This window comes from Streptomyces sp. DT224 (assembly GCF_049844595.1).
Taxonomy (GTDB): Bacteria; Actinomycetota; Actinomycetes; order Streptomycetales; family Streptomycetaceae; genus Streptomyces.
Genome location: NZ_JBNCLI010000005.1, coordinates 448,821 through 505,749 on the forward strand (window position 1 = coordinate 448,821; position 56,929 = coordinate 505,749).

The window sequence follows — 56,929 nt, forward strand, 5'->3', positions numbered from 1 at the left end:
CCCCGCGGGGAGCCCGTTCCGGGGGGGCGGCCCTATTGCACCCCGTAACCCCCCCCCCCCGCCGCATACGCCGAGGGCGTTGTTTCACGTGAAACAACGCCCTCGGTCGGTGTTCTGAGTGCTGTGGAGCTTCAGTCGGCCGTCTTGAGCGGCGTCAGGCAGAGCACCACGCTGCTCCGGCTCTTACGGCGACCCGAGCTCTCGGTGTAGGCGGAGTACTTCTCCGCGTCACAGAGGTCCGTGTCGGTCGTGTTGTCGTGCACTTCGGCGACCTTGTACTCGGCGGCGGACGAGCCACAGTCGACGGACTGCATGTCCGGGTTGTAGTTGGTGCCCTTGTTCTCCAGGCAGTCCCCGACCGAAGCGGCCTTGGCGTCGGACTCGAACATGTCGCCCAGTCCGAACTTCAGCGCGCCGAGCACGACGAGGCCCACGACGATGATGATGATGTTGCGCGTTGCGAGGAGCTTCTTCTTGCCGCCCGAGGGCTGCGTAGGGCCCTGAGGAGGAGCACCCCAGCCCTGGGGCTGCTGCGGCTGCTGGGGGGCTCCCCAGCCCTGCTGGGGCTGCTGAGGGCTGCCCCACCCCTGCTGGGGCTGTTGCGGCGGGTAGCCGTACCCGGCCTGCTGCGGCGGATAGGGCTGAGCCGGCTGCTGACCGTAAGGACCGCTGCCCTGCTGCGGCGGGTAAGTCATCTGTATGCCCCCGTGATTCGTGTGGCTTGTTTGACGCGGGCACGCTATAGGACATCACCGCGCCGACTCCAATGCGCGAGGCACAGGGCAGAACTCGCGTAGAGCGCCGCCACGCCGATCACCAGCACCGCGGACCGCCCGTCGGGCGGGAGTATCAGCGCGGCGACCGCCGCCGCGGCGACAAAGGCCACGTTGAACAACACGTCGTAGAACGAGAAGGCTCTGCCCCGGTAGGCGTCGTCCACGGCGGTCTGCACCACGGTGTCCGTGGCGATCTTCGCCCCCTGCGTGACGAGCCCGAGGACGAACGCGGCGACGAGCATCGGCGCCGGAGCGAACCACAGCCCCAGGGCCGGTTCGAGGACCGCGGCGGTGCCCGCGCACACCACCATCCAACGGAGCCGACCGAGCCGCCCCGCGGCCCAGGGGGTCAGTACGGCCGCCGCGAAGAACCCGGCACCGGAGACGACCACCGCCAGGCCGAGGAGGGCGAGACCGTCGTCCTCGCTGTCCGTCCAGGCGTACCGGCAGAGCATCAGGACCATGACGGTGAGCGCCCCGTAGCAGAACCGGATCACCGTCATCGCGGCCAGCGCCCGGGATGCGGTCCGGTGTTGCAGCAAGTGCCGTAGCCCGTCGAGCAGTCCGCCGACCGCCGCGGCCAGTGCCGCCCGCAGTGACATGCGCCCGGTGTCGCGGTCCGGCCCGAGGAGCCCCGCCGCCAGGCTCAGAGCTGCCAGCGCCGATGCGAGGTAGAGCGCCGCCCCGAACATCACCACGGCGGAGTCCGAACCTGCCAGCAGCCGCACCACGAAGGCGAGTCCACCGCCTGCCGTGGCGGCGAGAGTGCCGGCGGTCGGAGACAGCGAGTTGGCGAGCACCAGATGCTTCCGCTTGACGACGCGCGGCAGGACGGCGGAGAGACCGGCGAGGACGAAGCGGTTGACCGCGGTGACGCACAGCGCGGAGGCGTAGAAGAGCCATGCAGGAGCGGCGCCGATGATCAGGAAGGCGGTGCAGCAGGCGAGCCCGGAGCGCAGCAGGTTGCCGTAGACGAAGACCTTGCGCCGCGGCCAACGGTCGAGCAGCACGCCCGCGAAGGGACCGACAAGCGAGTAGGGGAGCAGGAGCACGGCCATGGCGGACGCGATCGCCCCGGCGGACGCCTGCTTCTCCGGCGCGAAGACCACATGCGTGGCCAGCGCCACTTGATAGACCCCGTCCGCCGACTGGGACAGGACCCGCACGGCCAGCAGGCGGCGGAAGTCCGGGAGGCGGAGAAGTGTGCGCAGGTCGCGCGCGACGGGCATGGGAGCAAGGGTCACACACGACGAGGGCCCCCGGGCGGATTGCCCGGGGGCCCTCAACGGCGCGGCAGCCGAGAAGCGTTGCCGCTGCTCACCTGCGCGGCTGACTTACGGGAGTCAGTTGGAGACCTCACCGCGGATGAACTTCTCGACGTTCTCGCGGGCCTCGTCGTCGAAGTACTGGACCGGCGGGGACTTCATGAAGTACGAGGAAGCCGAGAGGATCGGGCCGCCGATGCCGCGGTCCTTGGCGATCTTCGCGGCACGGACGGCGTCGATGATGACACCGGCCGAGTTCGGGGAGTCCCAGACCTCGAGCTTGTACTCCAGGTTCAGCGGGACGTCGCCGAAGGCGCGGCCCTCGAGGCGCACGTACGCCCACTTGCGGTCGTCCAGCCAGGCCACGTAGTCCGACGGGCCGATGTGGACATTGTCCGCGCCGAGCTCGCGGTCACGGATCTGCGAGGTGACGGCCTGCGTCTTGGAGATCTTCTTGGACTCCAGGCGCTCACGCTCGAGCATGTTCTTGAAGTCCATGTTGCCGCCGACGTTCAGCTGCATCGTGCGGTCCAGGATGACGCCCCGGTCCTCGAAGAGCTTCGCCATCACGCGGTGCGTGATGGTGGCGCCGACCTGCGACTTGATGTCGTCGCCGACGATCGGGACACCGGCCTCGGTGAACTTGTCCGCCCACTCCTTGGTGCCGGCGATGAAGACCGGAAGAGCGTTGACGAACGCGACCTTGGCGTCGATGGCGCACTGGGCGTAGAACTTCGCCGCGACCTCGGAACCCACGGGGAGGTAGCAGACCAGGACGTCGACCTTGCGGTCCTTGAGGATCTGGACGACGTCGACCGGGGCCTCGGCCGACTCCTCGATGGTCTGGCGGTAGTACTTGCCCAGGCCGTCGTGGGTGTGGCCGCGCTGGACGGTGACACCGGCGTGCGGCACGTCGCAGAGCTTGATGGTGTTGTTCTCGCTCGCGCCGATGGCGTCCGAGAGGTCCAGGCCGACCTTCTTCGCGTCGACGTCGAAGGCGGCGACGAACTCGACGTCCCGCACGTGGTACTCGCCGAACTGGACGTGCATCAGACCGGGCACCTTGCCGGCCGGATCGGCGTCCTTGTAGTACTCGACGCCCTGGACCAGCGAGGCGGCGCAGTTGCCCACGCCGACGATGGCTACGCGAACCGAACCCATTCCGGTTGCTCCCTGTGTGTAATGGATGTTTCTGATGAGTTCGCCGCGGTCTGCGGCGCACTCACTTGGCGGTGTCGCCGGACGGATCCGGCGGGTTGTCTCCCCGCCGGGGCAGGCCGTCAGGCTCTCCTGCGGTCTTCTGCTGAGCTGAGCCCTCGGGCGAGGATCGTCGCTGATCCCGTCCCGACCGCTCGCTCTCGATGAGCTCGTTCAGCCAGCGCACTTCGCGCTCCACGGACTCCATGCCGTGTCGCTGCAGCTCAAGTGTGTAGTCGTCGAGGCGCTCACGGGTGCGGGCCAGAGAGGCGCTCATCTTCTCCAAGCGCTCTTCCAGCCGGCTGCGACGTCCTTCCAGCACCCGCATGCGCACGTCGTGCTCCGTCTGTCCGAAGAAGGCGAATCGAGCCGCGAAGTGCTCGTCCTCCCAGGAGTCGGGGCCGGTGTGCGTGAGCAGCTCCTCGAAGTGCTCCTTACCTTCAGCCGTCAATCGATAGACGATCTTGGCGCGGCGCCCCGCCAGGGACGAGGCGGGAGCGACGGGCCGGCCGGAGCCGGGTGCCGTCTCCGCCGGAGCGGTCCCCGGCTCCTCGATCAACCAGCCGTTGGCGACCAGCGTCTTGAGACAGGGGTAGAGCGTTCCGTAACTGAAAGCACGGAAGATGCCCAACGAGGTGTTGAGGCGTTTGCGCAGCTCATAGCCGTGCATCGGGGATTCGCGGAGCAGTCCGAGGACGGCGAACTCAAGGATGCCGGAGCGTCTGCTCAACCTCGCCCCTCCTTCTCCGAGTGCTCTCACGGTCCCTTAGTACCGGGTCGATGTACCGAGCTGATGTATCGACTCGATACATCAGCACGATAGATCGGACCGGCGGTGCCGACAAGGGGAGCCTCAGTGAGCGGCGTCACATCGACAATTCGTAGGAACCGACTTGCGTTATTTGAGGTGAAGTTCGGTCCCAGGGGGGTTTTGGCCGTGCGTAGTCTGTGCGGCATGCAGACCACCGGGAACCGCGAGACGCGCGCGTGCGTCAGTGCTCGTGGGCCATCCGGATGCACTGCGGGCGAGCCTGTCGCCGGGCTGGCCCGTCATTCGGGGGACCGGATCTCACCTGCCGCTTCCAGGCGCTCTCGCCTGCCCGAGGAGTAGTCGTTCGATGAGCGAGCACCGTCGCAAAACGTCGCAACCGCAAGGTGGCGGACGTGCCGCGGCCCGACGAGCCGCCCAGCAGTCCTCAGGACGCCGCGCAGCACCGTCACGCGGAGTAACTTCAGCCTCACCTTCCGGTCCGCACGACGAGGAGGCCCCGTACCCCGGTCGCGCAGCCGCCAGACGGGCGGCCCAGCGCGGCGGCGGAGGCCGTGGAGGATCCGACGGCGGTGGTGGACGGCGCCGAGGTGGCGGGGAGGACGGGCACGAGGGCCGCGGGCGCGGTGGCCGGCGCCCCGGCAAGAAGCGGTTCATCGACTACCCGCGCGCCGGCCGCCAGGGCCTGCGCCGCTGGGTTCCGTCGTGGAAGCTGGTGTCCAGCCTGTGCATCGGCTTCCTCGGCCTGCTGATGGGCCTCGCCGGTCTCGCGTACGCGATGGTCGCGAAGCCGGAGATCCAGGCCGCCGCCAAGGCGGAGAACAACGTCTACTTCTGGAGCGACGGCACCCAGATGGTGGCCACCGGCGGTGAGGTCAACCGTCAGGTCATCGACTACGCGCAGATCCCCGAGGCGATGCGCAACGCCGTCATCTCCGCCGAGAACAAGTCCTTCGAGAGCGACCACGGCATCGACCCCATGGGTATCGCCCGTGCCGTCTTCAACATGGCCAAGGGCGGCGAGACCCAGGGCGGCTCGACGATCACCCAGCAGTACGTCAAGAACTCGCGGCTGTCCCAGGAGCAGACCCTCAGCCGCAAGTTCGAGGAACTCTTCATCACGCTCAAGGTCGGCAGCGAGATGAAGAAGAAGGACATCATGGCCGGGTACCTGAACGTCTCGTACTACGGCCGCGGCGCCTCCGGCATTCAGGCCGCGGCCCGTACGTACTACGGCAAGGACGCCAAGAACCTGGACCCGAGCCAGTGCGCCTTCCTGGCCAGTCTCCTCAAGGGCGCCAGCTACTACGACCCGGCCGGTGCGCCGGAGGTCGACCCGGTGCAGGCGACCGCGGAGAAGAACCTCGCCCGGGCGACGAAGCGCTGGAAGTGGATCCTCGACGAGGAGGTGAAGGACGGCCGGATGACGCAGAAGGAGCGGGACAAGTACACAAAATTCCCGACGCCCGACAAGCCGAAGCGGAACGCCCAGCTGGGCGGCCAGATCGGCTACCTCGTCAACACCGCCAAGGCCGAGATCTACGCCAAGACCGACATCACCAAGGACATGCTCGACCAGGGCGGCTACGAGATCCACACGACCTTCGACAAGAAGAAGGTCAATCAGCTCAGCGAAGCCGTCAAGCGCGTCTACAAAGAGAACATCGACCCCAAGAAGCGTCCGCTGTACGACACCCACGTGCAGTTCGGTGGTTCGTCGGTCGATCCCAAGACCGGGGCGATCCAGGCGATCTACGGCGGTGAGGACGCGACCAAGCACTTCAGGAGCAATGCCGACCCCACCGGTGCCGCGGTCGGCTCGACCTTCAAGCCGTTCGTGCTGGCGGCCGCCATGGAATACGGCAAGCGGGACCCGTCCGGCGGCCCGGAGCAGGACGAGTCGCAGCGTACGAAGGTCTCGCCGCTCAGCATCTACAACGGCGCCAACAAGCTGAAGATCAGGAAGTACAACGGCGACGTCTGGGTCGACAAGGAAGGGAAGGAGTGGCTGCAGACCAACGACGACCACGAGTCGTACGGCAACATCACCCTGCGTGAGGCCATGCAGTGGTCCGCCAACTCCCCCTACGTGCAGCTGGGCATGGACGTCGGCACGGACAAGGTGAAGAAGGCCGCCATCGCGGCCGGCCTGAAGGACGACCAGTACATGGCGGACGCCAGCGTGCCGTCGTTCTCGATCGGTACGTCCTCGCCCAGTGCGACGAGCATGGCCGGCGCCTACGCCACCTTCGCGGCCCGGGGGCAGCAGCGAGAGCCGTTCTCCGTCACCGAGGTGGACAAGCGCGGCAAGCCGAAGTACCAGCACAAGGTGGTTACCAAGAGCGCCTTCGACAGCGACATCGCCGACAACGTCACGGACGTGCTCAAGAACGTCGTCGAGAAGGGGACCGGTACGTCCGCCCAGCTCCCGGGCCGTGAGGTCGCGGGCAAGACGGGTACGACCGACGACAACCTGTCGGCGTGGTTCGTCGGCTACACCCCTCAGCTGTCGACGGCGATCAGCATGTACCGGCTGGACGACGACGAGAAGAACAAGGACCGCGGGTTCGAGAAGATGTACGGCACCGGTGGCAAGGACAAGATCCACGGTGCCTCCTTCCCCGCACAGGTCTGGCACGACTACATGGCCGATGCCATGAAGGGCGTGAAGGCGCAGCCCTTCCCCGAGGCGGAGCCGATCGGAGACAAGGTCTACGGCGGCGGCGCGTCCAAGAAGCCCACGCCGACCCCCACGCCCACGCCGACCGAGACCGAGACGACGAAGCCGACCCCGACGCCCACGCCCACGCCGGACGTCCCGAGCCCCGACCCGAGCGACACCTGCGGTACGTGGGACTGGAACTGCCAGAACAACAACGGTGGTGCCAACGCGGGCACCGTCCAGGGCAACGACGGCGGCACGGACGCGGGCACGAACCAGGGCAACGACGGTGGCACGGACACCGGCACCTCCACCGGTACGACCGGCGGCGACGACGGTACGGACGGGGGCACCACCACCGGGGGCAACAACAACGGCGCCACCGGCGGCAACACCAACAGCACCGGAAACAACAGCACCGGGAACACCAACTGGTGGGGTGGCACGACCGGGTAGAGCCCGGTACGCAGTGCGCCTCGCGCCCGGTACACAGCCCGGCGCGAGGTGATCCGGACAGGAGATGAGGGCCGCGGCACCCCGGTGCGGCGGCCCTCGCCCGTTCCACAGCGCCGTACGGCAGGATGTGCGGCATGCCAAGCGCAGAGGACACGAGCGTGCACCAGGAACGGCCCCTCGTACGGCCCACGCACCGGGACGAGGTCGCGGCGTCCGGGAGCGAGCTGATCGGCGGGAGGTCGGGGCGCTGGTCGCGGCTCGGCAGCGCCGCGCTCACCCCGGTGGGGGCGATCGCCCTGGTGGCCATCGGGATGTTCGCGCTCGGCATGGTGCAGAAGCTGCCCTGTTACAACTGGGCGTGGTTCAGGGGGGCCGGCTCCCAGTACACGCACGCCTGCTACTCGGACATCCCGCACCTGTACTCGGGGCGCGGCTTCGCCGACGGACTTGTGCCGTACTTCGACCGGCTGCCCGGGGATATGCAGTTCCTGGAGTACCCGGTCCTCACCGGGGTGTTCATGCAGGTCGCGGCGTGGCTGACCCCGGGCGGCTCCATCCAGGAGCAGGAGCAGGCGTACTGGCTGGTCAACGCCGGGATGCTGATGATCTGCACCGCCGTGATCGCCGTCTGCGTCGCCCGCACGCACCGGCGGCGCCCCTGGGACGGCCTGCTGATGGCGCTCGCGCCGGCCTTCGCCCTCACCGCCACGATCAACTGGGACCTGCTGGCCGTGGCTCTCACCGCCGGAGCGATGCTCATGTGGTCCCGGAGCCGCCCGCTGGCGTTCGGCATCCTCATCGGCCTTGCGACGGCCGCGAAGCTCTACCCCGTCCTGCTGCTGGGGCCCGTTTTCGTCCTGTGCTGGCGGGCGGGCAAATGGCGGGAGTTCGGGGTGGCGGCGCTGGGCACGGCCGGCTCCTGGCTGGTGGTCAATGTGCCGGTCATGGTCTTCGCGCCCGAGGGGTGGAAGAAGTTCTACACCTTCAGCGAGGAACGCGGTATCGACTTCGGGTCGTTCTGGCTGGTCATCACGCAGCGCACCGGTGAGTCCATCGACGTCGGCACGGTCAACACCGTCTCGACGGTGACCACCATCGCGCTGTGCGCCGCGATCGGCGTCCTGACGCTGACGGCCCCGCGACGGCCGCGCTTCGCGCAACTCGCTTTCCTCGTCGTCGCGGTGTTCATCCTCGTCAACAAGGTCTACTCGCCGCAGTACGTCCTGTGGCTGATCCCGCTGGCCGCGCTGGCCAGGCCCCGCTGGCGGGACTTCCTGATCTGGCAGACGTGCGAGGTCCTGTACTTCCTGGGGATCTGGCTGTACCTGGCGTACACGACGAGCGGCGACAAGCACCAGGGGCTGCCGACGGAGGGCTATCAGCTGGCGATCGTGCTCCATCTGCTGGGCACGCTGTACCTGTGCGCCGTTGTCGTACGGGACATCGCGATGCCGGAACGCGACGGGGTGCGGCGCGACGGCTCGGACGACCCGTCGGGCGGGGTACTCGACGGGGCCGAGGACGTGTTCGTACTGTCCCACCTGGTCGAGACGGGTCCCGCCCGCCGGGAGGCGCTGCCCGCGGCGTCCGGGCCGCGGGTGGAGTGGGGTACGGCCGGCACGCCCGCCGCCGAGTGAGCGGGGCGGGCGCGCGGACTCAGCGCTCGACGATGCGGTCGTACTGCGTGGTCGTGTGGCGCAGGTGGGCCACCAGTTCGTCGCCCACCCGCGGCTCCTCGGCGTCCGAGGGCACGAACAGGATCGACACCTGCATGTGCGGCGGTTCGGCGAACCAGCGCTGCTTGCCCGCCCAGACGAACGGGGACAGGTTGCGGTTCACGGTGGCCAGGCCGGCCCGGGCGACACCCTTGGCTCGCGGCATCACGCCGTGCAGGGCCTTCGGCGCTTCCAGGCCCACACCGTGCGAGGTGCCGCCGGCGACGACGACCAGCCAGCCGTCGGACGCGGCCTTCTGCTGCCGGTAGCCGAACCGGTCGCCCTTGGCGACGCGGGTGACGTCGAGCACGGCGCCCCGGTACTCGGTCGCCTCGTGGTCCCCGAGCCAGAGCCTGGTGCCGATGCGGGCGCGGAACCGGGTCTGCGGGAACTGCTGCTGCAGCCGGGCGAGCTCGTCGGCGCGCAGATGGCTGACGAACATCGTGTGCAGCGGCAGCCGGGCCGCCCGCAGGCGGTCCATCCACGCGATGACCTCTTCGACCGCGTCCGACCCGTCCGTGCGGTCCAGCGGCAGGTGGAGGGCGAAGCCTTCGAGGCGTACGTCCTCGATGGCCGCGTGCAGCTGGCCGAGCTCCTCCTCCTTGACGCCGTGGCGCTTCATGGAGCTCATGCACTCGATGACGACCCGGGCGCCCACCAGGGCGTGCACCCCGTCGACGGAGGACACGGACCGTACGACGCGGTCGGGCAGCGGCACCGGTTCCTCACCGCGCCGGAACGGCGTCAGGACCAGCAGGTCACCGCTGAACCAGTCCTTGATGCGGGCCGCCTCGTAGGTGGTGCCGACCGCGAGGATGTCGGAACCGAAGCGGATCGCCTCGTCGGCCAGTCGCTCGTGGCCGAAGCCGTACCCGTTGCCCTTGCAGACCGGCACGATGCCGGGGAACTGGTCGATAACGGATTTCTGGTGCGCCCGCCAGCGCGCGGTGTCGACGTACAGGGAGAGCGCCATGGCCGGTCCGGAACCCTTCTGGTGGCTGCGGTGGATCAGGGAGGAGAAGCGTGTTCAGGCCCCATTGAAACCAATGGAGCCGGTTTCGTCAGCTGTGGGGCTCGGATCAGCGGCGTGACATGTAGATGTCGAGCGCCTTGTGCAGCAGCTTGTTGAGCGGGAAGTCCCACTCGCCGAGGTACTCCGCCGCCTGGCCCCCGGTGCCGACCTTGAACTGGATCAGACCGAAGAGGTGGTCGGTCTCGTCCAGCGAGTCGGAGATGCCGCGCAGGTCGTAGACCGTGGCGCCCATGGCGTACGCGTCGCGCAGCATCCGCCACTGCATCGCGTTCGAGGGGCGGACCTCACGCTTGTGGTTGGCCGAGGCGCCGTACGAGTACCAGACGTGTCCGCCGACGATCAGCATGGTCGCCGCCGCGACGTTCTCGCCCTCGTGACGGGCGAAGTAGAGCCGCATACGGTTGGGGTCCTCGCTGTTGAGGGCCGTCCACATGCGCTGGAAGTAGCCGAGCGGGCGCGGACGGAAACGGTCGCGCTCCGCCGTGATCTCGTACAGCCGCTGCCACTCGGAGAGTTCCGCGTAACTGCCCTGGACGACCTCGACACCGGCCTTCTCGGCCTTCTTGATGTTGCGCCGCCAGAGCTGGTTGAAACCCTTGTGGACGTCCTCCAGCGAGCGGTTCGCCAGCGGCACCTGGAAGACGTAGCGGGGCTGCACGTCACCGAAGCCGGCGCCGCCGTCCTCGCCCTGCTGCCAGCCCATCTTCCTCAGGCGGTCGGCGACCTCGAAGGCGCGCGGCTCGATGTGCGTGGCCTCGACGTCGCGCAGGCGCTTCACGTCCGGGTCCTGGATGCCGGCCTTGATGGCCGCGGCGTCCCAGCGGCGGATGACCACCGGCGGGCCCATCTTCACCGAGAAGGCGCCCTGCTGCTTGAGATGGGCCAGCATCGGCTGCAGCCAGTCGCTCAGGTTCGGGGCGTACCAGTTGATGACCGGGCCCTCGGGCAGGTACGCCAGGTAGCGCTTGATCTTGGGGAGCTGCCGGTAGAGCACCAGGCCGGCGCCGACGAGCTGACCGGTCTTGTCGAACCAGCCCAGGCTCTCGGAGCGCCATTCGGCCTTCACGTCCGCCCATGCCGGGACCTGCATGTGGCTGGCCGCGGGCAGACTCTGGATGTACGCCAGATGCTGCTCTCGGCTGATGGTCCTCAGGGTCAGGCTCATGCGGGGCGCTCCTCGGCAGGTGTGTCCCCATCGGTCAGGGGCTCCGGCTCTCGCGCCGAAGCCTACTGTGGCCGTGGGGCGAGCGGTCTGGCCCCGTGTACCTGTACGCGTGCGGGGGCGGCCCCGTCCGGTGACGGGGCCGCCCGGGCCGGACCCGAGGGGTCAGCCGATCACGCCGCCGAAGAGTCCGCCGTGGGCCATGCCGAGGAAGAACCCGAGGGCGGACGCGCCCATGCCGATGATCAGTGGGAACCTCTCGCGCGTGGTGACGGAGATGTACTGGCCGTACGCCCCCGTGAGGATCCCGATGAGGCCCGCCCATGAGCTGAGCAGATGCAGGTTGTGGAACATCGCCGAAATGAAGGCGAGGGCGCCGAGGACGAGCGTGACCACCACGAGCGCGTCCTGCAGCGGATGGGGCCTGCCGTCCGTGGCGAAGAGGGAGACGGAGGGGCGGGTCCGCGTTACGTGTGCCATGGAGTACCTCCTGGCCGACATGCGGCGCGTCGTGGCGCCGCTCACACCCGATGTGTACAGATTGCGTCCCCTGACCACTGGATTTCAACCGGAAGGTGGTCTGCGGGTACTCTGGTCGGTCTGCACCGGTGTCTGCCCAGGCCAGCACGGACCGCACCTCTTCACCGGGGGCGCTGTCAGTGGGGGCTGTTTTACTCGGGCACCGTTGCTCAACGCATCACGACCCTCCTGCCACGGAACGACCGTGGCCGCTGAGTCCAAAGGAGGTGGGTTCCACATGCGTCACTACGAGGTGATGGTCATCCTCGACCCCGATCTCGAGGAGCGAGCAGTCTCCCCGCTGATCGAGAACTTCCTCTCCGTCGTCCGTGAGGGCGAAGGAAAGGTTGAGAAGGTCGACACCTGGGGCCGTCGTCGTCTCGCTTACGAGATCAAGAAGAAGCCCGAGGGCATCTACTCGGTCATCGACCTGCAGGCCGAGCCTGCGGTCGTCAAGGAGCTCGACCGCCAGATGAACCTGAACGAGTCGGTCCTCCGGACCAAGGTCCTCCGTCCCGAGATTCACTGAGCTTCCGGCTCAGCGGTCATCGGGTCCGAGTAGCAGCAAGCAGCCAAGAAATCCCCGCCGAGAGGTTCACCCATGGCAGGCGAGACCGTCATCACGGTCGTCGGCAATCTCGTCGACGACCCCGAGCTGCGCTTCACCCCGTCCGGTGCGGCGGTCGCGAAGTTCCGTGTCGCGTCCACTCCCCGCATCTTCGACCGGCAGACCAATGAGTGGAAGGACGGCGAAGGCCTGTTCCTCACCTGCTCGGTCTGGCGGCAGGCGGCGGAGAACGTCGCCGAGTCGCTCACGCGAGGCATGCGCGTTGTCGTGCAGGGCCGGCTGAAGCAGCGGTCGTACGAAGACCGCGAGGGCGTCAAGCGCACGGTCTACGAGCTGGATGTCGAGGAAGTCGGCCCCAGTCTCAAGAACGCCACCGCCAAGGTCACCAAGACCACCGGTCGTGGTGGCCAGGGCGGCCAGGGTGGATACGGCGGCGGCCAGCAGGGCGGCGGCAACTGGGGCGGCGGTCCCGGTGGTGGCCAGCAGGGTGGCGGCGGTGCTCCCGCCGATGACCCGTGGGCCACCAGCGCTCCGGCCGGCGGCCAGGGCGGCCAGCAAGGCGGAGGCGGCTGGGGCGGAAGCTCCGGCGGTTCCGGCGGCGGCTACTCGGACGAGCCCCCCTTCTAGGGAAGCTCGTACCCCCACTTCTTGATCACACAGGAGAAACACCATGGCGAAGCCGCCTGTGCGCAAGCCTAAGAAGAAGGTCTGCGCGTTCTGCAAGGACAAGACCCAGTACGTGGACTACAAGGACACGAACATGCTGCGGAAGTTCATTTCCGACCGCGGCAAGATCCGTGCCCGCCGCGTCACCGGCAACTGCACGCAGCACCAGCGTGACGTCGCCACGGCAGTCAAGAACAGCCGTGAGATGGCGCTGCTGCCCTACACGTCCACCGCGCGATAAGGGAAGGGTGACCGAAACATGAAGATCATCCTCACCCACGAGGTCACCGGCCTCGGTGCTGCGGGCGACGTCGTGGACGTCAAGGACGGGTACGCCCGTAACTACCTGGTTCCGCGTGGCTTCGCCATCCGCTGGACCAAGGGTGGCGAGAAGGACGTGGCGCAGATCCGCCGCGCCCGCAAGATCCACGAGATCGCCACGATCGAGCAGGCCAACGAGGTCAAGGCCAAGCTGGAGGCCGTGAAGGTCCGTCTGGCCGTTCGCTCCGGCGACGCCGGCCGCCTCTTCGGCTCCGTCACCCCGGCCGACATCGCCTCGGCGATCAAGGCCGCCGGTGGTCCGGACGTCGACAAGCGTCGTGTCGAGCTGGGCTCGCCGATCAAGACGCTCGGCGGGCACCAGGTGTCCGTGCGTCTGCACCCCGAGGTCGCTGCGAAGCTCGGCGTCGAGGTCGTTGCCGCCTGATCGGGTCGCACCTCAGCAGAACAGTGAAGGGCCGCACCCTCCCGGGTGCGGCCCTTCGCCGTTTCACGTGAAACGTCCCGGGACGGTCAACGGGTCGCCCCGGTGACCAGCCACTTTCCCGAGCGGGTACGAAGCCAGAGCGTCGCCATTCGCACGATCATCATCAGCGCCATCGCGCACCACAGGGCACCGAGCCCGCCGCCCAGGGTGGGGACCAGGAGGGCAGCGGGGGCAAAGACGGCCAGGGTCACGAGCATGGCCCAGGCCAGATAAGGCCCGTCGCCGGCGCCCATCAGTACGCCGTCCAGAACGAAAACCACGCCGGCGATCGGCTGGGTGGCCGCCACCACCAGGAGGGCGGGCAGCAGGGCGTCCCGCACCGCCGTGTCGCTGGTGAACAAGGGGACGAACAAGGGGCGGGTCAGGACGATCAGTATGCCCAGGACCACACCGGACGCGATTCCCCACTCCACCATCCGGCGACACGCCTCGCGCGCGCCCTGCGCGTCGTCCGCGCCCAGGTAGCGCCCGATGATGGCCTGCCCGGCGATGGCGATGGCGTCGAGCGCGAAGGCCATCAGGCTCCACAGGGAGAGGATGATCTGGTGGGCGGCGATATCGGTGTCGCCGAGCCTGGCGGCGACCGCCGTGGCGATGAGCAGGACCGCTCGGAGCGACAGCGTTCGGACCAGGAGGGGCGCTCCCGCTTGGGCGCAGGCCCTGATGCCCGCAGCGTCGGGGCGCAGTGACGCACCGTGGCGTCGGGCACCCCGGACGACGACGGCCAGATACGCGGCTGCCATCGCGAGCTGGGCGATGACGGTGCCCCAGGCCGATCCGGCGATGCCCAGGCCGGCGCCGTAGACCAGGCCGGCGTTGAGGGCCGCGTTGGCCGCGAAACCGCCGATGGCGACGTAGAGCGGAGTGCGGGTGTCCTGAAGGCCCCGGAGCACGCCGGTCGCGGCCATCACGACCAGCATCGCGGGGATGCCGAGGCTGGAGATCCGGAGATAGGTGATGGCGTGGGGCGCCGCTGTGGAGGAGGCGCCGAACACCTCGGTGAGCCAGGGGGCGAGGGGAAGCGTCAGGGCGATGACGGCGACTCCGAGCAGGAGCGCCAGCCAGATGCCGTCCATGCCCTGCCGGATCGCGGAGGCGAGATCGCCGGCGCCCACCCGGCGGGCGACCGCTGCGGTGGTGGCGTACGCGAGGAAGACGAAGATGCTCACCGCGGTCGTCAGAAGGGCGGCGGCGACCGCCAGTCCGGCCAGCTGGGGGGTGCCGAGGTGGCCGACGATCGCGCTGTCGACCATCACGAACAGCGGCTCGGCCACGAGCGCGCCGAAGGCCGGGACGGCGAGCGCGATGATCTCGCGGTCGTGCCGTCGACGGCGGGAAGACGGGGTTCCCGGTGGCTGGATCATGGCGCCAATCTAATCTTCCACAGGTAACAGATGCAATCCGCTGCGGGTCCTTACATTTGCTTGTCTGTGAGTAACTCTTGTGCCGGACACGTGGTGATCTCGCCCCGACCGCTCAATTTTTTCTCCCCCACAGCCGGTGGATGGGAAAAGAGCAGGTCACAGCGGTCTTTGCAGGGGGTTTATGAGTTTGTCCACAGCGCTGTCCCCCGGTCCGTGCACAGGTTCCGGCGAGTTCTCCACAGCATCCGCTCGCTCGTCCACAGGGCCTGTGGATAACCAGATTGGCTGACGGTGCGGAGCCGCCTACCGTAGTCCGGCGCCCCCACCCTGTTTCGCCTCTGCGACACCGCAGAACTCGATACACCGGAACCGGAGTCGGGGGTCTTGTTTGTCGGTGCCGTGCCGTAAGAAAGAGAAGCACGGCTAGGTCCGCGGAGCGGACGGGAGGAGGTGGCCGGATGAGCATTCCCGAACCTTTGGACGATCCCTGGGCGGACACCGGCCCCAGTGACCGGCTGCCCGTATCCCGCCAGCGCAGGGGGGAGGACCGGGGTGACCGCCACGACCGCGGGCGCGAGTCGCACGACTGGGAAGGCGGTTCCGCGGGCTTCGAGCGGGTCCCGCCCCAGGATCTGGACGCGGAGCAGTCCGTGCTCGGCGGCATGCTCCTGTCCAAGGACGCCATCGCCGACGTTGTGGAGATCATCAAGGGCCACGACTTCTACCGCCCCGCGCACGAGACCGTTTATCAGGCGATCCTCGACCTCTACGCCAAGGGCGAGCCCGCCGACCCGATCACCGTGGCCGCCGAACTGGTCAAGCGCGGCGAGATCACCAAGGTGGGCGGAGCACCGTATCTGCACACCCTGGTCCAGTCGGTACCGACGGCTGCCAACGCCTCGTACTACGCGGAGATCGTCCACGAGCGCGCGGTCCTGCGACGGCTCGTGGAAGCGGGCACGAAGATCACGCAGATGGGATACGCGGCCGATGGCGATGTCGACGACATCGTGAACTCGGCCCAGGCGGAGATCTACGCCGTCACCGAGCAGCGGACCAGCGAGGACTACCTGCCGCTCGGCGACATCATGGAAGGCGCGCTGGACGAGATCGAGGCGATCGGCTCCCGCAGTGGCGAGATGACGGGCGTGCCCACCGGGTTCACCGACCTCGACGCCCTGACCAACGGTCTGCACCCGGGACAGATGGTCGTCATCGCGGCCCGTCCCGCCATGGGTAAGTCGACCCTCGCGCTGGACTTCGCCCGTGCCTGCTCGATCAAGAGCAACATGCCCAGCGTGATCTTCTCCCTGGAAATGGGGCGGAACGAGATCGCGATGCGCCTGCTGTCCGCCGAAGCGCGGGTGGCCCTGCATCACATGCGTTCCGGCACGATGACCGACGAGGACTGGACGCGGCTGGCCAGGCGGATGCCGGACGTCTCCGCGGCCCCGCTCTACATCGATGACTCCCCCAACCTCTCCATGATGGAGATCCGGGCGAAGTGCCGTCGCCTCAAGCAGCGCAACGACCTCAAACTGGTGGTCATCGACTATCTCCAGCTGATGCAGTCCGGCGGGTCCAAGCGTGCCGAGAGCCGTCAGCAGGAGGTCTCCGACATGTCGCGAAACCTCAAGCTCCTGGCCAAGGAGCTACAGCTGCCGGTCATCGCGCTCTCCCAGCTGAACCGTGGTCCCGAGCAGCGCACGGACAAGAAGCCGATGGTCTCCGACCTCCGTGAGTCCGGCTCCATCGAGCAGGACGCCGACATGGTGATCCTGCTGCACCGCGAGGACGCGTACGAGAAGGAGTCGCCGCGCGCCGGCGAGGCGGACCTGATCGTGGCCAAGCACCGAAACGGCCCCACGGCGACGATCACCGTCGCCTTCCAGGGCCACTACTCCCGCTTCGTGGACATGGCGCAGACCTGACCGGCACCGGGCCGGGAAATGGAGTCGCCATACGCCGGAGCGGGCTGTAGTTGTTGACGATGACTTCTCCCGTTGAACAGTTGCTTCCCGGCACCCGGCGAGCCCTGCTGCACCGCGTCGCCACGGCTCAGGCCGAAGGGCGTACCCCCTCTCTGGTCGCCGCCGTGCAACGGCGGGGACAGGTGGTCTGGGAGGGTGCGCGCAGCTGCGTCGAGGGCCATGATCCGGACTCCGATACGCAGTTCAGGATTGGTTCTCTCACCAAGACCCTTACCGCTGTCCTGGTGATGCGGCTGCGTGATGAAGGGCTGCTCGACCTGGCGGACCCGCTGGAGAAGCACCTGCCCGGCACCGGCGCAGGCGATGTGACCATCCGTCAGTTGCTCGGCCACAGTGCGGGGCTCGGAGCGGAGACGAACGCGCCCTGGTGGGAGCGGACGCCCGGCACTCTGCGGCCCACGCTCGCGGACGTGCTCGACGACCAGGTCGGCATGCACCCGCCCGGCAACCGGCACCACTACTCCAACCCGGGCTACACACTGCTCGGTTCGCTGGTCGAGACCGTGCGCGGGGTGTCCTGGGAGAAGGTGCTGCGTGGTGAGGTGCTGGAACCCCTCGGTATGCACCGGACCAGTTCTCTTCCGCAGGCTCCGCACGCCGGCGGCTGGGCGGTGCATCCCTGGGCGGACGCCCTGCTTCCCGAACCGGCGGAGGATCTGGGGCTCATGGCGCCCGCCGGGCAGCTCTGGTCCACGACAGCGGATCTGCTCCGCTTTGCGGCCTTCCTCGCCGAGGGCGACGACCGGGTGCTCGGCGCAGCGTCGGTGGAGGAGATGAAGCAGCCGTCGGCCGCTCCCGCGCCCGGTGAGTGGGTTGATCACTACGGCCTGGGACTGCAACTGGTCCGGCGTAAGGGCCGTACCTTCATCGGGCACACAGGTTCGCTCCCTGGCTTCCTGGCCGCCCTCTGGGTCAGCGCCGAGGATGATGTGGCTGCCGTGGTGCTCGTCAACGCGACTTCCGGGGTGGTGATCGGTGAGGTTGCCGCCGACCTCGTGGACATCGTCGCTGAGGCCGAGCCGCGCATCCCTGAGCCATGGCGTCCGCTGCCCGAGGCGGATGCCGGACTTCTCGCCCTGACCGGGCCTTGGTACTGGGCCACGCGCCCCAACATCCTGACGCTGACCGCCGATCGCGGGTTGGAGCTGCGGCCGGTGAACGGCCAGGGCCGGGGTGCCCGCTTCGCCGCGCGCCCCGACGGCACCTGGGTCGGCCTGGACGGCTACTACGCGGGAGAGACGCTGCGGATCGTGCGGAACGCGGACGGCAACGTGAGCCACCTCGATCTGGGGTCCTTCGTCTTCACGCGTGAGCCGTACGACCCCGCGGCACCGGTGCCGGGCGGCGTGGACGGGGAGGGGTGGCGCGGCCTGGGGACCTGAACGCAGCCGGACGCGCCGGGTGCTGCCCGTTTCACGTGAAACGGGCAGCACAGCCGCTCAGGCCGTCAACTCCCTCTCCAGCGGGGTCCGGAAGCGTGGGGTGATCCGGGCTTCCCCCACCCAGTCCGCCAGCCGGGCCGCCTCGGCCTCGATCGCCACCGTGGCATCCCGGCCCGGATCGGTCAGCAGCCGCCAGACGAGCTCACCGTCACCCCGTTGTGCCCAGCCCCCCACGATCCGGCCGCCCCACCACACCGTGGGGCCGATGTTGCCCGAGCGGTCGAAGAGGGCTGCCCGGTGTTCGGCCGGCAGATGGAAGCCACGGTCCGCCCAGCCCATGCCGCTCGGGTCGAGCGCGGGCAGCAGGGCCGCCCAGGGGGCGTGGGCGGGGTAGGGCTCCGTGTCTCCAGGGGCGACCCAGGCCGGGGCCCCGTTGTCGAGCCGTACCTCCACGGCTCCGATCGCCGCGAGAGCGGTACGGACCTCGCGGGCGCCCCAGCCGGTCCACCACTTCAGGTCGGCCTCGGTGCCCGGACCGTACGCCCGGAGCCAGCGCAGGGCCAGTTCCGCCTGGGCCGGAGCGGTCTCCTCCACCGGTCGTGGGCGGGCCGGGGCCCAGCGGAACTGGCTGGAGGTCCAGGAGCCCCGTGGCCGGTCCCTGCGGATCCGCCCCTCCGCGGCCAGGACCCGGATCACCCGGGTCGCTACGCCCTGGACCGTTTCCTGCTTCTTGCCGGGAAAGACGGTGATCTTGGTGCGAAGGGCGGCCACACCGGCGGCGAGCTCGCTGCCCGAGACGGGGCCGCTGCCGTTCAGGAAGGCGAGGGCACTCCTTTCGGTCTCGTCGAGCCAGCGTTCGTCCAGGCCGTTGCCGTCCTCGCGAAGATGCTTGAGCAGCGTGCGGCGCTCCTTGGCGGCCACAGCGCGGGCGTTCGCCGCCTCGACATGCGGGGCCATCTCGTCGGACACGACGAAGAGGGTGTTGCGCATGGAGAGCATGCGCACCAGGGAGACGTCTTCGTAGAGAGACCGCTCCACCTCGGCGACGGCGGGCTCGGCGAGCCTGGCGCAGGCCGAGAGGAAGACGGTGGCCGCGTCGGTCGCGTGGAGCGCGACGAGGGCGTCGGCCACCGCAACGGGGGACGACACCCGCTCACCGGGGGCCAGCAGATGGCGGCGGGCGATCCGGATCCGCCGCTGTTCGGCACTGATGCGTTGCACGTCGGCTCCTCAAGCACGCGGCAGGCAGGTCAGAGGGCGAGCTTGAAGCCCACGTGGCTGGGGATGAAACCCAGCCGCTCGTAGAAGCGATGCGCGTCGGTGCGGGACACGTCGGAGGTGAGCTGTACCAGCTGGCAGCCCTGGCGACGTGATTCGTCCACCGCCCACTGGATCAGCCGGGTGCCGAGACCGCTTCCCCGCTCGTCCGCGTGGACGCGGACAGCCTCGATCACGGACCGGGTCGAACCGCGCCGGGACAGCCCCGGAATTACCGTCAGTTGCAGGGTTCCGACGACGCGCTCCTCGCGCACGGCGACCATCACGTGCTGATTCGGGTCTTCGGCCAGCCGCCGGAGTGCTGCCCGATAGGGCGCGAGGTCGTCCGGCGACTCGCGCCGGGCACCCAGCGGGTCATCGGCGAGCAGGACCACGATCTCGACCAGATCATCGGCGGTCGCGCGGCGTATATCCAGAGCGCTCATAATCCGCAGCCTACGCAGTCGACGGCGGCTGAGGCGGGACGTTCGGACTAGGTCCTGGGAGCTGCCTTCAGTTCCTCGACGACTCGGACGAGCGGGGCCAGTTCGGGATTCTCGGCGGCCTCGTCGAGCGCGCTGCGCAGGGCGCGGTCGTTGGTGGGCCGGGCCTCGGAGAGCAGGGTGAGTCCGGCCGGGGTGACGTCGGTGTAGATGCCCCGGCGATCGGTGTCACAGAGATACCGGGTCAGCAGCCCCCGGTCCTCGAGACGGGTGACCAGCCGTGTGGTGGCGCTCTGGCTCAGCCCCACGGCGTCCGCCACCTGCTTCATCTGCAGGTGCCCGCCCGGGCCGCTGTGCTGCCGGCTGAGCACGTCCAGCAGGGAGTACTCGCGCACGCTCAGGTCGTGGCCGCTCTGCAGGGCCCGTTCGATGCGGGTCTCGATCTTGCCGTGGAGCAGGGACAGCGCGATCCAGCCCTGGGAGAGGGCGGTCAGGGCCGGGTCCGTGGCTGTCATGGTCTCTCCTCCGTGCCGGAGCTGCTTATGTCCAGAGTAGCCGACGACCGCAATAGTCGGCGCTTGCAATTAAAGTGCGCATGCAATTATTGTCTACGCTTGTAAGGGGCAGTAGCAATCACCTGGGAAGGGAACCTATGCCGCTCGCACTCCTCGCTCTGGCCATCGGGGCATTCGGTATCGGGACCACCGAGTTCGTGGTCATGGGCCTGCTCCCCGAGGTGGCCGCCGAGTTCCAGGTGTCCATCCCGGCTGCGGGTTTCCTGGCCACGGGTTACGCGCTCGGCGTCGTGCTCGGGGCGCCGCTGATGACCGCGCTCGGTACGAGGGTGAGTCGCAAGCGGATGCTGATGATCCTCATGGGCCTGTTCATCGTCGGCAATGTGGTCACTGCGGCCGCCCCCGTCTTCGAAGTGATGGTCGCCGGCCGGGTGATCGCCTCGCTCGCCCACGGCGCCTTCTTCGGCATCGGTGCGGTCGTGGCGGCCGATCTGGTCGCACCACAGAAGAAGGCGGGTGCCATCGCCCTGATGTTCACCGGGCTCACCGTCGCCAACGTCGTCGGAGTGCCGGTGGGCACCTACATCGGACAGCACGCGGGCTGGCGGGTCACGTTCCTCCTCGTCGCCGCGCTGGGTGTCCTCGGGCTGCTCGGCGTCGCCCGTCTCGTTCCCGAACAGCCCCGTGCCGAGGGCATCAGGCTGCGGCAGGAAATCGCAGCCTTCCGCAATGTGCAGGTCCTGCTCGCCATGGCGATGACGGTCCTTGGATTCGGCGGCGTCTTCGCGGCGATCACCTACATCACGCCGATGATGACGGAGACCGCCGGTTACTCGGCCTCCGCCGTCACCTGGCTGCTGGTCCTCTTCGGTCTCGGCATGGTCGGCGGGAACCTGGCCGGCGGCAGGTACGCCGACCGCCGCCCGACGCTCATGCTTTCCGTGTCATTGAGCGGTCTCGCCCTGGTCCTGGCCCTCTTCACCCTGACCGCCCACAACAAGGTCGCGGCGGCGGTCACCCTCGTCCTGATCGGTGCCTTCGGCTTCGCTACCGTGCCTCCGCTCCAGAAGCGGGTGCTCGACCAGGCGGTGGACGCCCCGACGCTGGCCTCCGCGATGAACATCGGAGCCTTCAACCTCGGCAACGCGCTCGCCGCCTGGCTCGGCGGAATTGTCATCGGTGCCGGTCTCGGTTACACGGCCCCCAACTGGGTCGGAGCGGTGCTCGCCGCGTCGGCTCTGGTCCTCGCCCTCGCTTCCAGTGCGCTGGAGCGCCGTACGACCGCGCCGAGCCGCCTCGTCGCAACCCGCACCCCCGAACCGACGGCGGTCCCCGAGCCCCGGCCCTGATTTCTAAGGGTCAGCCCGTGGCCAGGCTGAAGGGCGCGAAGTACCGGTGCCAGTCCGCGTACTGGCGCCCGCCGAGAGACATCACCGTGGTCTCCGAGTCCGACCGCAGTCCACAGTGTCCGAGCCAGTCCAGCAGATCGTCGTGACGGGCATCGACGTCCACGCGCAGCGGTCGGTCCGTTGCCGCGGCGAGCGAGGCCACGAGCAGCTTCGCCGTGGAGGTGTTCTTGGCGATCAGCGGCCCGACGGCATGGTTCGCCCCGCTCGGCGAGAGCGCGGCGAACCCGCTCAGCTCTCCGTCCTCCTCGGCGACCCGCAGGTGATCGGCGAACGTAGGGAGTCGGGTCAGCAGGTGCGTGCGGTCGAGTCCGAAGACGAGCGAGTCCAGCCGCACCACGGCCCGCAGATCGTGGGCGGAACCAGGCCGGATGACGGTCTCGGGGCCGCTGAAAGTCTCAGACCCCGTTGCCGCAGGCGGCCGGAGGGCCCCACTCAGGCGGATGGTGCGCCCTACCGGTGCGAATCCGAGCTCTTCGTAGAGGGGGCGGCCCGAGGTCGTCGCGTGGAGGCTGAGCGGGGTGTCCCCGGCGGCCTCGATCACCCGTTGCATCAGATACCGGCCGACCCCGCGCCGGGCATGGCGTCCGGCGACCAGCAGCATGCCGACGGCGGCCATCTCGGGTCCGTACGAGAGCACTACGCAGCTCGCCATCAGCCCCTTGCTGTCGGGGTCATCGATGCCGTAGCCCGTCCCGGCGGCGAGCAACAGTGTCCAGCGCTCCTCATCGCGCGGCCAGCCCCGGTCCTCGCTGAGATCGGCACAGGCGACCAGGTCGTCCCGGGTGAGTCGCCGGATGGGGAGATCGGACAGCGGGCGGGGCAATGAGCTGGGCATACGGGCCAGGCTCTCCGACCGTTGACCGCCCGTCCACCGCTTTACCGGAACTGACCGAGACCCGCAGCGAAAAAAACGAGCCCGGGCCTTGGCCGCGAACAAGTTTCACGTGAAACACCTGCATGCGCGAGAGCCGGCATGGTCCGAACCGGCCTGCATGGGGCGAGAGCCGTCATCGTCCGAGCAGGCCGGACCCCGCGTCGGACTCGAAGCCGTACATGTCGGTTGGCATCAGCCCAGGTCGGCGGCGTGCAACGCTCGGACTCCCTCGATATTGGCGTCCAGATAGTGTCGCAACGACAGCGGTACCAGGTGCACCGCGGCGATGCCGACCCGGCTGAAGGGCACGCGCACGACGTCGTACTCGCCGCAGGGGGCGTCGATCTCGGGACCGTGGCGCAGGGACAGGTCCATGGAGTCGAGGCGGCAGACGAAGAAGTGCTGGACCTTGACGCCTTTCACGCCGCCCTCCTCGATGTGTTCCACGGTGTCGACGAAGCAGGGCACCACATCGGTGATCTTGGCGCCCAGCTCCTCGTCCACCTCCCGGTGCAGGGCGTCGACAACGGTGGCGTCCTCGGGCTCGACCCCGCCACCCGGCGTGAGCCAGTACGGGTCCACCCCGGGCTTGGTGCGCTTGATGAGGACGAGGTCGTCGCCGTCGAGCAGGATGGCGCGTGCGGTGCGCTTGACCACAGGACGTTCGGTCATGGCAGAAGCGTGGCCCATGGGACCCGTTCTGAAACACCGGAGCGCTGCGGGGCGCTCCTGTGGTCACCAGTCGGCCGCCGCCCGCAGCAGCCATTCGTGCGCCCGGGCGAGATGCGGAAGCGCGAGCGTGCCGGTCCGCGTGGTGAGGAAGTAGGTGCGCAGGGGCGGGACCGGAGGGTCGAGAAGCGCCACCACCTCGCCGCGTTCCAACGCGCCCTCGCACAGATAGCGCGGCAGCACGGCCAGCCCGGCACCGGCGGCGGCGCACTCCAGGACCGCGCGCAGATCCGGGGCGATCACGGCGCCGGCGGCCGCGGGCGCACCGTCGAAGACGGCGGTCCAGTAGCGGGAGACGAGCGGCAGGCTCTCGTGCACCTCCACCACAGGCAGCTGCTCCAGGACCACGGGACCGTTGCGCCGCAGCGTGCCAGGCCCCAGCCGCCCTGCCCACCGCGGGGCGGCGACCAGGACGTGCTCCTCGTCCCAGAGCGGAGTTGCGGTGAGCAGTTCGCCACGCGGCCGGGCCGTGACGACGGCCAAGTCGTGGTGCCCGGCGGCCAGGCCCTCCAGGATCTCGTCCGTGTCCGCGGAGAACGAACCGCGCAGCGCGAGGCCCTGGGAGATCAGCGGTGTGAGCGCGGGCAGGACACGCAAGGAGAGAAACTCCGGCGGGCCCGCCAGGTGCAGGGTCCGTACGCCCGACTCCTCATCGAGGCCGGCTTCGGCGATCTCGACCAGCGCGTCCAGATGCGGAGCGGCCCGGTGCGCGAGCTCGTCGCCGATCGTCGTGGGGGTCACTCCCCGGGCCCTGCGCAGGAACAGCGGACGGCCCAGCTGTCTTTCCAGGGTGCGTATCTGGGAGGTCACAGCGGGCTGGGAGAGGCCCAGGAGCGCGGCGGCGCGGGTGAACGAGCCGGCTCGGTGGACGGTGACGAAGGTGCGCAGCAGGGCCAGATCCACGTCTCGTCCTTCCGCCCTCACGCAGTGACGCATCCGATGGGACCCCGAACAACTATAAATATGTCGATAGGTCGCTGCCGCTACTGTGATTGGACACTGACGCAGAGTCAACTAGCCTTGTCGAGGCGGTTCTTCACGCGGAGAACGCGAAGGGCCGGGCGGTCCGAGCCACGAGGGGGGAGGCTCGGACCGCCGTACCGCGCGGCGGGAGGCGGCGCAATCAGCTCCCGGCGGTGGCCGCGGCCAGCGCCTGTTCGACGTCGGCCACCAGGTCGGCGGCGTTCTCGGCGCCGACGGAGAAGCGGATGAAGCCTGCCGGTACCGCGTCGCCGCCCCAACGGCCCCGCCGCTCGGCGGTGGAGCGTACGCCTCCGAAGCTCGTGGCGTCCTCGACCAGCCGCAGGGCCGCCAGGAAACGCTCCGCGGTCCCCCGGTCGCCGAGCACGAACGACACCACGGAGCCGAAGCGCCGCATCTGGCGTACCGCGTTCGCGTACGAGGGGTCGGTGGGAAGGCCGGGGTAGCGCAGCCCGGACACGGCCTGGTGCTTGGAGAGCACCTCGGCGAGTGCGAGGGCGTTGGCGCACTGCCGCTCGATCCGCAGCTCCAGTGTGGCCAGCGAGCGGTGCGCGAGCCATGCCTCCATCGGGCCGGGGATCGCGCCGGCGATCTTGCGCCAGCGCCGCACTCCTGCCGTGAGCTCGGGGGCGCGGCAGGTCACGTGGCCGAGCAGCAGGTCGCCGTGGCCCGTCATGCCCTTGGTGTCACTGGCCACCGAGAAGTCGGCGCCCAGCTCCAGCGGGCGCTGGCCTAGGGGGGTGGCGAGGGTGTTGTCGACGGCGACCAGTGTGCCGCCGGCGTGCGCGGCCTCGACGAGGCGCCGCACGTCGCAGACGTCGAGGCCCGGGTTGGAGGGCGTCTCCAGCCACAGGAGCTTCGCGCCCTCCAGTACGGCGAGCTGGGCGTCGCCGCCGGTCGGCGCGGTCCGCACCTCGACTCCGTACGCCTCCAGCTGGTCGCGCAGCAGGGGAAGGGCCTGGTAGCCGTCGTCGGGAAGGACTACGGCGTCGCCGCTGCGTGCCTGGGAGAGCAGGACGGCCGAGATCGCCGCCATTCCGGAGGCGAAGACGGTGGTCTCCACGTCCTCGCCCGGTGCTTCGAGCTCCCCGATGGCCTGTTCCAGCCGGGTCCACGTGGGGTTGCCGTCCCGGCCGTAGGTGTAGGGGCCGGTGGGCTCGCCGGACAGGTGGTAGTGCGCGGCGAAGACCGGGCCGGGGAGGGTGGGCTCGTACTGCCGCGGCTCCGGCAGTCCCGCGCGTACCGCACGCGTTCCGTCGCCCTTGGTGCTCATCGTTCGTCCTCGCTTCTCTCTCCGGCCGGTCACCGGTCCTGGTCGCACTGTCTCAGGTGGACGCGGGTCGCTTCCCGCCGGGCGGATCAGTCCTCGTCCGGGAGGACCACGTTCAGCGCCCAGGACACGATCGAGACGATCAGGCCGCCGAGGACGGCGGTCCAGAAGCCGTGGACGTGGAAGCTCAGGTCGAGCACTCCGGCCAGCCACGAGGTGAGCAGCAGCATCAGGGCGTTCACCACGAGGGTGATCAGGCCCAGCGTAAGGATGAAGAGGGGCAGGGTGAGCAGCTTCACGATCGGCTTGACCACGACGTTGACCAGGCCGAAGACCAGCGCGACGAGGATCAGCGTCAGGGCCTTGCGGCCGGTGCTGCCGCCGGTCAGCGTGATGTCCTGGACCAACCAGATGGCCACGGCAAGCGCACCCGCGTTGGCGATCGTCTTGACTACGAAATTCTTCATGTGTCTGATCGTGGCAGACATGATCGGTGGCGGACACCGGCTGGGCAGAGGCAAGGGGCGGACGGTCCATGAAGGCATTCAGGCTGGACGAACTGGAGGCGGAACGGGCCGCCAACGACGGTGCGTACCTGCAGTTCCTCCGCGAGCGGAACATGTCGGTCGGCCTGTACGCCCTGGACGCCGGCGACCTCGATCCGCAGCAGCCGCATGGTCAGGACGAGGTCTACTTCGTGGTCAGTGGTCGCGCGTCGATCACCGTCGGCGTGGAAACGACACAGGTGGGGAGAGGGAGCGTCGTGTACGTACCCGCGGGAACGGCGCACAAGTTCCACCACATCACCGAGGACCTGCGTGTGATGGTGGTCTTCTCGCCGCCCGAGGGATGAGTCCGAGGCCGGGGCGTCCCAGGGTTCCCTAAGGGTTCGATCAGGGGAGGACAAGGGCTTCCCGGGCTCCGGCAGCCGTCTTTCGCCTCTAGCATCGAAGCAGGAACTCACAGAGACGAGGTATGGACGATGGCCGTGCGGGAGATATTCGCTGGGATGCCCTGGTGGGTGAAGTGGATCGCGGTGCCCGTGGTCGCGATCGTCGTGTTCGGTGGTCTGATCGCCAGCCTGGTCGCCTTCGTCGTCGGGCTGCTCTTCAAGATCCTGATCTTCGTGATCCTGGTCGGTGGGCTCGTCTTCGTCGTACGCAAGTTCATGTCGTCGTCCTCCCGAAACGGCTGGTGACCGCACGCCCGACGGGGGATTAGCCCAGCTGAGCTAAGGGGAGGGCGAATCGGCACCCGGTCACAGGGCGGCCGATACAGTGACAGTCCTCTGCCGCCGCCTGGGAAAACACCGTAAGTCACCACCCCGACCAGTGGTTTGTACGGGATCCGGCCTCCGGACCCCCAGGTCCGCGGCATACCTGTGGGGGCGGCCCCCACGGGCGGGCTGACCGCCCGTCACCACGCCTGGGGGTGACCGTTGACCACGGCATCGAGTACGCCTGTTCCGACGCTCATCGGGTCGGTGCAGCGGGCGCTGAGGCTGCTGGAGGCTGTGGGCACCCATCGCGACGGGGCCCCGGCCAAACAGCTCGCGAGGGAAGCGGGGCTTCCCCTTCCCACCGCCTACCACCTGTTGCGGACCCTGACCCACGAGGGGTATCTGCGCCGGGAGAACGGCGTCTTCCAGTTCGGCGCCGCCGCCGAACGGCTGATGGGTGACCGCGCCCTGCAGAACCGCCGCAGTGTCCTGGCCCGTTCGCTGGGCCGCTGGCGGGACATCGTGGGAGCCCCGGTGTACTGCGCCATCTACCGGGAGGGCGAGATCGAGCTCCTCGCTGTGGCGGACACCCCTGAGCGTCCGGCGGTCGACGAGTGGGCGGCGTTCCGCGAGACCGGGCACGCGCACGCGATCGGCCAGTGCCTGCTGAGCCGGCTGGACGAGAAGGCCCGCGAGGACCACCTGGACCGGCACCCGGTGCGCCCGCTGACCCGGTACTCGGTGCGTGACCGCGCGGCGTTCCTCACCCGGCTGCGGTCGCTGGAGCGTACTGAACCGGTCATCGAGCGACAGGAGTACGCGCTCGGGACCGTCTGCGCGGCCATCCCGATCACGGCCGGATTCACCGCCGCCGCGATGGCCATTTCGGTCCCCCTCCACGAGGAAGACCGGTTGCTGCCCGCAGTCGAACGACTACGCGGTGAAGTGTCGAGCCTCTTGCGTTCGTTCGTGTTCTCTATCAGTATCTGAAAAATCACTCCTTGTGATCTGCTATCGCGTGCACCACGATGGCGTCAATAGGGCCATGGGGGATCATTCCTGGCCAGATTCATCTACTGCGGGGTTGAACGATGCGCGAGTCGGTTCAAGCTGAGGTCATGATGAGCTTCCTCGTCTCCGAGGAGCTCTCATTCCGTATCCCGGTGGAGCTCCGGTACGAAGTGTGCGATCCGTACGCGATCCGGATGACCTTCCATCTGCCCGGCGACGCCCCCGTCACCTGGGCCTTCGGCCGTGAGTTGCTGCTCGACGGCCTCAACAGCCCCAGTGGTGACGGCGATGTGCACATCGCGCCGACCGAGCCGGAGGGGCTGTGCGATGTGCACATCCGGCTGCAGGTGGGCGCCGACCGTGCGCTCTTCCGGGCAGGCACGGCACCTCTTGTCGCCTTCCTCGACCGTACGGACAAGCTGGTGCCTCTCGGGCAGGAGTGCACATTGGGCGACTTCGACGGCAATCTGGAGGAGGCGTTGGGGCGCATTCTGGCCGAAGAGCAGAACGCGGGTTGAAGCGGTTCGCGGCCCGGGGAGCGTCTTGCCACTCGAACACGGCACCTGCCGATCGGGTGAATCACGCTGTGTGCTCCGGTCACGACCGCGCCCGCCGTCGCCGGCCCCTGCCGCTCCGCACGGGTGCCGAAGCCCCGGCTTCCGCGCCGACCCCCGTGCGGTCCGCGGAGACGACCAGCGCAGCAAGTGCTGTCGTCACCGGCACGGAGGCGACCAGTCCGATCGAGCCGACGAGGGTGCGCACGATCTCCTCCGCCACCAGTTCGCTGTTGGCGACCGTTCCCACACTGCTCTGCGCGACCGTGAACAGCAGCAGGAGGGGCAGCGCGGCCCCCGCATAGGCGAGGACCAGGGTGTTGACCACGGAGGCGATGTGATCGCGGCCGATTCTGATCCCCGCCCGATAGAGCTGCTTCGCACTCATGGTGGGGTTCGCCTGGCGAAGCTCCCAGACCGCGGAGGTCTGGGTGACCGTGACGTCGTCGAGCACGCCCAGGGAGCCGATGATGACGCCGGCCAGCAGCAGACCGCTCATATCGATGTGCGGATACAGGCCGTGGATGAGGCCGGTGTTGTCGTCCGTGTTCCCGCTCAGGCTCGCCCAGCCGATGAAGAGCGAACCGAGCAGCCCGATCAGGAGCAATGAGATCAGGGTGCCGATGACTGCGACGGAGGTGCGGGCGGTCGGCCCGTGGCAGATGTAGAGCGCGATCAGCATGATCGCTCCGGCCCCGACGACCGCCACCAGCAGCGGATTCGAGCCCTGCAGTATGGCCGGAAGGATGAACAGGGTCAGTACGGCGAATGACAGGGCGAGTGCCACCAGGGCCATGACCCCGCGCATCCTGCCCACGAGCACCACCGCGAGGGCGAAGATCCCGGCCAGCAGGTACAGGGGGAACTTCCGGTTCACGTCCGTCACGGAGTACTGGAGGTCGTGGGGCGCGTCGGGGGCGTACGCCACCACCACCCCCTGGCCCGCCCGCAGTTGCCTCGGCGCGTCCGGCTGCACGACCTCGATGAACCGGCGCCCCGAGTCGGGGCCGCTGGTGACCTCGACGGTGGCCTTCTCGCAGAGCGCGCCGGACGCGGATCGGCCCTCGGGGGGTCGGGTCTCGCCGCTGACGGGAAGCTGGGCGGCGTTCACGTCCTTGCAGTCGACCTTGACGATGCTCACCACCTTTCCCTGCTGGGTCTGCCGGTCGAATCCGACACCGGTCCGCTCGTGCGCCGGCGCACCACCTGGCCACAGCACCACGAGACCGACGATCACGGCGGTCGCGAAGGGGATCAGTACGGCGGCGATCACCTTGCGCAGATGGAGGGAGACGGGCGCGGCCGGGCCGTGGCTGTGCGTGTGCGCGTGCTGATGGCCTTGCGGTTCCGGGCCGTGATGAGGGGATGTCACCGGCCGATCATCGCAAGAAGGAGGGGCCCCCTGTTCAGCTCGCCCGTCCGGGGCTAGCGTGGTGGCACCTTTGCACACGCGGGAGCTCGGAGCACCGGGCTGAGAGGGCGCTGACCGCCGTACGGCTGTACGGGAGACGCTGCGCCGACCGCCGAACCTGTTACCGGGTAATGCCGGCGTAGGGAGTAGGTCTCATGACCACATCGGACACACGCACGCCTGCCTCCAATCAGGGCGACGAGGCCGGGAAGTCCATCGGCTGGCACAAGGGATACGTCCAGGGCCCGCGTCCCGACATCCGGGTGCCGGTCCGCCGGGTGCACCTGACGAACGGCAAGGACGTGACGCTGTACGACACGTCCGGGCCGTACACCGACCCCGCGACCGAGACGGACGTCCGGCGCGGCCTCGCACCGCTCCGGGAGAACTGGATCATCGCCCGCAGCGACACCGAGGAGTACGCGGGCCGGCCGGCCCGCCCCGAGGACGACGGGCTCAATCACACTGCGCCGCGGGGCGGGCTGCGCAATCTGGACGCGGTGTTCCCCGGCCGGCCGCGCCGCCCGCGGCGGAGCCGGGACGGCCGGCCCGTCACCCAGCTCGCGTACGCCCGCAGGGGGGAGATCACCCCGGAGATGGAGTACGTCGCCGTCCGCGAGAACGTGGCGGCGGAAGTGGTGCGCGAGGAGATCGCGGCCGGCCGCGCGGTGCTGCCCGCCAACGTCAACCACCCGGAGACCGAGCCGATGATCATCGGCAAGCGATTCCTGGTGAAGGTCAATGCCAACATCGGCAACTCCGCGGTGACGTCCTCCATCGAGGAGGAGGTGGACAAGATGACGTGGGCGACCCGGTGGGGCGCGGACACGGTCATGGACCTTTCCACCGGCCGCAACATCCACACCACCCGTGAGTGGGTTCTTCGCAATTCACCCGTACCGATCGGAACCGTCCCGCTCTACCAGGCCCTTGAGAAGGTCGACGGGCGGGCCGAGGAACTGACGTGGGAGATCTACAAGGACACCGTCGTCGAACAGGCCGAGCAGGGTGTGGACTACATGACGGTGCACGCCGGCGTGCGCCTGCCGTACGTGCCGCTGACCGCCCGGCGCAAGACCGGCATCGTCTCCCGGGGCGGCTCGATCATGGCGGCGTGGTGCCTGGCGCACCACAAGGAGTCGTTCCTGTACGAGCACTTCGAGGAGCTCTGCGAGATCCTCGCCGCGTACGACGTGACGTACTCATTGGGTGACGGGCTGCGCCCCGGGTCGATCGCGGATGCCAACGACGAGGCGCAGTTCGCCGAACTGCGCACGCTCGGCGAACTGAACGCGGTCGCCAAGCGGTTCGGCGTGCAGACCATGATCGAAGGGCCGGGGCATGTCCCGATGCACAAGATCAAGGAGAACATCGACCTCCAGCAGGAGATCTGCGAGGAGGCGCCGTTCTACACCCTCGGTCCGCTGACGACCGACATCGCGCCGGCGTACGACCACATCACCTCGGGCATCGGCGCCGCGATGATCGCCTGGTGGGGGACGGCGATGCTCTGCTACGTGACGCCCAAGGAGCACCTGGGGCTGCCGAACCGGGACGATGTGAAGACCGGGGTCATCACGTACAGGATCGCGGCCCATGCCGCCGACCTGGCCAAGGGGCATCCGGGCGCGCAGGAGTGGGACGACGCGCTGTCCGACGCCCGGTTCGAATTCCGCTGGGAGGACCAGTTCAACCTGGCGCTCGACCCGGACACGGCCCGGGAGTTCCACGACGAGACCCTGCCGGCAGAGCCGGCGAAGACGGCGCACTTCTGCTCGATGTGCGGCCCGAAGTTCTGTTCGATGAAGATCAGCCACACGATCACCGAGCAGTTCGGCGGCGCGGACGGCACGGAGGCGACGGCCGAGGAGGTCGCCGAAGGGATGCTCCGCAAGTCGCGTGAGTTCGCGGCGGGCGGTAACCGCGTCTACCTGCCGCTGGCCGACTGACCTGGGACGGGCCGCTCGCGCACGGCTCCGGCGCCATCCGCCGGGGCCGTGGCGGTCAGTCCGGTTCGTGCTCCGGGCCGCCGAAGTCGGGGCTGGTGAAGTCCGGGCTGCTGTACGTGGGGCGCGGCGCCGCCGCCGGGCCCTCGCCCGGACCGGCGAAGTCGGGTCTGCTGTAACCGATCTTGGGGAGGCGGCCCGTCGGGCGCTGCGGGGCGGGGATCACGGGGCCGGTGGCGGGCTCGGTGAGGGCGTCCCGCAGGAAGGGCACGATGCCGCGCTCCAGCAGCGCCTGCCGCCAGGCGTCCCTGGCGAGGGCCACTTCGTCGGGGAGTTGCGCACGGGCTTCCCCGGCCGGCAGGGACGTCGATCCGTTGCGCACGGCGGCGACGAGCAGGCCGATGGCGGCGACGAGGATGGCGGCGGCCGTGGCGGCGGCGAAGAACCAGCCCGCGTCCACCATGGGGCGGGCGAATGCCGGTGGTGGTTCCAGCATCTTCAGGAGGTAGCCGACCAGCAGGAATATGGCCGCCGCCGTGCCCGCCAGCATCGGCGCCAGGACGGTGACGACCGCTCCTACGCCGGCGCCCGTCCGGCCGGGGCCGTCCGGCGCTGTGCCGGCGGTCGTGTCCCGGGTGGGGGCGCGTGCTTCGTCACGGACCTTCACGTACTGCTCGTACTCGGCGGCGGCCGTGGCGGTGATCAGGGCGACGGCCGCCATCGCCATGGTGCGCAGCTGGACGGCGTTCAGGCGTTCGCCGACGGCGGCCAGTTCCGGTCGTTCGTGTGCGTGACGCAGTGCGTCGTCGAGGAGCCGTTCGTACTCGGGCCGGTCCTCGGTCAGCAGGTGCGGAGCGCTGTTCATCTGCATCCCCCGATGCTCCGTCGGGCCTGTGTGCCCGCTGGTTCCGGGCAGTTCGGGCGGAGACGGAGGAGAGCCTGCTACTGATACGCCGATGGTAGAGCGCGCACGGCGCGGGGTGACAGAGGGTTGCCGGAAATAGCCCCCGTACTCGGCGCGGTCAGCCCGGTACGCGTCTTCCCCGCAGGCTGGTCAGTCATGCAGGGGGAGTTGGACGACCAGTAGCTTTCCGGCCATGGTCACCCCGCCGTCCATGGCGATGGCGAGCCCGTCCGCGTACACGTGCGGCCCGTCGACCTGCGGTCCGGCACGGTCCTCGCCGTCCTCGGAGCCGACCTCGCCGGTCAGGTAAGGGATGGGGCTGTGACCATGGACGACGCGTCGGCCGCCGTAGGCCGCCATCAGCTCCTGGACGGCCTGGGCGCCCGAGTCGTCGCGGAAGGCGAACCGCTTGGTGAGCTTGCGGAACAGGTCCCAGCACTCGTCGGCGTCGTTACGCGTGAGGATGGCGTGCACCGTGTCATTGACGTCCTCGATGGTGGAGCCGTAGTCGAGGTACGCCGTCGTGTCCGAGTGCATCAGGAGGTGCCCGTCCTCCTCGACGACGGCGTCGAGCCGGGACATCCACTGGAGGTGGACGTCCTGAAGGCGCTCCATGTCCGTCTTCTGCCCGCCGTTGAGCAGCCAGGCGGCCTGGAAGGTGGCCGTACCCGCGCCGGAGTTCACCGGGGTGTCGCCGAACCGTTTGGCGCCGATGAGCAGCAGTTCGTGGTTGCCCATCAGGGCCTTGCAGTAGCCGCCGGCTGCCGCCGCCTCGGCGGAGAGCCGCATGACGAGGTCGATGACGCCGATGCCGTCGGGGCCCCGGTCGGTGAAGTCGCCGAGGAACCAGAGCCGCGCGTTGCCCGCCGCCCAGCGGCCTTCGGAATCGATCAGGCCTTGTTCGGCGAGGGCGGCGAGCAGCTCGTCCAGGTAGCCGTGGACGTCACCGACCACGTAGAGGGGGCCGAGGCCCGGGCCGGCTGCGGGGCGTGGTTCGGGCACGGGCTGCACCTGGGCGGGTCTGTCGACGCTGATGACGGGAAGATCGCGCGCCGTCGGTGTGTATCCCTCCGGCGTCTCGCCCTCGGGGAAGGCGTTCCCCGGGTGAGGAGACGCGGGCGGCGCGGGAGACTGCGCATAGGGCGGCACGCGGAAGTCGCGCAACGTCGCCGTCCGCACCACGGGTTCCTGACCGGCCCCCTGTGTCATCGACCCCTCCACACCACCGTCGCGCCGCCGTACACCTGACGGGCCCTGCTGGTCGGGTTGGTCCGCGGTGTCGTGCGCCCATCATAGGAATGCAGATCGTGCTCTGGGACGCACCAGGGGTGGCAAATCCTTCCACATGCCAGGTTCGTCGGTCGATTGGTCCCAATTAGGATGATCAGTCCCCTGCTGGGGAGCGCGGCGCACTGACCGTGGTGCGCGGCGGGCGGCGTTGCGAGGATGTCCGGACGATGAGCTCCGTCGGCACCACTTGTTCCACCGGACCGTCCTGGTCGATGCCCTCGATGGCGTCGATGAGCAGTTGGACGACCGCCGTGCCGATCCTCCGCGGCTTCAGTGAGAGTGTCGTGATGGGCGGCTCGGTCGTCGCGTACACCGTCGATTCGCTGCAGCAGACGAGGAGCAGGTCTTCGGGGACGCGCAGGCCGTAGCGGCGGGCGGCCGCCAGCAGGTCGGTGCCGTTGGGGTCGAAGAGCCCGTAGACGGCGTCGGGGCGGTCCGGACGGGCCAGCAGCCGGTCGGCGGCCACCGCTCCCGCGCACGGGTCGTGGGCGGGGTAGGACTCGTAGACCGGGTCCTGGCCCACGCGCTCGCACCAGTGCAGGTAGGCGGTGGTGGAGAGCCGGGTGTACGTGTCGGTGGTGGTGCCGGTGAGGAGTCCGATGCGGCGGGCCCCGGCGGCGGCGAGATGGTCGAGGAGGTCGAGCACGGCGGCCCGGTGGTCGTTGTCCACCCAGGCGGTGACGGGCAGTGATCCGGCGGGGCGGCCGTCGGAGACGACGGGCAGCCCCTGGCGGACCAGTTCGGAGACGACCGGGTCCTGGTCGGACGGGTCGATGACGACGGTGCCGTCGAGTGCCACGTTGGACCAGACGTCGTGGCGCGACGTGGCCGGCAGGATGACCAGGGCGTAGCCGCGGGCGAGGGCCGCGGAGGTGGCCGCCCTCGCCATTTCCGCGAAGTACGCGAACTCGGTGAAGGTGAAAGGTTCATCCCCGTACGTCGTCACGGTCAGGCCGATGAGGCCGGACTTGCCGGTACGGAGTGTGCGGGCTGCCGCGGAAGGGCGATAGCCCAGGCGCTCTGCGACCTCGCGGACATGGCGGCGGGTGGCGTCCGGGAGCCTGCCCTTGCCGTTGAGCGCGTCGGAGACGGTCGTGATGGAGACGCCGGCCGCGGCGGCCACATCCCGGATTCCGGCACGTCCCTGCCTGCCGCCGCGCCGGGGGGTCTCCGTCCGGCTCACCTGGTGCTTCCCTGCTGCTGTCATGGCGAGCCGATAGTAGGGGGCGGGCGGGGAATCGGCCCGATCGCATATGCACGCGTTGACAGGCACGTTTCTGCAAGGTCATCTGGCGTGAAATGCCTTATGAAGCAAGGTGGTTGGTGGTCCACATCGGCATGTGTCATGCGTCTGGCCGGATGGGCCTGTAGAGGGGGCAAGGTCTCGAGGAGGTCTCAACTCACCTTTTCGAGGGACGCGCGCCACGGAGTGGGCCACCGGCGCGCGCCACCACCGGTCACGCTCCCCCTCATTCCGGGGTTCACCGGACGAATCCGCTGTCCACCCGTTCGCAGCGGCGCCCAATCCTCATAAGGTGAGCAGTATTGATGTGTACGGATGGTCGAGGAGGACCTGCGGTGAGCGAGACGAGCCCCAAGCTGCGCGCCGAGCTGGACGGCGTTCCCGCCTATGTTCCGGGCAAACCGGCATCGGCGGACGGACCGGCCGCGTTCAAGCTGTCCTCCAACGAGAACCCGTATCCGCCGCTGCCGGGGGTGATGGAGAGCGCGCTGGCAGCCGCTGAGCACTTCAACCGCTACCCGGACATGGCCTGCACCGGTCTGATGAACGAGCTGGCCGACCGTTTCGGTGTGCCCGTGTCGCATCTGGCCACCGGCACCGGTTCGGTCGGCGTGGCCCAGCAGCTGTTGCAGGCCACCTCGGGCCCGGGCGACGAGGTGATCTACGCCTGGCGCTCCTTCGAGGCGTACCCGATCATCACGCAGGTCAGCGGCGCGACCTCGGTCAAGGTGCCGCTGACCGACGGCGATGTGCACGACCTGGACGCGATGGCGGACGCGATCACCGACCGGACGCGGCTGATCTTCGTCTGCAACCCGAACAACCCGACCGGCACCGTCGTGCGCAGGGCCGAGCTGGAACGATTCCTCGACCGGGTGCCCAGCGATGTGCTCGTGGTGCTGGACGAGGCGTACAAGGAGTTCATCCGGGACACCGAGGTCCCCGACGGCATCGAGATCTACCGGGACCGCCCCAATGTGGCGGTCCTGCGGACGTTCTCCAAGGCATACGGGCTCGCGGGGCTCCGGGTCGGCTTCGCGGTGGCCCACGAGCCGGTGGCCGCCGCGCTCCGCAAGACGGCGGTGCCGTTCGGTGTCAGCCAGCTCGCCCAGGACGCGGCGGTGGCCTCGCTGCGCGCCGAGGACGAGCTGCTCGGCCGGGTCGGTTCACTGGTGTGCGAGCGGGACCGGGTCTCCGAGGCCCTGGCGCGGCAGGGCTGGGCGGTGCCCGAGTCCCAGGCGAACTTCGTCTGGCTTCGCCTGGGCGAGCGCACCCTGGACTTCGCGGCGGCCTGCGAGAAGGCCGGCGTGGTGGTCCGGCCGTTCGCGGGTGAGGGTGTGCGCGTGACGATCGGTGAGAGCGAGGCGAACGATCTGTTCCTGAAGGTGACGGAGTCGTTCCGCCAGGAGCTGTAGTCGGCACCGTCCGGCAGCCGGGCCCCGTACCTCACGAGAGGTGCGGGGCCCTTTTGTATGCCCTGCGCGGGGTCGGCGGGGCACAGGGGACCCCGGGCGAAGGGCTCGAAAGGGTGTGCGCCATAATTGCTTGTGAATGTGAACGCGTTCACAAGCGTGTCCCGCTTCCTCCCGTGATCCCTCGGATTTCACGGACAAATCGCCGCTGCGGCGGCGGTGACGTAAGGAGAAGACGACGTGGAGCTAGCTCTGGCGCCGGAGACCCTGGCGCGATGGCAGTTCGGTACGACGACCGTCTACCACTTCCTCTTCGTTCCTCTGACGATCTCTCTCGCGGCGCTCACCGCCGGCCTGCAGACCGCCTGGGTGCGGACGAACAAGGAGAAGTACCTCAGGGCCACCAAGTTCTGGGGCAAGCTCTTCCTGATCAACATCGCCATGGGTGTCGTCACCGGCATCGTCCAGGAGTTCCAGTTCGGGATGAACTGGTCCGACTACTCGCGGTTCGTCGGTGACATCTTCGGGGCTCCGCTCGCGTTCGAGGCCCTGATCGCCTTCTTCTTCGAGTCCACCTTCATCGGCCTGTGGATCTTCGGCTGGGACAAGCTTCCGAAGAAGATCCACCTCGCCTGCATCTGGATGGTGTCCCTCGGCACCATTCTCTCCGCCTACTTCATCCTGGCGGCCAACTCCTGGATGCAGCACCCGGTCGGCTACCGCATCAACAAGGAACGCGGACGCGCCGAGCTCACCGACTTCTGGCACGTACTCACGCAGAACACCGCACTGACCCAGTTCTTCCACACCATCACGGCGGCCTTCCTGGTCGGTGGTGCTTTCATGGTCGGCATCGCGGCTTTCCACCTGGCCCGCAAGAAGCACATCCCGGTGATGCGGACCTCGCTGCGGCTGGGCCTGATCACCGTGGTGATCTCCGGCCTTCTGACCGCCGTCAGCGGTGACCAGCTCGGCAAGGTGATGTTCAAGCAGCAGCCGATGAAGATGGCGGCGGCCGAGGCGCTGTGGGACGGGCAGAACGCCGCCCCCTTCTCGATCTTCGCCTATGGAGACGTCAGCAAGGGCCACAACTCCGTCGAGATCTCCGTACCGGGGGTGCTCTCCTTCCTCGCCGACGACGACTTCCACTCGCACGTGCCGGGCATCAACGACATCAACAAGGCGGAGCAGGAGCGCTTTGGCCCTGGGGACTACCGGCCCAACATCCCCGTCGCCTTCTGGAGCTTCCGGTGGATGATCGGCTTCGGCATGGCCTCGTTCGGCCTCGGCATCCTCGGCCTGTGGCTCACCCGGAAGAAGTTCATGCTGCCCGAGGCGATGCGCACGGGTGAGGACGAGGTGCCGCGTCTGGTCCTCTTCAAGACCAAGGCCCTGAGCCCGCGCCTCGCCCGGTGCTACTGGATCGTCGCCCTGTGGACCCTGCTCTTCCCGCTGATCGCCAACTCCTGGGGGTGGATCTTCACCGAGATGGGCCGTCAGCCCTGGGTGGTCTACGGCGTGCTCCGGACCCGTGACGCGGTCTCCCCCGGCGTCTCCCAGGGCGAGGTGCTGACCTCGCTGATCGTCTTCACCGTGCTGTACGCGGTGCTCGCCGTCATCGAGGTCCGGCTCCTCCTGAAGTACATCAAGGCCGGACCGCCGGAGCTCACGGACGACGACCTCAACCCGCCTACCCGGATCGGTGGCGACCACGAAGACGCCGACCGGCCCATGGCCTTCTCCTACTGAGAGCGGGAGCCGAGAAATGGAACTCCACGACGTCTGGTTCGTGCTCATCGCCGTCCTGTGGACCGGCTACTTCTTCCTGGAGGGCTTCGACTTCGGGATCGGGGTCCTCACCAAGCTGCTGGCCCGGGACCGCAAGGAACGGCGGGTGCTGATCAACACCATCGGCCCGGTCTGGGACGGCAACGAGGTCTGGCTGCTCAGCGCCGGCGGAGCGACCTTCGCCGCGTTCCCCGAGTGGTACGCCACGCTGTTCTCCGGCTTCTACCTGCCGCTGCTGCTCATCCTGCTCTGTCTGATCGTGCGCGGCGTCGCCTTCGAGTACCGGGCGAAGCGGCCCGAGGAGAAGTGGCAGACCAACTGGGAGCACGCGATCTTCTGGGCCTCGCTGATCCCCGCCGTGCTGTGGGGCGTGGCCTTCGGCAACATCGTGCGCGGCGTGAAGATCGACGCGCACATGGAGTACACGGGCGGTGTCCTGGACCTGCTGAATCCCTACGCGCTCCTCGGCGGCCTGGTCACCCTCACCCTCTTCACGTTCCACGGCGCGGTGTTCGCCGGTCTGAAGACGGCCGGTGACATCCGGGCCCGGGCGCGCGGGCTGGCTCTGAAGCTGGGTGCCGTCACGGCTGTGCTCGCTCTGGCCTTCCTCGTCTGGACCCAGATCGAGAACGGGGACGGGTGGAGCCTGACCGCGATGGTCGTCGCCGCGGCGGCGCTGGTCGGCGCGATCGCGATGATCGCGGCCGGCCGGGAGGGGTGGTCCTTCGCGCTCTCCGGCGTGGCCATCGCGGCGACGGTCGCCATGTGGTTCCTGACGCTCTTCCCGAACGTCATGCCGTCCTCGCTGAACGACGCCTGGAGCCTCACGGTCACCAACGCCTCGTCCAGCCCGTACACGCTGAAGATCATGACCTGGTGCGCCGGTATCGCCACCCCGGTCGTACTGCTCTACCAGGGATGGACGTACTGGGTGTTCCGCAAGCGGATCGGCACCCAGCACATCGCCGAGGCGCACTGACGCAGTCAGTACCCCGACCGAGCCGAGCCGCAAGGGATGTTTCACGTGAAACCCATCGACCCGCGCCTGCTCCGCCACGCCCGCGCCACACGCCTGTTCATGGTGGCCGTGGTGGTTCTCGGCCTGGCCGGGGCGGCGCTGGTCATCGCCCAGGCCATGCTCCTCGCCGAGATCGTGGTGGGCGGGTTCGAGGACAGGCTCACAGCGGGCGGGCTGCGTACCCCGCTTCTGCTGCTCGCGGCGGTCGCGCTCGGGCGGTCCCTGGTCGCCTGGCTCACCGAGCTGGCCGCCCACCGGGCCGGTGCGGCCGTCAAGTCCGAACTGCGCCGGCAGTTGCTCGACCGGGCCGCGGAGCTGGGGCCGGACTGGCTGAGCGGGCAGCGCACCGGCTCGCTGGTGACGCTGGCCACCCGGGGGATCGACGCGCTGGACGACTACTTCGCCCGGTATCTGCCCCAGCTGGGTCTCGCGGTGGTCGTGCCGGCGGCCGTGCTGGCCAGGGTCGTGACCGAGGACTGGGTATCCGCGGCGATCATCGTGGTCACGCTGCCGCTCATCCCCCTCTTCATGATCCTGATCGGCTGGGCGACCCAGTCGCGCATGGACCGGCAGTGGCGGCTGCTCTCCCGGTTCTCCGGTCACTTCCTCGACGTGGTGGCGGGACTGCCGACGCTGAAGGTGTTCGGCCGGGCGAAGGCGCAGGCCGAATCCATCCGCAGGATCACGTCGCAGTACCGCCAGGCAACTCTGCGCACCCTGCGGGTCGCCTTCCTGTCGTCCTTCGCCCTCGAACTCCTCGCCACCCTCTCGGTGGCCCTTGTCGCGGTCACCATCGGCATGCGGCTCGTGCACGGTGAACTCGACCTCTACACCGGTCTACTGGTCCTGATCCTCGCGCCCGAGGCGTACCTGCCCATCCGACAGGTGGGGGCGCAGTTCCACGCGGCCGCCGAGGGACTTTCGGCGGCCGAGGAGGTCTTCGCGGTCCTGGAGACGGAACCCCGCCCGAGCGGTACGGGGGAGGTTCCCGGAGCGCTGCGACTGGAGCTGGAGGGGGTGACGGTACGGCACGCGGGGCGCTCCGAGCCCTCGCTCGCCGCCACCTGGCTCACCGTCGAGGAGGGGGAGACGGTCGCCCTGGTCGGCCCGAGCGGTGTCGGGAAGTCCACGCTGCTGAACGTGGTGCTGGGGTTCACAGCCCCCGACGAGGGCCGGGTACGGGTGGGCTCCACCGATCTGGCGGACGTCTCTCTCGAACGCTGGCGGGAGCGCATCGCCTGGGTGCCGCAGCGCCCCCATCTCTTCGCGGGCACCATCGCGGAGAACGTGAGGCTCGCCCGGCCCGCCGCCGACGACCGCGCGGTGACGGAGGCGCTGCGTGACGCGGGGGCGTACGAGTTCGTGCGAAGGCTGCCGGACGGCGAGCGCACGGTGCTCGGTGAGGACGGCGCCGGTCTCTCCGCGGGCCAGCGGCAACGGATCGCGCTCGCCCGGGCTTTCCTCGCCGACCGCCCGGTGCTGCTGCTCGACGAGCCGACCGCGAGCCTGGACGGCGAGACGGAGGCGGGGATCGTCGAGGCCGTACGGAGGCTGGCCACGGGCCGGACCGTGCTGCTGGTGGTGCACCGGCCGGCGCTGCTGCCGGTCGCGGACCGGGTGGTGACACTGACAGCCTCGGCCGGCGTGGCGCAGCAAGCCTCTGCCGCGCTGCCCAGGACGTCCGGCTCCGCGAGCGTGCCCGGCGACATCCTGCCGACCGAGCCGGCGCCCACGGACGAAGCGCCCGAGGAGACCACGTCGGCGCGCAGGCACGTGCTGACCCGGGTCCGGGACGCCGCAGGCGCCCAGCGTGCCCGGTTCGGGCTCGCCCTGCTGCTGGGAAGCCTCGCCCTGGGATCCGCCGTCGGGCTCATGGCGGTCTCCGGCTGGCTGATCTCCCGGGCGTCCGAGCAACCGCCCGTCCTCTATCTGATGGTCGCGGTGACGGCCACCCGAGCCTTCGGTATCGGCCGGGCGGTCTTCCGGTACGCCGAGCGCCTCGTCTCGCACGACGCGGTCCTGCGGATGCTCGCCGAACTACGCGTCGCCGTGTACCGCAGCCTGGAGCGCATCGCGCCGGGCGGACTGCGCGGCGCCCGGCGCGGGGATCTGCTCTCGCGGCTGGTCGCGGACGTGGACGCGCTCCAGGACTACTGGCTGCGGTGGCTGCTGCCTGTCGGCACCGCCGTGCTCGTGGGCGTCGCGACTGTCGGTTTCACCGGCTGGCTGCTTCCCCAGGCGGGCCTGGTCCTGGCCGTGGGGCTGCTGCTGGCGGGCGTCGGGGTCCCGCTCGTCAGCGGTGCCTGCGCCCGCCGCGCCGAACGCCGGCTGGCCCCCGCCCGCGCCGAGCTGGCCACCCGGATCACCGACCTGCTGGGCGGGACGGCCGAGCTGACCGTGGCGGGCGCCCTGTCGGGACGCGCGGCCCGCACCCGTGCGGCCGATGCGGTCCTCACCCGGATCGCGTCGCGTGCGGCGACCGCGACCGCGCTCGGGAGCGGCCTCACCGCTCTGATCGCCGGCCTCACCGTGGTGGCCGCAGCGCTGGTGGCCCTTCCGGCCGTGGCGGACGGGCGGCTCGCCGGCGTGGAACTCGCCGTCGTCGTCCTCACCCCACTGGCCGCCTTCGAGGCCGTGACCGGTCTGCCCCTCGCCGCCCAGTACCGGCAGCGGGTCAGCCGGAGCGCGGAGCGCGTGTACGAGGTGCTGGACGCCCCCGTGCCCGTACAGGAGCCCGAGGCACCGGCCGCGCCGCCGGCGAGCCCGTTCCCGCTGGAGGTGCGCGGGCTGTCGGCCCGGTACGCGGACGCGGCCGACGACGCGCTCGCCTCCGTGGACCTGACGCTGGAGGCGGGCCGCCGGATCGCCGTCGTAGGGCCTTCGGGGTCCGGCAAGACCACGCTGGCCCAGGTGCTGCTGCGCTTCCTGGACGCGCGGACGGGCACCTACCGGGTCGGCGGCGTGGATGCCTCGGCGCTGGACGGCGACACCGTGCGGAGGTTCGTCGGGCTGTGCGCCCAGGACGCCCATATCTTCGACAGCTCGCTGCGGGAGAACCTGCGGCTCGCCCGTACCGCCGCGACCGAGCCCGAACTGCGCGACGCCCTGGCCCGGGCCCGCCTCCTCGACTGGGCGGACGCGTTGCCGGACGGGCTGGACACCCTCGTCGGGGAGCACGGCGCCCGCCTCTCCGGGGGCCAGCGCCAACGGCTCGCCCTGGCCCGGGCCCTGCTCGCGGACTTCCCCGTCCTCGTGCTGGACGAGCCTGCCGAGCACCTGGACCTGCCGACCGCGGACGCCCTGACGGCGGACCTGCTGACGGCGACCCTGGGGCGTACGACGGTCCTGATCACGCACCGGCTCGCCGGTCTCGAAGCCGTGGACGAGGTGGTGGTCCTCGAGGCGGGCTCGATCGTGCAGCGGGGCCCGTACGCCGTACTGGCCTCGGTCGACGGGCCGCTCCGCCGGATGCTGGCGCGCGAACGGGAAAGCACCGGGCGGCCGGGAGTGGCCGTGGGGGCGTGGTCGTAGGTTGTGCCCCGCCGCTGGGGCTCTCTTCCGGGCAGAACGCGATCGAGTCCCACTTTCCAGGGCAAAAACGAGTCCGACTTTCCAGGGCAAATGTGACTAATTAGGCTCGCAGTATGTCTGAGGAGGATCCGGCCAGGAGCCTGCAGGGCCTGTCCACCGAGCTCACCGCCCAGCTGCCGCGCCTGCTCGAAGCCATGCGCTCCGTGGGGACCGGCCTCGAATTGCATTCCACGCTCGACCGGATCTGCGAGACGGCGGCTGAGCTGGCCCACGCCCGCTACGCCGCGATCGGCGTCGTGAACGAGGAGGGCGAAGGGCTCTCGGACTTCGTCACCTATGGCGTTCCCGATCCGGTGGCGCACGAGATCGGCCGACGGCCCGACGGGCACCGGGGGCTGCTCGGCGCCCTCATCCACGACCCCCGCCCGCTGCGCCTCGCGGACCTGACCACCGATCCGAGGTTCGCCGGATTTCCGCCCGGCCATCCGCTCATGCGCACGTTTCTCGGCGTTCCGATCAGGGTCCAGGGCGAGATCTTCGGCAACCTGTATCTCGCCGAAAAGGACGGCGGCGGCGAGTTCAGCGACTACGACCTGCACCTGGTGCGGGTCCTCGCAACGGAGGCCGGGATCGCCATCGGCAACGCGCGGCTCTACGAAGCGGCCCGGCAGCGCGAGCGATGGATCGACGGCTCCGTCGCCGTGACGACCGCGCTGCTCTCCGGCAGCGACGCCGACGAGGCGCTCACGGTCGTCGCGGAGCAGGCCCGCCGTCTCGCGGGTGCGGCGGCCGGCATCGTGCTGTTGCCGGCCGAGGGCGGCGGCCTGGAGATCGTCGCCGTTTCTTCGGACGATCCGGCCGACTCGCTCGGGGTGATCGTTCCGGCCCAGAGCCCCGTGGTGGGCATGCTCCTGAGCGGCGAGGCGGTCTTCGTGGACGACTCGGCCACCGACACCCGACTGATCACCAGACTGGCGGATCCGTTCGGTCCGAGCATGCTGCTGCCCCTGCACAGCGGAGGCCGGGTGCTGGGCGCGCTGGCGATGCCCCGGGCCAGGGGCGACCGGTCCTTCACGGAGACGGAACGGACGCTGGCCACCCAGTTCGCCTCACAGGCCGCGCTGGCCCTGATGATGGCCGACGCCCAGCGCGACCGGGAACGCCTCGCGGTCTACGAGGACCGCGACCGGATCGCCCGCGACCTGCACGATCTGGTCATCCAGCGGCTGTTCGCGACCGGGATGATGCTGGAGAGCGCGCAGCGGCGGTCGGACGTGCCGGAGGTGCAGACCGGGGTCGGCCGGGCGGTGGACGAGCTGGACGTGACCATCCAGGAGATCCGGACCGCGATCTTCGCGCTCCAGCAGGAGCCGGCGGAGGCGCCGTCCGGGCTGCGCACCCGGGTCCTGCGCGAGATCAACATGGCCGCCGTGCCTCTGGGCTTCAAGCCGTCCCACCGCTTCGTCGGGGCAGTCGACTCCCTGGTCGGCGAGCTGACGGCCAAGAACCTGATCGCGGCGCTGCGGGAGGCGCTGTCCAATGCCTTCCGGCATGCCGCCGCGGCGCGTATCGAGGTGGTCGTGGACGCGGCCGTCACGCTGGACGACGGGCGGAACGCGGTGCGGCTCTCGGTCGCCGACGACGGGGTGGGCATGCCGGAGGGCGGTCGCCGCAGCGGTCTGCGGAACCTGGCCCGCCGGGCGGAGTCGCTGGGCGGGGCCAGCTGGTTCGAGCAGGGGATCGGGGAGGACGGCGGCGGTACGACGGTGGTGTGGCAGGCACCGCTGTGAGCACCCCGGCGGGACCAGCCCGTTGACGGCATCGGCTGGTCTGTGACGGTGGTGTGCAGGCACCGCTGTGAGCGCTGCTGCGCGGCTACAGGGACGGGCCGGGCTCCGGGGAGCCCGGCCGCCCGCACGTCCCGGCCCGGCTCAGCGTCCCGCGAGGCTTCCCGCTCGTTCGGCGAGGATGCGCTCGATGACCACGGCCACGCCGTCCTCGTTGTTGGTGACCGTCCGGCCGGATGCGGCGGCGAGGGCGGCCGGGTGGGCGTTGCCCATGGCGTACGAGGTGCCGGCCCAGCTCAGCATCTCCACGTCGTTGGGCATGTCACCGAAGGCGACGACCTCGGCGGCCGCGATGCCGCGCTCGGCACAGCACAGTTCCAGGGTGCTGGCCTTGGAGACGCCCGGCCCGCTGATCTCGATGAGCGCGGTGGGGCTGGACCGGGTGAAGGTGGCCCGCTCCCCGGCGGCCGCCCGGGCCAGCGCCAGGAACTCGTCCGGGTCCAGCTCGCCGTGCTTGGCGAGCAGCTTCAACACGGGCACGCCCACGCCAGGGGTCTCCTCGCGGAGCAGTTTCTCCGCGACCGCGATGGTGGCACCCGGGTCGAGGTGGAAGGGCGGATAGGCGGGCTCGTAGTGGATACCGGTGGCCAGCTCGACGGCGAAGGACGTGCCGGGCGCGGCGGCGCGCAGCGTGTGGACGACATCCAGGGCCGTCTCGCGCTCGAGGCCCCGCACCTTCAGCAGCCGTCCACCGGCGTGCAGGTCGGCGACGGCCGCGCCGTTGGCGCAGATCGCCAGACCATGTCCGTGGACGTGGTCGCTGACGACGTCCATCCAGCGGGCGGGGCGGCCGGTGACGAAGAAGACCTCGACGCCCGCTTCCTCGGCAGCGGCGAGCGCCCGGACCGTGCGGTCCGAGACGGTCTTGTCGTCGCGCAGAAGAGTGCCGTCCAGATCCGTGGCGATCAGCCGGGGAGCGACAGGTGCGGACTGCTCGATAACGGTGGTCACCCGTACATTCTCGCGTACGGAAGCGCACGGGCGTGCGGAGGGTCGCACGTTTGAGAGCCCGCGGCTCTGACCTCCGAACATTCCTCCGGCATATGTCTCCGTCGCCCCGGAGTCGTGAGGAGAAGACGGGGAAGCCGGGCGGAATGGGAGAGATCCGGGTCGGCACCTGTTCATGGACGGACAAGGCCCTGTTGGCCAGCGGCTGGTACCCACGCGGCAGCCGCGACGCGGAGGGCCGGCTGCGGCACTACGCCGCGCGGTTCCCGGTGGCCGAGGTGGATTCCACGTACTACGGGCTGCCCAGCATCCGTAACAGCCGCCTGTGGACCGACCGCACTCCGGACGGCTTCCGCTTCGACGTGAAGGCGTTCTCCCTGCTGACCGGGCACCCCACTCGTCCGGAGGCGCTTCCGGCCGACCTGCGCCCGGCCTTCGCACGAGGGCGGGCCGGTGCCGATTCGGGTCTGCTGGACGAGGTGTGGCAGCGGTACAGCGCCGCGCTCGAACCGCTGCGGGCCTCCGGCCGGCTGGCCACGCTGGTCTTCCAGTTCCCTGCCCGGCTCGTGCCGGGGAGGCCGGCGGAGGAGTTCCTCAGGCAGTGCCGGGCGCGTGCCGCGGGATGGCCGGTGGCGGTGGAGTTCCGGCATCCGGGCTGGTGGCACGGGGACCGGGCCGATGCGACGGCTGCCCTGCTGACGGACCTGGACGCGGCTGCCGTGGCCGTGGACATGGCCCAGACGCTGCCGGCCTCCGTGCCTCCCGTCGTACGGGTCACTCATCCGGAGTTCGCCCTCGTGCGCTTGCACGGCCGCAGCAGCGCCTGGGGAACGGGAACCAAGGAGGAGAGGTTCCGCCATGCGTACACGACTGAAGAGCTCTCCGAGTGGGTACCGCGCGTCCGCGCGATGGCAGAGCGGGCGCACGAGGTCCATGTGCTCTTCAACAACTGCTGCGGTGACGCCGCCGTCCGCGCCGCGGACGCGATGCGGCACCTCCTCGACCTCTCATAGGGCGCCCCTCACGGCTGAGCACGGTGATTCTGCCGACCCACCGCCGGCACCCGGGCAGACGCGAGCGGCCTGCTGTCCGGGGCCGTCCGCTCGGTGGGGAGGGTGACGGCGGGTGTGCTCGGCGTGGCCGGCTGCGGAGCGGTTCACTGAGCCGGTCGCCGGATGGGGCAGCGGTGTGATCGACTCCTCGCGCAGATGCGTGCGGAGCAGGTCCTGGTGCTGTTTGCGGCCCGGGAGGCCGGCGGCCAGGTCAGGCCGCGGCGGCGACCTCCGGCATGGCGCTGCGGGGTCGGAAGACATCACGCCGGAGACGGGCCAGGCACCGGGCGCTGGTGCCAGCACCACCAGTCCGGCGCTGAGGAAGCTTCCCTCCGCGGCCTTGCGGAGAGCCGTCCGCCCAGCGTTGGTGTCCCCCGCCGAACGGCCCTGACCGATGCCGACCGGGTCGGCTCGTCGCACGCGCCTTCGGGACCTACTGCTTCTGACAGAGTGGACCCGGGAACCGTTCGAAGGGACGGCTTTCCCTGAACGCTAGGAGTATTTCCTTCAGTTCGGCGCTATGACGTAGGACCTGTGCGAGATCTGTGACGGCGGTCACGTGGCATTCCGAAGCGCTTCGGCTTTCGTCCGGTTCCTCTGCATCAGTAACCGGACCAGCGCCGGAACGCCTCGATCCAGTGCGCTCCCGCCGGGGGCGGTTGCGGCATGGGCAGTTCCGCCAAGCCGATGTCCTGAAGGAGCCCCTCGCGAACGCAACGGGCGACCAGGCGGAAGTCCTTCGTGAGCCGGATCTCGATCACGTCCACCTCGACACCCAGGACAGTCGTGGTGAACGGAACGTCCAGGTCTTCATCGATGGCCGCCAGGAATCCGTTGACGGCCTCGACCTCGTCGTACGTGTCGACGGTCGCCTCTTCGATCAGCGCGTCCAGTGCGGGGCCGCTCCTCTTTCCCACGTCGCCAGGGTAGCGAGCCTCTGCGTGCCCGGCCGTCCGCCTTCACCAGACCGCAGGCACGGTTGCGCTTCGCTGCTGGTGAGCAGTCCGGTGCCCATAAAATCGTCCTCATGCGTCTGAGCACCGTCATTCTGCCGATCCACCGCTGGGCCGAAGGCCGGAGGGCGTGGGAGAGCGCCGAGGAACTCGGCTTCCACGCGGCCTACACCTATGACCACCTGTCGTGGCGGTCGTTCCGGGACGGGCCGTGGTTCGGGGCGATCCCCACGCTGACGGCGGCAGCTGCAGTGACGCGGAGTATGCGCTTGGGTACCCTCGTCACCTCTCCGAACTTCCGCCACCCGGTCACCCTGGCCAAGGAGCTGACCTCACTCGACGACATCTCGGCGGGCCGGATCACCCTGGGTATCGGCGCGGGCGGAAACGGTTTCGACGCGACGACCCTGCTGAGGAGCGGCGAGGTCCCGTGGTCGCCGCGGCAGCGCGCCGACCGCTTCGGGGAGTTCGTCACGCTGCTGGACGCCCTGCTGCGGGAACCGGCCGGCAAGTCGTACGAGGGGGAGTTCTACGCGGCCACCGAGGCACGGAACCTCCCCGGCTGTGTGCAGCGGCCCCGCGTGCCCTTCGCCGTCGCCGCCACAGGCCCCCGCGGTCTGGCGCTGGCCGCGCGTCACGGTCAGGCGTGGGTGACCACGGGGGATCCGAAGCTGTACGAGGCGGGCAGCGGCGCGCAGTCGGCCGAGGCCCTGGGCCGGCAGTTGGACGGGCTCGGGCGCGCGTGCGCGGAGGCCGGGAGGGACGTGGCCGAGCTGGAGAAGGTCCTGCTCACCGGATTCACGCCGGAGTTCAACCCGGTCCTCGCCGCGGGCGGGGGCCGGCCCTTCGACTCCGTCGACGCGTTCGTGGACTTCGCGGGCAGGCAGGCGGAGCTGGGGTTCACGGAGATCGTCATCCACGCGCCGGTGCCCGTCGACGGGCCGGGGTTCGACGCGGCGGTGCCGGACGAGAAGTTGTTCGAGGAGATCGCGACGCGGGGCGCGGCCCAGCTGGCCGGCTGACGGCGGGCCCGGGGTCCGTATGCTCTCGGCCCCCGGCTCAGCCCGGCAGGCGCAGGAACTCGGCGGGCACCGCATCCGTGAGCCACACCCCGTTGGCGCTGACCCAGAACGTGTGGCCCGCGTGGTGCATGGCGCCCGCGTCCACGGACAGCACGACGGGGCGCCCGCGCCGGGCCCCCACGCGGACAGCGGTCTCACGGTCGGGTGAGAGATGCACGTGGGTACGGTCCATCGGGCGCAGCCCTTCGGCACGGATCGCGTCCAGGGACCGGCCGACCGTGCCGTGGTAAAGGTACGCGGGCGGTTCTGCCGGCGGCAGGCCCAGGTCCACGGTCACGGTGTGCCCCTGGCTCGCCCGGATGCGGTCGGCGTCCACGGCGAAGCGCTGCTTGTCGTTGGAGGCGACCACATGGTCGAGTTCTGCCCTGCTGATCGGAAAGCGATGGCGAGCCGCCGCGCTCAGCAGCTCCTCGATCGCCACCCAGCCGTGGCCGTCGAGTGTGAGTCCGATGCGCTCGGGCTGGTGCCGCAGGTGTTTGGAGAGGTACTTGGACACCTTCACGACGCGTCTTTCGTCCATCCCTTCATCGTGCCCCTGACACGTCCCCGGCGCATCCTCATTTCGCTCACGCTTCACCGGAACGATGTGGGGTGCAGAGGTTTGATCCACAGTCAGAGTGGCTTATCCACAGGCAAATTGGCGTCTCTGTGGACAACGAACGTGCCAAATGGGCGCTTTGGGTAACTCGTCGGTATTTAGAGGACGGTGAGCCAAGTGAGCCCAATGCTCCTTAGTTCACTTCTCGTTCGGTCGCCGCGACGATGGAGGTCTCCCCGCTGCTTACCCAACCAGTCGTGTGAAGACGCTGATTGTCGATGCGGACAACTTCACGCGACCTCGCTCGCAGCGGCGGGGGCGGCCGCGGCGGGCGCGCGTGCCGACCGATGGGCCTGCGGGCGCGGTGCCGCGAACCTGCGGAGCGCGCCCGCGAGTTCGGGGCACCCGGTCTGGTCGACGCGTGGCAGCAGGCGCCTCGCCATCGACGCCGCGTCATCCGGGTCAGCGTCGGTCCGGAGACCGGTGGTCCGGATGCCGGGTGAGGGGCTGCTCGGTCGTGAACACCGGAAATCGGAAGACCACCTGCTCCGCCCGACCCCGAACTCCCTGCGGCCGCGCCATGATCGCGATTAGCAGGTCACCCGGCGCCTGCAACGCCCTTGTGACCGCCCGATCCTGAGGTCTCGGTACACCGAACTCGTATCCTCCGAGCGCCGAGCCCGACCGCCTCGCCGTTGGCGCAGTCATCGGTCTCTCCCCCGGTCCGCGGTGCTGAGAGCTCCGAATCGCACGGACCGTGGCGCCACTGGCGTGCGCGAGATCATCCATCCGTTACACGAGCGCCAACCGCGCCGACTCCTGCCCGCGTTCGGCCTCGGAGTCGCCCGTACGCGGCCGGATCACAGCGGCGGCTTCAGCCGGGCGATGCCCCGCAGCACGCCGGGGCCGACGCGGGACAGGAAGCGTGCGGCGTGGGACTCCGGCGTCACCGGGACGACGGCCTGATTGCGAACGACCGCACGGAGGACCGCCTCCGCCACCTTTTCCGGCGGGTAGTTGCGCGCGCCGTAGAGCTTGCCGGCGCGTGCTCGCAGCCGCTGCTCCTCCGCCGCGTCCGTCCCGACGAACCGCGCCGTGCTGGTGATACCGGTGTTGACGATCCCGGGGCAGATCGCGCTGACCCCGATCGACTTCTCGGCGAGCTCGGCGCGCAGACACTCGCTGAGCATCAGCACTGCGGCCTTGGACGTGCTGTACGCGGGGAGGGCGCGGGACGGCTGGAAGGCCGCCGCCGACGCGGTGTTGACGATGTGGCCGCCCTGGCCGCGCTCCGCCATCTGCCGCCCGAAGAGCCGGCAACCGTGGATGACCCCCCACAGGTTCACATCGAGGACGTTCCGCCAGTCCTCGGGCGTCGTCTCCAGGAACGGCCCCGACAGCCCGATCCCCGCGTTGTTGACCAGCACGTCGACCACGCCGTACTCATCGGCCACCCTGGCGGCGAGCTTCTCCATGGCCTGCTCGTCGCTCACGTCCACCGCCTCGGCCCAGGCTTCCGGAGCCCCGGCTACCCGGGCCGACTCCGCCGTCCGCTCGGCCCCTTCGGCATCGCGGTCGACGGCCACCACCCTGGCCCCCGCCTCCGCGAAGGCCAGCGCCGTGGCGCGGCCTATCCCGCCCGCAGCACCCGTCACCAGCACGAGCCGGCCGCCGAACCACTCCGCGTAGGGTCCATGCGCACGGGACTCCACCGGGGCGCCGGTCGTCCGGGCCGACTCGACGGCCGTCGCGAACTCACCGACCCACGAGGCCAGCTGGTCCGGGCGGGTGCGCGGCACCCAGTGCTTGGCCGGAAGTGAGCGGCGGGTCAGCTGCGGGACCCAGGACTCGAGGTCATCGTAGAGCTGTTCCGACAGGAAGACGTCCCCGGTCGGCGTGATCAGCTGCACCGGCACGTGCGCGTACGCGTCGGTCCGCGGCCTGCGCAGCCGGGAACGCACGTTGTCGCGGTAGAGCCAGGCCCCGTGCGCCGCGTCGTTCGGCAGTGAGGGCGTGGGGTAGTCGCCCGGGGGCACCTTCTCCAGCCGCTCCAGGATGCCCGGCCACCGCTTGCCGAGCGGCCCCCGCCAGGCCAGCTCGGGCAGGGCCGGGGTGTGCAGCATGTACACGTACCAGGACTTGGCTCCCTGCCCGAGAAGCTGACCGACCCGGCGCGGGGTGGGCCGGTTCACCCGGCGCTTGATCCAGTGTCCGAAATGGTCCAGGGAAGGGCCGGACATCGAGGTGAAGGACGCGATCCGGCCCTCCGTGCGGCGGACCGTGGCGAACTCCCAGGACTGGACCGAACCCCAGTCGTGCCCCACCACATGCACAGGACGGTCCGGACTCACCGCGTCGGCCACGGCCAGGAAGTCGTCGGTCAGCTTCTCCAGCGTGAAACCGCCGCGCAGGGGCTTCGGAGCCGTCGAGCCACCGTGTCCGCGCACGTCGTACAGCACGACGTGCCACTCGCCGGCCAGCCGGGCGGCGACCCGCGTCCACACCTCCTTGCTGTCCGGGTAGCCGTGCACCAGCACGATCGTCGGCCGCTCGGGATCCCCCAGCTCGACCACGCACAGCTCGATGCCACCCGTGGCCACCCGGCGCTCGCGCGCTCCCGGCAGATCACGCAGCCGCGGGCCGCCGTCGCGGGCGGACTGCCCCTTGACCGCGAGCCGTTCGCTCTTCCCTCGTGACGCCATGCCACCGTCCGTTCGCTGCTGTGTGCGGTACGTGCTCGTCACGTGACAGTGATGAATGTGACAATGACCGACGGCCACGTCAAGGGGGATCGGGGGCCTGTGGACAACTCTCCGTGCAGGCCATGACGTGCTTGTGACAGGGGGCTGCCGTGGTACTCAGTGAGGGCCCCTTACGGGTCCCCTACAACTCGAGTCTGACGCCGATCCAGCCGTCAGGTCTGACGACCGCTGTGGTACGCGCCACTACCGTCGTATCCGTGAATGTCATCGCTGCCGAAGGTCTGAGTAAACGGTTCCCCCGGGTGACCGCGCTTGACCGGCTCACCCTGGACATCGGCCCGGGTGTGACCGGGCTGGTGGGCGCCAACGGGGCCGGCAAGTCCACGCTGATCAAGATCCTGCTGGGTCTGTCCCCCGCGACCGAGGGCAGGGCCGCCGTGCTCGGGCTCGACGTCTCGACCAGCGGTCCCGCCATCCGCGAGCGCGTCGGCTACATGCCGGAGCACGACTGCCTGCCGCCCGACGTCTCGGCGACCGAGTTCGTCGTCCACATGGCGCGCATGTCCGGTCTGCCACCGACCGCCGCCCGTGAACGCACGGCGGACACCCTGCGCCATGTCGGCCTGTACGAGGAGCGCTACCGCCCCATCGGCGGTTACTCGACGGGTATGAAGCAGCGGGTGAAGCTGGCCCAGGCGCTGGTGCACGACCCCCAGCTGGTTCTGCTCGACGAGCCGACCAACGGGCTCGACCCGGTGGGACGCGACGAGATGCTCGCCCTGATCCGCCGGATCTACAGCGACTTCGGGATCTCGGTCCTGGTCACTTCCCACCTGCTCGGCGAACTGGAGCGCACCTGCGACCACGTGGTCGTCGTCGACGGCGGGAAGCTGCTGCGTTCCAGCTCCACCAGTGACTTCACGCAGACCACGACGACCCTTGCGATCGAGGTCACCGACAGCGACACCCATCCGGACGGGACGAGCGCCCTGCGCCGTTCCCTCACCGAGGCGGGCGTCAAACTCGTCGGTCTCGACGGACTGGACACCCAGGGGCTGCCCGGTGCCGGTCACATCCTGCTGGTCGAGGCGACCGGTGAGGAGACGTACGACCTCGTGCGCGACAGCGTGGCGGGGCTCGGACTCGGCCTCGTACGGATGGAACAGCGCCGTCACCACATCGCCGAGGTGTTCCGCAGCGACGAGGAACGGCCCGCGGCCGTGCCGGCCGGAGCCGTACGGCAGAAGGGGAGCGGACGCGATGAGCACTGAGACCGGCGCCGCGACCGGGAACGAGACCTCCCGGATCCACAACATCGGCTACCGCGCCTACGACGGCCCGCGGCTCGGGCGCGCGTACGCCCGCCGCTCGCTGTACTCGCAGACTCTGCGCGGCTCCTTCGGGCTCGGCCGGTCGGCCAAGTCCAAGGTGCTGCCCATGCTGCTGTTCGGTGTGATGTGCATGGTGGCGGCGATCATCGTCGCCGTCGCCATTGCCACCCCGGGGACGACCAAGCTCCCCATCAAGTACACGTCGTTCGCGATCTACCTGCAGCCCGTCATCAGCCTGTTCATCGCCGCGCAGGCTCCGCAGGCGGTCTCCAGGGACCTGCGGTTCAAGACCGTTCCGCTGTACTTCTCGCGGCCGATCGAGCACGGGGACTACGTCCTCGCCAAGTTCGCCGCCATGGCCTCCGCGGTCTTCGTGCTGACCGGGGCGCCGGTCGTGATCCTCTACATCGGCGCGCTGCTGGGGAAGTTCGACTTCGGCGACCAGACCGAGTGGTTCGCCCAGGGGATGGTTTCTGTGCTTCTGCTCTCCGTGCTGTTCGCCGGACTCGGCCTCGTGATGGCCGCGCTGACCCCGCGCCGCGGCTTCGGTGTGGCGGCTGTCATCGCGCTGCTGATGATCACCTACGGGGCGGTCTCGACCGTCCAGGGCATCGCCTGGTCCACGGGTTCGGAAGGGGCGGTGCCGTGGCTGGGGCTGTTCTCCCCGCTCACGCTGGTCGACGGCGTGCAGACCGCGTTCCTCGGAGCGAGCTCGGCCTTCCCCGGCGGCAACGGCCCGGGCGCCGGCACCGGCGTCGTCTACCTGCTCGTTGTTCTCGCGCTCGTCGCCGGCTCGTACGCCGTACTGATGCGCCGCTACCGGAAGGTCGGGCTGTGACCACCATCGAGATCGACCACACCTCCCGCTGGTTCGGCAACGTGGTCGCCGTCAACGACGTCAGCATGACCGTGGGACCCGGCGTCACCGGTCTGCTGGGCCCCAACGGGGCGGGCAAGTCGACGCTGATCAACATGATGGCCGGATTCCTCGCGCCGTCCACGGGGACGGTCACGCTGGACGGGAAGGCGATCTGGCGCAACGAGGCCGTGTACCGGGAGATCGGCATCGTCCCGGAACGCGAGGCGATGTACGACTTCCTGACCGGCCGCGAGTTCGTGGTGGCCAACGCCGAACTCCACGGACTGGGCGCTGCCGAGGCGGCTGCGGCCCTTTCCACGGTCGAGATGGAGTACGCGCAGGACCGCAAGATCGCGACGTACAGCAAGGGCATGCGCCAGCGCGTGAAGATGGCGTCCGCGCTGGTCCACAACCCGTCCGTGCTGCTGCTGGACGAGCCGTTCAACGGGATGGACCCGCGCCAGCGGATGCAGCTGATGGACCTGCTGCGGCGGATGGGCGCGGAAGGCCGGACGGTTCTCTTCTCCTCGCACATCCTCGAAGAGGTCGAACAGCTCGCCTCGCACATCGAGGTCGTCGTCGCCGGCCGGCACGCGGCGTCCGGTGACTTCCGTCGCATCCGTCGGCTGATGACGGACCGCCCGCACCGCTATCTCGTACGGTCGAGCGACGACCGGGCCCTGGCCGCCGCGCTCATCGCTGATCCATCGACAGCGGGGATCGAAGTGGACCTGAGCGAGAACGCTTTGCGTATCCAGGCGATCGATTTTGCCCGCTTCACCACGCTGTTGCCCGAGGTCGCACGCGAGCAGGGCATTCGTCTGCTGACCGTTTCCCCGTCCGACGAGTCCCTCGAATCGGTCTTTTCCTATCTCGTAGCGGCCTGAGGCCGACAAGGAGCTGTGACGTCATGTACGACCCCACAGTCGCCCGGCTCACCTACCGGGCGCTGCTCGGCCGGCGCCGGGCCGCCATCCTCTTCGTGCTGCCCGCACTGCTGATCGTCATCGCGGTGGCGGTACGGATGTTCGCGGGGGCCGACGACCAGGTGGCCTCGGACGTTCTCGGCGGATTCGCCATCGCCACCATGGTGCCGTTGATCGGCGTGATCGCCGGCACGGGCGCCATCGGGCCGGAGATCGATGACGGCTCGATCGTCTACCTGCTGTCCAAGCCGGTGAGCCGGCCGACGATCATCCTCACCAAGCTGATCGTCGCGATCGCGGTGACCATGGTCTTCTCGGCGGTGCCGACGATGATCGCGGGCCTGATCCTCAATGGCAACGGCCAGCAGATCGCCGTGGCCTACACCATCGCCGCCCTGGTCGCCTCGATCGCCTACAGCGCGCTGTTCCTGCTGCTGGGCACGGTCAGCCGGCACGCGGTCGTGCTGGGTCTCGTCTACGCGCTGGTGTGGGAGGCCCTGTTCGGCAGCCTGGTCCCGGGCGCGCGCACGCTCAGCGTGCAGCAGTGGTCGCTCGCACTGGCGGAGAAGACCGGTGGCAACGGTGCGATCACCTCGGACGTGGGTCTGCCGCTCGCCACGGTCCTGCTGGCCGTGGTGACCGTCGCGGCGACCTGGTATGCGGGGCAGAAGCTGCGCACGCTGAAGCTGGCCGGCGAGGAGTGAGCGGACGGCTGTCCGACATGTGACAACCCCTGGTCGATGACCGGGGGTTGTCACATGTCGGACAGTCTTACGCGTAACCGTACGTTTATCGACGCGTTGTCCACGGTGCGTGGAGGCAATGGGAATCCGTGGCGTCGTAGCGTTCGTGAAAAGTGCAGATGGCCGATACGGCGGGGGAGAGCCCTCGTCGGTCGGTTCCTGGAGTGAGTGGCAACCGTGAGCGTCCTCCGCCCCTGAAGCCCGGGGAGAGGGCTGTCCATCTCCGCGAAGCTTTCACGAATGGAAGACGGCTCATGCCAACGGAAGTCGCTCTGCTCGAATCGCGCGCGCTGCGCGTCGAGCAGATGGGGCGCGTCGACGCCCTGGACAAGGTGAAGTGCCTTGTCATGCTCCCGGACGGGATTCACGTTCGCACAGAGGATGTGGCTCGTTACTTCGAAGTATCCACAGAGGTGGTCAAAAAGGTGACCCACCGCCATCGAGTTGAGCTGGAGGAGAATGGGCTCAGGATGCTTCGAGGCTCTGACCTGCAAGCCTTCCATAGGGACATGATGTCCCTATGGACCGGTGAGGGGGCCGGAAGTTATCCACAGGCAGCCACTCAGCTCCGTCTCTTCACCCGTCGGACGGTTCTCAACGTCGCCATGCTTCTTCGCGACAGCGACGTCGCGCGATGCGTGCGTACGTATCTGCTCGATGCCGAGCAGGACCTGCGCGCGGGGTACGCGTCGCTCGAATACCGCGTCACCCGGGTCGAAAGTCACCTGGCCGGCGTGGGCACCGCGCTCCAGGAGCTGGGCCCGGTCCTCAGCCGGATGTCACACCGGCTGGACAGCCTCGACCGGAGGCTGGAGGCCACCCACCAGGTCGTCGGCGCCATGAGTGCGAGGC

General features: G+C 69.4%; 50 protein-coding genes (1 of these 50 running past the window's edge). 26 read left to right on the plus strand and 24 right to left on the minus strand.

What is annotated here, in order from left to right; all coding sequences use genetic code 11:
- Positions 1–131: 131 nt before the first annotated feature.
- The 4 genes from ACLQ2N_RS15240 to ACLQ2N_RS15255 all read right to left on the minus strand — a co-directional run bounded on the left by ACLQ2N_RS15240 (position 132) and on the right by ACLQ2N_RS15255 (position 3,968).
- Positions 132–695 carry an LppU/SCO3897 family protein gene (locus tag ACLQ2N_RS15240; protein WP_425813063.1) on the minus strand — a complete coding sequence of 188 codons (564 nt, stop codon included), beginning with the start codon at positions 693–695 and terminating at the stop codon, positions 132–134.
- A 44-nt stretch (positions 696–739) separates the two neighbouring features.
- Positions 740–2,005, minus strand: coding sequence for an MFS transporter (locus tag ACLQ2N_RS15245; RefSeq protein ID WP_425813065.1), 1,266 nt, complete (start codon positions 2,003–2,005; stop codon positions 740–742).
- 114 nt (positions 2,006–2,119) lie between these two features.
- Positions 2,120–3,202 carry an inositol-3-phosphate synthase gene (locus ACLQ2N_RS15250; RefSeq protein WP_425813067.1) on the minus strand — a complete coding sequence of 361 codons (1,083 nt, stop codon included), beginning with the start codon at positions 3,200–3,202 and terminating at the stop codon, positions 2,120–2,122.
- A gap of 61 nt (positions 3,203–3,263) precedes the next feature.
- Complete coding sequence (locus tag ACLQ2N_RS15255; RefSeq protein ID WP_425813069.1) at positions 3,264–3,968, minus strand: PadR family transcriptional regulator; 705 nt, start codon at positions 3,966–3,968, stop codon at positions 3,264–3,266.
- 388 nt (positions 3,969–4,356) lie between these two features.
- Here ACLQ2N_RS15255 and ACLQ2N_RS15260 point away from each other — a divergent pair, with 388 nt between their 5' ends.
- Both ACLQ2N_RS15260 and ACLQ2N_RS15265 read left to right on the plus strand, forming a co-directional pair.
- Positions 4,357–7,125, plus strand: coding sequence for a transglycosylase domain-containing protein (locus ACLQ2N_RS15260; RefSeq protein ID WP_425813071.1), 2,769 nt, complete (start codon positions 4,357–4,359; stop codon positions 7,123–7,125).
- Positions 7,126–7,259: 134 nt separating this feature from the next.
- Complete coding sequence (locus ACLQ2N_RS15265) at positions 7,260–8,762, plus strand: glycosyltransferase family 87 protein (RefSeq protein WP_425813073.1); 1,503 nt, start codon at positions 7,260–7,262, stop codon at positions 8,760–8,762.
- A 19-nt stretch (positions 8,763–8,781) separates the two neighbouring features.
- On the opposite strand, the gene ACLQ2N_RS15270 is transcribed toward ACLQ2N_RS15265, so the two are convergent.
- The 3 genes from ACLQ2N_RS15270 to ACLQ2N_RS15280 form a co-directional block, all read right to left on the minus strand.
- A complete protein-coding gene (locus ACLQ2N_RS15270) occupies positions 8,782–9,813 on the minus strand; it encodes an alanine racemase (protein ID WP_361028417.1) in 1,032 nt (343 codons plus the stop codon).
- 106 nt (positions 9,814–9,919) lie between these two features.
- The gene (locus ACLQ2N_RS15275) at positions 9,920–11,038 is read right to left on the minus strand and encodes a lipid II:glycine glycyltransferase FemX (protein ID WP_361028414.1); all 1,119 of its coding nucleotides are present in this window, start codon (positions 11,036–11,038) and stop codon (positions 9,920–9,922) included.
- A 162-nt stretch (positions 11,039–11,200) separates the two neighbouring features.
- A complete protein-coding gene (locus ACLQ2N_RS15280; RefSeq protein ID WP_265543054.1) occupies positions 11,201–11,515 on the minus strand; it encodes a hypothetical protein in 315 nt (104 codons plus the stop codon).
- 277 nt (positions 11,516–11,792) lie between these two features.
- Between ACLQ2N_RS15280 and rpsF the strand changes: the two genes are divergently transcribed.
- From rpsF to rplI, 4 genes are all read left to right on the plus strand, one after another.
- Entirely contained in the window at positions 11,793–12,083 is a 291-nt protein-coding gene (gene rpsF / locus ACLQ2N_RS15285; protein ID WP_018101872.1) for a 30S ribosomal protein S6, read from the plus strand.
- A 72-nt stretch (positions 12,084–12,155) separates the two neighbouring features.
- Positions 12,156–12,749, plus strand: coding sequence for a single-stranded DNA-binding protein (locus tag ACLQ2N_RS15290; protein ID WP_143617562.1), 594 nt, complete (start codon positions 12,156–12,158; stop codon positions 12,747–12,749).
- A 43-nt stretch (positions 12,750–12,792) separates the two neighbouring features.
- On the plus strand, positions 12,793–13,029 hold the full coding sequence (rpsR, locus tag ACLQ2N_RS15295; protein ID WP_003967857.1) for a 30S ribosomal protein S18: 237 nt from the start codon (positions 12,793–12,795) through the stop codon (positions 13,027–13,029).
- Between the two features lie 18 nt (positions 13,030–13,047).
- Positions 13,048–13,494 (plus strand): 50S ribosomal protein L9, encoded by a 447-nt coding sequence (gene rplI / locus ACLQ2N_RS15300; RefSeq protein WP_143617560.1) that lies wholly within the window; start codon positions 13,048–13,050, stop codon positions 13,492–13,494.
- 86 nt (positions 13,495–13,580) lie between these two features.
- On the opposite strand, the gene ACLQ2N_RS15305 is transcribed toward rplI, so the two are convergent.
- Positions 13,581–14,918, minus strand: a complete 1,338-nt coding sequence (locus ACLQ2N_RS15305; protein ID WP_425813080.1) for an MATE family efflux transporter — start codon at positions 14,916–14,918, stop codon at positions 13,581–13,583.
- 458 nt (positions 14,919–15,376) lie between these two features.
- Between ACLQ2N_RS15305 and dnaB the strand changes: the two genes are divergently transcribed.
- Positions 15,377–16,849: a replicative DNA helicase gene (gene dnaB / locus ACLQ2N_RS15310; protein WP_425813082.1), complete on the plus strand. Its 1,473-nt coding sequence runs from the start codon at positions 15,377–15,379 to the stop codon at positions 16,847–16,849.
- 59 nt (positions 16,850–16,908) lie between these two features.
- On the plus strand, positions 16,909–18,291 hold the full coding sequence (locus tag ACLQ2N_RS15315) for a serine hydrolase domain-containing protein (RefSeq protein ID WP_425813084.1): 1,383 nt from the start codon (positions 16,909–16,911) through the stop codon (positions 18,289–18,291).
- Between the two features lie 57 nt (positions 18,292–18,348).
- Here ACLQ2N_RS15315 and ACLQ2N_RS15320 read toward each other — a convergent pair whose 3' ends face one another.
- From ACLQ2N_RS15320 to ACLQ2N_RS15330, 3 genes are read right to left on the minus strand one after another with little or no spacing between them, the layout of a single operon-like run.
- Positions 18,349–19,512 (minus strand): winged helix DNA-binding domain-containing protein, encoded by a 1,164-nt coding sequence (locus ACLQ2N_RS15320; RefSeq protein WP_425813086.1) that lies wholly within the window; start codon positions 19,510–19,512, stop codon positions 18,349–18,351.
- 29 nt (positions 19,513–19,541) lie between these two features.
- Positions 19,542–19,994 (minus strand): GNAT family N-acetyltransferase, encoded by a 453-nt coding sequence (locus ACLQ2N_RS15325; protein ID WP_425813088.1) that lies wholly within the window; start codon positions 19,992–19,994, stop codon positions 19,542–19,544.
- 47 nt (positions 19,995–20,041) lie between these two features.
- Positions 20,042–20,506, minus strand: a complete 465-nt coding sequence (locus ACLQ2N_RS15330) for a MarR family winged helix-turn-helix transcriptional regulator (RefSeq protein WP_425813090.1) — start codon at positions 20,504–20,506, stop codon at positions 20,042–20,044.
- Between the two features lie 137 nt (positions 20,507–20,643).
- Between ACLQ2N_RS15330 and ACLQ2N_RS15335 the strand changes: the two genes are divergently transcribed.
- Complete coding sequence (locus ACLQ2N_RS15335; RefSeq protein WP_425813092.1) at positions 20,644–21,855, plus strand: MFS transporter; 1,212 nt, start codon at positions 20,644–20,646, stop codon at positions 21,853–21,855.
- 10 nt (positions 21,856–21,865) lie between these two features.
- On the opposite strand, the gene ACLQ2N_RS15340 is transcribed toward ACLQ2N_RS15335, so the two are convergent.
- The 5 genes from ACLQ2N_RS15340 to ACLQ2N_RS15360 all read right to left on the minus strand — a co-directional run bounded on the left by ACLQ2N_RS15340 (position 21,866) and on the right by ACLQ2N_RS15360 (position 26,236).
- Complete coding sequence (locus tag ACLQ2N_RS15340; RefSeq protein ID WP_425813094.1) at positions 21,866–22,750, minus strand: GNAT family N-acetyltransferase; 885 nt, start codon at positions 22,748–22,750, stop codon at positions 21,866–21,868.
- Positions 22,751–22,981: 231 nt separating this feature from the next.
- On the minus strand, positions 22,982–23,461 hold the full coding sequence (locus ACLQ2N_RS15345; protein ID WP_425813096.1) for an NUDIX domain-containing protein: 480 nt from the start codon (positions 23,459–23,461) through the stop codon (positions 22,982–22,984).
- A gap of 63 nt (positions 23,462–23,524) precedes the next feature.
- The gene (locus ACLQ2N_RS15350; protein ID WP_425813098.1) at positions 23,525–24,421 is read right to left on the minus strand and encodes a LysR family transcriptional regulator; all 897 of its coding nucleotides are present in this window, start codon (positions 24,419–24,421) and stop codon (positions 23,525–23,527) included.
- 220 nt (positions 24,422–24,641) lie between these two features.
- Positions 24,642–25,772, minus strand: a complete 1,131-nt coding sequence (locus ACLQ2N_RS15355; protein WP_425813100.1) for a cystathionine gamma-lyase — start codon at positions 25,770–25,772, stop codon at positions 24,642–24,644.
- Positions 25,773–25,858: 86 nt separating this feature from the next.
- Positions 25,859–26,236 (minus strand): phage holin family protein, encoded by a 378-nt coding sequence (locus ACLQ2N_RS15360; RefSeq protein ID WP_164399303.1) that lies wholly within the window; start codon positions 26,234–26,236, stop codon positions 25,859–25,861.
- A 68-nt stretch (positions 26,237–26,304) separates the two neighbouring features.
- Between ACLQ2N_RS15360 and ACLQ2N_RS15365 the strand changes: the two genes are divergently transcribed.
- The 4 genes from ACLQ2N_RS15365 to ACLQ2N_RS15380 all read left to right on the plus strand — a co-directional run bounded on the left by ACLQ2N_RS15365 (position 26,305) and on the right by ACLQ2N_RS15380 (position 28,517).
- Positions 26,305–26,622 carry a cupin domain-containing protein gene (locus tag ACLQ2N_RS15365; protein WP_425813102.1) on the plus strand — a complete coding sequence of 106 codons (318 nt, stop codon included), beginning with the start codon at positions 26,305–26,307 and terminating at the stop codon, positions 26,620–26,622.
- 129 nt (positions 26,623–26,751) lie between these two features.
- Complete coding sequence (locus tag ACLQ2N_RS15370; protein WP_361028375.1) at positions 26,752–26,967, plus strand: DUF5326 family protein; 216 nt, start codon at positions 26,752–26,754, stop codon at positions 26,965–26,967.
- Between the two features lie 240 nt (positions 26,968–27,207).
- Positions 27,208–27,978 (plus strand): IclR family transcriptional regulator, encoded by a 771-nt coding sequence (locus ACLQ2N_RS15375; protein ID WP_425813104.1) that lies wholly within the window; start codon positions 27,208–27,210, stop codon positions 27,976–27,978.
- Positions 27,979–28,079: 101 nt separating this feature from the next.
- Entirely contained in the window at positions 28,080–28,517 is a 438-nt protein-coding gene (locus tag ACLQ2N_RS15380; protein WP_018101854.1) for an SsgA family sporulation/cell division regulator, read from the plus strand.
- Positions 28,518–28,596: 79 nt separating this feature from the next.
- Here the strand turns inward: ACLQ2N_RS15380 and ACLQ2N_RS15385 are convergent, their stop codons facing one another.
- Positions 28,597–29,925, minus strand: coding sequence for a YibE/F family protein (locus ACLQ2N_RS15385; protein WP_425813106.1), 1,329 nt, complete (start codon positions 29,923–29,925; stop codon positions 28,597–28,599).
- Between the two features lie 194 nt (positions 29,926–30,119).
- Here ACLQ2N_RS15385 and thiC point away from each other — a divergent pair, with 194 nt between their 5' ends.
- A complete protein-coding gene (gene thiC / locus ACLQ2N_RS15390; protein WP_425813108.1) occupies positions 30,120–31,913 on the plus strand; it encodes a phosphomethylpyrimidine synthase ThiC in 1,794 nt (597 codons plus the stop codon).
- Between the two features lie 55 nt (positions 31,914–31,968).
- Here thiC and ACLQ2N_RS15395 read toward each other — a convergent pair whose 3' ends face one another.
- The 3 genes from ACLQ2N_RS15395 to ACLQ2N_RS15405 form a co-directional block, all read right to left on the minus strand.
- Positions 31,969–32,781: a hypothetical protein gene (locus ACLQ2N_RS15395; RefSeq protein WP_425813110.1), complete on the minus strand. Its 813-nt coding sequence runs from the start codon at positions 32,779–32,781 to the stop codon at positions 31,969–31,971.
- A 183-nt stretch (positions 32,782–32,964) separates the two neighbouring features.
- Entirely contained in the window at positions 32,965–34,023 is a 1,059-nt protein-coding gene (locus ACLQ2N_RS15400) for a metallophosphoesterase (RefSeq protein ID WP_425813112.1), read from the minus strand.
- Between the two features lie 175 nt (positions 34,024–34,198).
- A complete protein-coding gene (locus ACLQ2N_RS15405) occupies positions 34,199–35,311 on the minus strand; it encodes a LacI family DNA-binding transcriptional regulator (RefSeq protein WP_425813114.1) in 1,113 nt (370 codons plus the stop codon).
- A gap of 371 nt (positions 35,312–35,682) precedes the next feature.
- Here ACLQ2N_RS15405 and hisC point away from each other — a divergent pair, with 371 nt between their 5' ends.
- From hisC to ACLQ2N_RS15430, 5 genes are all read left to right on the plus strand, one after another.
- Positions 35,683–36,762, plus strand: a complete 1,080-nt coding sequence (gene hisC, locus ACLQ2N_RS15410; RefSeq protein WP_425813116.1) for a histidinol-phosphate transaminase — start codon at positions 35,683–35,685, stop codon at positions 36,760–36,762.
- A gap of 237 nt (positions 36,763–36,999) precedes the next feature.
- Positions 37,000–38,508, plus strand: a complete 1,509-nt coding sequence (locus ACLQ2N_RS15415) for a cytochrome ubiquinol oxidase subunit I (protein ID WP_425813118.1) — start codon at positions 37,000–37,002, stop codon at positions 38,506–38,508.
- A 16-nt stretch (positions 38,509–38,524) separates the two neighbouring features.
- A complete protein-coding gene (gene cydB, locus ACLQ2N_RS15420) occupies positions 38,525–39,526 on the plus strand; it encodes a cytochrome d ubiquinol oxidase subunit II (RefSeq protein ID WP_425813120.1) in 1,002 nt (333 codons plus the stop codon).
- Positions 39,527–39,571: 45 nt separating this feature from the next.
- Complete coding sequence (gene cydD / locus ACLQ2N_RS15425) at positions 39,572–43,096, plus strand: thiol reductant ABC exporter subunit CydD (RefSeq protein ID WP_425813122.1); 3,525 nt, start codon at positions 39,572–39,574, stop codon at positions 43,094–43,096.
- 113 nt (positions 43,097–43,209) lie between these two features.
- Positions 43,210–44,886 carry a GAF domain-containing sensor histidine kinase gene (locus tag ACLQ2N_RS15430; RefSeq protein WP_425813124.1) on the plus strand — a complete coding sequence of 559 codons (1,677 nt, stop codon included), beginning with the start codon at positions 43,210–43,212 and terminating at the stop codon, positions 44,884–44,886.
- 141 nt (positions 44,887–45,027) lie between these two features.
- Here ACLQ2N_RS15430 and ACLQ2N_RS15435 read toward each other — a convergent pair whose 3' ends face one another.
- A complete protein-coding gene (locus ACLQ2N_RS15435; protein ID WP_425813126.1) occupies positions 45,028–45,894 on the minus strand; it encodes a Cof-type HAD-IIB family hydrolase in 867 nt (288 codons plus the stop codon).
- A 143-nt stretch (positions 45,895–46,037) separates the two neighbouring features.
- Between ACLQ2N_RS15435 and ACLQ2N_RS15440 the strand changes: the two genes are divergently transcribed.
- Positions 46,038–46,904 carry a DUF72 domain-containing protein gene (locus ACLQ2N_RS15440; protein WP_425813128.1) on the plus strand — a complete coding sequence of 289 codons (867 nt, stop codon included), beginning with the start codon at positions 46,038–46,040 and terminating at the stop codon, positions 46,902–46,904.
- Between the two features lie 641 nt (positions 46,905–47,545).
- On the opposite strand, the gene ACLQ2N_RS15445 is transcribed toward ACLQ2N_RS15440, so the two are convergent.
- Positions 47,546–47,860, minus strand: a complete 315-nt coding sequence (locus ACLQ2N_RS15445) for a hypothetical protein (RefSeq protein ID WP_425813130.1) — start codon at positions 47,858–47,860, stop codon at positions 47,546–47,548.
- A 110-nt stretch (positions 47,861–47,970) separates the two neighbouring features.
- Here ACLQ2N_RS15445 and ACLQ2N_RS15450 point away from each other — a divergent pair, with 110 nt between their 5' ends.
- On the plus strand, positions 47,971–48,918 hold the full coding sequence (locus ACLQ2N_RS15450) for an LLM class flavin-dependent oxidoreductase (RefSeq protein WP_425813132.1): 948 nt from the start codon (positions 47,971–47,973) through the stop codon (positions 48,916–48,918).
- 37 nt (positions 48,919–48,955) lie between these two features.
- On the opposite strand, the gene ACLQ2N_RS15455 is transcribed toward ACLQ2N_RS15450, so the two are convergent.
- Both ACLQ2N_RS15455 and ACLQ2N_RS15460 read right to left on the minus strand, forming a co-directional pair.
- A complete protein-coding gene (locus ACLQ2N_RS15455) occupies positions 48,956–49,498 on the minus strand; it encodes an RNA 2'-phosphotransferase (RefSeq protein ID WP_425813134.1) in 543 nt (180 codons plus the stop codon).
- Positions 49,499–50,376: 878 nt separating this feature from the next.
- Entirely contained in the window at positions 50,377–52,149 is a 1,773-nt protein-coding gene (locus ACLQ2N_RS15460; RefSeq protein WP_425813238.1) for an SDR family oxidoreductase, read from the minus strand.
- Positions 52,150–52,475: 326 nt separating this feature from the next.
- Between ACLQ2N_RS15460 and ACLQ2N_RS15465 the strand changes: the two genes are divergently transcribed.
- The 5 genes from ACLQ2N_RS15465 to ACLQ2N_RS15485 form a co-directional block, all read left to right on the plus strand.
- A complete protein-coding gene (locus tag ACLQ2N_RS15465; protein WP_425813136.1) occupies positions 52,476–53,489 on the plus strand; it encodes an ABC transporter ATP-binding protein in 1,014 nt (337 codons plus the stop codon).
- A complete protein-coding gene (locus ACLQ2N_RS15470; protein ID WP_425813138.1) occupies positions 53,479–54,387 on the plus strand; it encodes an ABC transporter permease in 909 nt (302 codons plus the stop codon). The genes ACLQ2N_RS15465 and ACLQ2N_RS15470 overlap by 11 nt, the downstream gene beginning before the upstream one ends.
- Complete coding sequence (locus tag ACLQ2N_RS15475; protein ID WP_425813140.1) at positions 54,384–55,295, plus strand: ABC transporter ATP-binding protein; 912 nt, start codon at positions 54,384–54,386, stop codon at positions 55,293–55,295. The genes ACLQ2N_RS15470 and ACLQ2N_RS15475 overlap by 4 nt, the downstream gene beginning before the upstream one ends.
- Positions 55,296–55,318: 23 nt before the next feature.
- Entirely contained in the window at positions 55,319–56,038 is a 720-nt protein-coding gene (locus ACLQ2N_RS15480) for an ABC transporter permease (protein WP_425813142.1), read from the plus strand.
- Between the two features lie 293 nt (positions 56,039–56,331).
- Positions 56,332–56,929: the 5' portion of a hypothetical protein gene (locus tag ACLQ2N_RS15485; RefSeq protein WP_425813144.1), read on the plus strand. The gene runs 95 nt beyond the window's last position; the window shows 598 of its 693 coding nt (coding positions 1–598); the start codon lies at positions 56,332–56,334; the stop codon falls past the right edge of the window.

Bases quoted from the DNA above. Each gene is read 5' to 3' on its own strand.
- ACLQ2N_RS15450 (WP_425813132.1), top strand. From the start codon at position 47,971: ATGCGTCTGAGCACCGTCATTCTGCCGATCCACCGCTGGGCCGAAGGC.
- ACLQ2N_RS15340 (WP_425813094.1), bottom strand. From the start codon at position 22,750: ATGCCCAGCTCATTGCCCCGCCCGCTGTCCGATCTCCCCATCCGGCGA.
- ACLQ2N_RS15405 (WP_425813114.1), bottom strand. From the start codon at position 35,311: ATGACAGCAGCAGGGAAGCACCAGGTGAGCCGGACGGAGACCCCCCGG.
- ACLQ2N_RS15455 (WP_425813134.1), bottom strand. From the start codon at position 49,498: ATGGACGAAAGACGCGTCGTGAAGGTGTCCAAGTACCTCTCCAAACAC.
- thiC (WP_425813108.1), top strand. From the start codon at position 30,120: ATGACCACATCGGACACACGCACGCCTGCCTCCAATCAGGGCGACGAG.
- ACLQ2N_RS15250 (WP_425813067.1), bottom strand. From the start codon at position 3,202: ATGGGTTCGGTTCGCGTAGCCATCGTCGGCGTGGGCAACTGCGCCGCC.
- rpsR (WP_003967857.1), top strand. From the start codon at position 12,793: ATGGCGAAGCCGCCTGTGCGCAAGCCTAAGAAGAAGGTCTGCGCGTTC.
- ACLQ2N_RS15470 (WP_425813138.1), top strand. From the start codon at position 53,479: ATGAGCACTGAGACCGGCGCCGCGACCGGGAACGAGACCTCCCGGATC.
- rplI (WP_143617560.1), top strand. From the start codon at position 13,048: ATGAAGATCATCCTCACCCACGAGGTCACCGGCCTCGGTGCTGCGGGC.
- ACLQ2N_RS15270 (WP_361028417.1), bottom strand. From the start codon at position 9,813: ATGGCGCTCTCCCTGTACGTCGACACCGCGCGCTGGCGGGCGCACCAG.
- ACLQ2N_RS15245 (WP_425813065.1), bottom strand. From the start codon at position 2,005: ATGCCCGTCGCGCGCGACCTGCGCACACTTCTCCGCCTCCCGGACTTC.
- ACLQ2N_RS15275 (WP_361028414.1), bottom strand. From the start codon at position 11,038: ATGAGCCTGACCCTGAGGACCATCAGCCGAGAGCAGCATCTGGCGTAC.
- ACLQ2N_RS15360 (WP_164399303.1), bottom strand. From the start codon at position 26,236: ATGAAGAATTTCGTAGTCAAGACGATCGCCAACGCGGGTGCGCTTGCC.
- ACLQ2N_RS15325 (WP_425813088.1), bottom strand. From the start codon at position 19,994: ATGAGCGCTCTGGATATACGCCGCGCGACCGCCGATGATCTGGTCGAG.
- ACLQ2N_RS15290 (WP_143617562.1), top strand. From the start codon at position 12,156: ATGGCAGGCGAGACCGTCATCACGGTCGTCGGCAATCTCGTCGACGAC.
- cydB (WP_425813120.1), top strand. From the start codon at position 38,525: ATGGAACTCCACGACGTCTGGTTCGTGCTCATCGCCGTCCTGTGGACC.
- ACLQ2N_RS15370 (WP_361028375.1), top strand. From the start codon at position 26,752: ATGGCCGTGCGGGAGATATTCGCTGGGATGCCCTGGTGGGTGAAGTGG.
- ACLQ2N_RS15265 (WP_425813073.1), top strand. From the start codon at position 7,260: ATGCCAAGCGCAGAGGACACGAGCGTGCACCAGGAACGGCCCCTCGTA.
- ACLQ2N_RS15280 (WP_265543054.1), bottom strand. From the start codon at position 11,515: ATGGCACACGTAACGCGGACCCGCCCCTCCGTCTCCCTCTTCGCCACG.
- ACLQ2N_RS15355 (WP_425813100.1), bottom strand. From the start codon at position 25,772: ATGAGCACCAAGGGCGACGGAACGCGTGCGGTACGCGCGGGACTGCCG.
- ACLQ2N_RS15380 (WP_018101854.1), top strand. From the start codon at position 28,080: ATGCGCGAGTCGGTTCAAGCTGAGGTCATGATGAGCTTCCTCGTCTCC.
- ACLQ2N_RS15345 (WP_425813096.1), bottom strand. From the start codon at position 23,461: ATGACCGAACGTCCTGTGGTCAAGCGCACCGCACGCGCCATCCTGCTC.
- rpsF (WP_018101872.1), top strand. From the start codon at position 11,793: ATGCGTCACTACGAGGTGATGGTCATCCTCGACCCCGATCTCGAGGAG.
- ACLQ2N_RS15400 (WP_425813112.1), bottom strand. From the start codon at position 34,023: ATGACACAGGGGGCCGGTCAGGAACCCGTGGTGCGGACGGCGACGTTG.
- ACLQ2N_RS15395 (WP_425813110.1), bottom strand. From the start codon at position 32,781: ATGCAGATGAACAGCGCTCCGCACCTGCTGACCGAGGACCGGCCCGAG.
- ACLQ2N_RS15240 (WP_425813063.1), bottom strand. From the start codon at position 695: ATGACTTACCCGCCGCAGCAGGGCAGCGGTCCTTACGGTCAGCAGCCG.
- ACLQ2N_RS15365 (WP_425813102.1), top strand. From the start codon at position 26,305: ATGAAGGCATTCAGGCTGGACGAACTGGAGGCGGAACGGGCCGCCAAC.
- ACLQ2N_RS15480 (WP_425813142.1), top strand. From the start codon at position 55,319: ATGTACGACCCCACAGTCGCCCGGCTCACCTACCGGGCGCTGCTCGGC.
- ACLQ2N_RS15430 (WP_425813124.1), top strand. From the start codon at position 43,210: ATGTCTGAGGAGGATCCGGCCAGGAGCCTGCAGGGCCTGTCCACCGAG.
- ACLQ2N_RS15335 (WP_425813092.1), top strand. From the start codon at position 20,644: ATGCCGCTCGCACTCCTCGCTCTGGCCATCGGGGCATTCGGTATCGGG.
- ACLQ2N_RS15305 (WP_425813080.1), bottom strand. From the start codon at position 14,918: ATGATCCAGCCACCGGGAACCCCGTCTTCCCGCCGTCGACGGCACGAC.
- ACLQ2N_RS15330 (WP_425813090.1), bottom strand. From the start codon at position 20,506: ATGACAGCCACGGACCCGGCCCTGACCGCCCTCTCCCAGGGCTGGATC.
- dnaB (WP_425813082.1), top strand. From the start codon at position 15,377: ATGAGCATTCCCGAACCTTTGGACGATCCCTGGGCGGACACCGGCCCC.
- ACLQ2N_RS15315 (WP_425813084.1), top strand. From the start codon at position 16,909: ATGACTTCTCCCGTTGAACAGTTGCTTCCCGGCACCCGGCGAGCCCTG.
- ACLQ2N_RS15440 (WP_425813128.1), top strand. From the start codon at position 46,038: ATGGGAGAGATCCGGGTCGGCACCTGTTCATGGACGGACAAGGCCCTG.
- ACLQ2N_RS15260 (WP_425813071.1), top strand. From the start codon at position 4,357: ATGAGCGAGCACCGTCGCAAAACGTCGCAACCGCAAGGTGGCGGACGT.